Raw genomic sequence first — 47,341 nt, forward strand, 5'->3', positions numbered from 1 at the left:
AATACACCAGTCATTTTGTGTGGTTTTGCCATGTATCCAGCGTGAGCAGCAACGTTACGTGCTTTTTTAATAATTTCCACAATTTTTACGCTTCTAGGACATCTTTCTTGGCAAGTGTAACAGGTAGTACACATCCATAATGCGTCGTCAGTGATTACTTCTTCTTTTAATCCGAGTAAACATTTTCTGACAATTTGTCTTACTTTATAAGGAGTTCTTCTTCCTGAAGGACATCCTCCACCACAGGTACCACATTGGAAACAATGTTTAACAGTTTCAATTCCAGCATCAATAAACTCAGCAGTAAATTCTGGGTCACGATTTGCATCTGTTAATAATTCTTTATCAGTCAATAAAGTCATATTATCTCTCTTTTCATCTTTATTTTGATTTTTTTCTTCGTCATCAGCTTTCTCAGCTGATTCCTCTTCATCATCAGTGTTAACATCTTCCTCATCTGAAGAAGTATTTTCTTCAACATCTAAAGATTCTTCCACAGGAACTTCTTCTTCAATTTCTGAAGTTTCATCGCCATCTTCCTCAGCAGAGTCTTCTACTGATTCAACTTCTTGAACTTCTTCTACTTCAGATTCTTCTTCCTCTTCTTTAGGAATTTCTTCATCATTAGAAGGTTCATCTTCTTCTATTATAGGAAGATCTTCTTCAACACGTTGTTCTTCAATGGAGCTAACATCTTTTTTAAATGTTACTTCACTAGCATCATCATCTTTTTTAAGTACATCAGAAATAGGAACTGATGTTTTAGTTCCAGATACTATAGCATCATCCAAATTGGATAATTTAACTCCTGCATCATCAGATTTTTTATCTGTGATGTTTTTTTCTTCCATATCTTTATCCTCGGAAAACAAGGATTTAAGACGATTTATAATAGACATTGAAAACACACCTCGGATTTTCATTGGAATATCTATCCTCCAATCCTTAATTATAGTTTATCTGAAAATCATATATAAAGCTTACTAAATTTTTGAAAGGTGTAATCAAAAAGGTTACACTAAGTTATTTTTTTAGGGCAACCTAAAATTTTAAAGGTTAATAAATAATAATATACAAAACGAATAACAACAGAAAAAAGGAAGAATCAAATGATTAAAAAATTCGAAATTAAATCCCATGACGGACCCGGAAGAATTGGAAAATGCGATGGTGAAATGACTCCAAAATTATTTTACGAAGGCGATTTGAAAATATGCCCATCAGAAGGGTCTGCCTACAACATAGACAAGGAAATTGCACAGCTCAATGTAAGGGAAACATTAAAAATTGCCGGTGAAAATGTAGATAGCTATGATGCTGCAGTAATCCAGGGATCCAAATACATTGACTTGAGAATCGAATGCATGAAAGAACTTGAAAAAATCGGATACAATGTTTTCATCATAGCCAATGGAGATGAACTTTTAACAAATCCGAGAGAACTGGTGGATATTGTAATCAATCTAAGAAAAAATGCTCATCCATCAAGCATGTTAATCTTTACATTTGCAGAAAGCTCTTTTATGCCAATATTAACATATATGGGGATAGACGGATTTTTAGCTGATGCAAGCAACTACTACAGTCATTTGAATGTTCTGCAAACACCGACCAAAGCCTATGACCTGAATACATATAAAATTTATGAAGACATTACCCAAGAAGAGCTTGAAAAGAAAAATATCGAGTGTCTGGAGTTTGTCATAGCGGAAATACATGCACATATGAAAAACAGTTCATTGAGGAATTTGGTTGAAGAGCGTTCAGGAACCGCTCCCCAAAACATATCCACATTAAAAATATTGGATAAGACATATATGGACTTTATTTTAGAATACAGCCAATTATTTTAATATTAATGATGAAACCATCTCATCATATTCTTTTATGGTTTTTGAGGAATAATCTGCTGTTCTTAACTCAAAAATGTAAATATTGCCATCTTCTATGAATACATAGGTATGAATATCAAAGGTTATTTCAGGAGATTTGATATTGGCATGGAGCCTAATGGCATCCATCAAAGCTATTTGGACAAAATCCGATTCCAGAATCACCCCGCCATCATCACTTATGGTATTTTCCATGAATTCCTTATAACTGTCCAAAGTGGTCGGGGTGGGAAATGCAACAACATTCAAAAGATTATTCTCACCCTTGGATAATGTTGCAATACAGTCAGGATTGTTGAAAGTATCCGCATCCTCAACTGTCCATGTATCCAGATATTCAAAACTCACATTGCCTGATTGAAAAACATTTTTGCTCATTAGTCTTCCTCTTTACTGGATTTTATATCAATTGTTTCAGGAGTTTCCTCCAATGTATCAATATATTTGGAAAATGGTTCCGGAAGCTTAGGCATTACTTCTTTCAATATTTCAGAAGCGTCCAATTCCAGTGCCTGGCCTGAAAGAAGCTGTTCGACGTCAAAGTCAAACTCGAATGGTTTAAGCAGATCATCAGTAGGTACTCTTAAATTGATTTTCTTTTTGTTAAGTATCATTTTAAGAGTGCTTGTGTTTCTGATTTGCTCATTCATGTCAGCAATTGTACTGTTTATCTCATATGCTATAGCCTTGTTCTTCTCATTTACTTCATGTTTTGATTTGGAGATGGATTTTTCCAATCCTTCAATCAAATCGGCATTTCTTTTGTTGATATTTTCACGGGCTTCATCAATGACAACATTGATGGCATTTAAAATAGATTTGTTCAGCTCAACGTTATAAGCAAGAATCATCTTATTTTTATAATCCAATTCCTTGAAAATGGCAACTCTTTCCTCATCAACGCTGACAAGTTTTTTATTCAGTTCATAAATCTCATCTTTTGCTTTAATCAGTTCTTCCTTATCGGACAATTGGTCTTTAAGTGATCCGACATCATCGAAAAATGAACCTTTCAAAGTATCGAGTTGTTCCTGCAATTCCTTAATCTGAGCATCTTTTTGAGCTAAAATATCATCATCATTTTCAGATGAATTATTTTCGATTAATTTTTCATACTCATCTTTTGGAATGACCTTAACCAGGTCATTGTCTTCAAAAGGATCTTCTTTTTTAAGGCTTACCTGTTTCTGTTTGGATTCCTTCTCTACAGAATTACCGTCCTTATCTTTGCTGGTATATTTTTTGGTATATACCCGCACAGTTCTAAATTCCTCATTTTCCATCACTAATCACCTACTTAATTATATCTACATTATTTATAACTTAAATAGTTTATCTAAAATGATTAAAAAAAAGAGCGCACCCGTTGAACTGATAATTTAATTGCTTATGAAATAGCTAAAAAATTAAATATTGAGGAGAATAAATTAATAGCCATTACTTCTCCTCATTTTCAATCCACAATTTCATAGCTTCTTCAATAGCTTTTGAATACCAACCGCTAGTGAACATTAACTTAGAAGAGGCTAATTTACGAAAATATATGTCCAGATCATTATTGACCTTAATTGTTATTCTTCTATTTTTAGTCATGAATAATTATTAGTATACTTCTAGTAAATAAACTATACAGTATTCTATAGGCTTATTTTTACACATTAATTATAATAATTACCTCAAAGAGTAAAATCAGGTAAAATAAAATAGTTAAATATAAGCTTTCTATCCGTTGAAAATTGAAAATAAACAACATACAATTACAAAATTATTTTCTTAAAATCATGTTGTGTTCATAAACACCTACCAAAAATCAATGAGTTAAATAAGCTAACATCAACAGATTTGCAAAAATTTTTCTAAGACAAACATTGAAATTTTAAAATTTTTCCATTTTCCATTCGGCACCGGAATTTACCTCATGAACACAATATGTTAAAATCCCTGCAAAATATCATGAAAATTCTACTGCGACATCCAAAAAAAGAAAAAAGTTTATATATAATAAAAACTAATGTATTAAACGATGTGAAAAAAAATTCATGTATTTCAATGAACATCAGTCAACCATTTTATAATCTCCAAAGTTAGTTCATTGCACTTAAACACGAAGTAGAGATTAAAAATCTACTTCCCCCTCCCCTATTTATTAAATACCACAATTTTCTGATTATTATCTGATTTTAAACGCAATATGAAAAAAAATAATGGAAATATATAAAAAACACCATGAATAAAAATATTTTAAAAAAAAAATTAAAAAAATATATATACTAGGAAAACATATGTATTAAACGATGTGAAGAAAAATTCATATCTACAATGAACATACCTCAATCAGTTATAATCTCCAAAGTTTGTTCATTTCACACAAAACACGAAGTAGATACTAATTCATCTACTTCATCCCCTTGTATTCCAATTAAACATCATCCAAGATACTTGAATCAGCCCCAGCGATTTCTACAAGATATTCTGCTTCTACGATATGTAAATCGGCCGGTATAACGATACAGTGAAGAGGTCCGCCAAAGTCAAAACCGATTAAATCCTCTATTTTTCCTGCTTTAACGATTACATCACTAGATCCGACTCTTGCAATACCCATTGCCAAAGTATCCTCATTAATCAATCCATCATAGTCAATTGAATCCTTAATGTTCATTAAATACTCCAAACCCTGATTTACAGTCATGTACCTGTCATTATGTGCCTGAATGTCAAGTAATACGAGAGTATGCAAGTTTGATTTTAAATTTTCTTCAATGGCTTCATAAGGAGACTTAGGATAAAAATTATAATCCGGAAACGGGATAGTTGTTACCTTACCGAACTTATATCCCTGAAGGCCTGAAATGGCAGGTGCTGAAGACAATATTGATGATCCGTGAATGACTTCATAATCAATGCCTTTTTTAGCGCACTGAACCAGAAAGTCGCTGTGAGTGGTTGCAATCAGAGGATCGCCTCCAGTAATCAATGCAACATCAGAATCCTTGGCCTCATCAATGAACCTGTGCTCCTCTTCAACTTCACCCCTGACCAGAACTTCAATCTCCTTACCTATCAACTCTTCAATCTTTTCAAAGCTTGAACCAAACAATCGTGAAGTGAAAAATTCCGCATAAATCTTATCAACATTCTTTAAACATTCCAAACCTTTTAAGGAAATATCTTTCTCATCAAATAAACCTAATCCTACTAAATAAAACATGTTAATACTATATATTGAATAAAACATAAAAAAGTTATTATGAAATGTGTTAAGGTTCCATTAAAAAAGCTCAATGATGTCAGAAAAGAACTGATGGAAAAGGAATTAATGAGAATGGATTACAGAATCAAAGCCGAAAGTGATTACGGCTACATTCCAATAAAAGAGGATATTGAAGAATATGAAATCGTTGATATTGAATTAGAGCCACTGAATACCCGCCCACATAATTTTGCAGAATTGCTTGAAGGAGAGCTTGACAGTGGAGAAATTGAAGATTTAAGAACATCATTCGATACGATTGGAGATGTAGTCATTTTGGAAATTCCTGACAACCTGGAACCTAAAAAGAATATTATTGGAAAAGCGACCCTTGATTTTACCAAAAGAAAAGCCATTTACATGAAAAAAAGCGCCGTTCACGGAACAACCAGAATCCGTGATCTTGAGCTTATTGCAGGCGAAGACAAACCTGTGACTATCCATAAAGAACATGGCGCCAGACTGAAGCTGAATGTCAAGGAAGTTTACTTTTCACCAAGACTTGCAACCGAAAGAAAACGCGTGAGCGATAGCGTTAATGATGGAGAAAACATTTTGGATATGTTCTGTGGAATCGGACCATTTCCAATAGTCATAGCTAAAAATAATGACGTTAATATCACTGGAGTGGACATTAACGATAATGCCATAAAATATTTCAGGGAAAACATCCGATTGAATAAGGTAAAAAATGTCGAGGCAATTTGCACTGATGCAAGGGAAATATCCAAATCATTTAAAAGTAAATTTGATAGAATAATCATGAACCTTCCAGGTCTTGCCTATGATTTCCTTGATGTTGCAATGCAGTTAATTGAAGATGGTGGTATAATCAATTATTATGAGTTCTCAGATGGGTATGAACATGGGACAAAAAGGTTAATTGATGCAGCTTTGAAAGAGAATAAAAATGTGGAAATTATAAACACGAGAAAAGTCAAGTCCACATCCCCAGGAGAATGGCATGTTGCAATAGATGCGAAAATTACCACCAAATATCAACACTGACAAAAATCCATTTAAATCGGATCAATAATTCCATTTTCAGTTATGATACCCGTAATGAACTCTTTTGGAGTTATATCAAAAGCAGGATTTATCACTTCTGTGCCTTCAGGACATATTCTGGCACCACCATAATATCTGACTTCATCGCCATCCCTTTCCTCAATAACAGTATCGAAAATGGATGCTTCAAAATCAAAAGTGGATAATGGAGCTGCCACATAGAATGGAACATCATGCTGTTTTGCGGCCATTGCAACCATGAATGAACCGATTTTGTTAACTACGCCGCCTTTTGCTATCCTGTCCGCACCGATGACGACCTTATCGATTTTGCCCTGTGACATCAGAAATCCTGAAGCTACATCGGGAATCAGTTTTACAGGAATGTTTTCCTGCTGCATTTCCCAAACGCTCAGGCTGGCTCCCTGACCACGTGGTCTGGTTTCATCACAAATCACATTAATATTTTTACCTGAATCACGAGCCGCTCTAAAAACACCTAGTGCAGTACCATAATCAACACATGCCAGCGCTCCAGCATTACAGTGGGTTAAAACGGTATCTCCATCATCAATGACCTCTGAACCGTACTTTCCAATAGCCATGTTGGTGTCGATATCTTCCTGATACATTATTAAGGCTTCTTGTAAAGGATCATCGCTATTCAATACTCTGTCAACTGCCCAGAAGAGGTTAATGGCTGTTGGTCTTGCGGCCTTGATTTCATCAGCAGCTTTTTCCAAATCATCACCATTCAGATAGGCGAGAGCCATACCAAAGCCTGCGGCTACGCCAATAGCCGGTGCCCCGCGCACAATCATGTCCTTGATTGCTACAATGACTTCTTGGTAATTTTCACAGTAAACGTAAGTTAATTCATCCGGAAGCTTAGTCTGGTCTATTAATTTTAATTTGTTGTCTTCCCATTCAATAGTTCTCATAATTATTAATATTATCCTGAAATGATATAAAAATTTTCATCAGTCCCTTCGAATGACAGCACGTTCTGCTGATTGGCCGAAGAAATGATATCCGGAACCTGCTTCGGAGATTATATCCAGCAGTTCATCTACTTTTGTTACAACTATGCCTCCAGTCATGGTAACGCCATTTTCAAAGAATGCATCCGGAATCATGCTTGCAGTCGGTCCTGTAACAAGTATTTCGGCATCAGGTTTTGCAAGTTCAAGCAAATGGGATAAAGTGCCGTTCAATACAGTAACTCCTGTAATCACAAGCAAATCCGCATCAGGAACATATTTGTGAGCATCTTCGGCAGGTGCGTAGAATGGCATTTCACGTTCCTTTAAAGTTCTTGGATCCTGCTCCAATATTTTAAAATCGCTTCCTGCGGCAATAAGCTTTTTAAGCATTGGAATCAGTGCACCTACGACAACAGTCTTTTCGTATTTTGTCACGTCAATTTCATCAAAGGCATCACGTGGCATTACAGGTTTGTATTCGCAGTCCCCTTTTTCCCAGATAAGATTGCTTAATGCGTTTAAGGCGGCAATTCCCAGCGTTCTTCTAAGTACATTGTCACAGAATATGTCATCAAGATACTGTTTTACCGGAACTCCTGAAAGCTTTCCGGAAAGTGGCATTATGGCCGCTGAGCTTGGACAGCATACCGCTTCAGGCATTTCCTTGACAGGCGTAAAGCATAATCCCCCATGGCCTGTTGAGAGCTTTACACCGGAGAAGAATAATCCAAATACTGCTCGCTCTACTGTAATATCATCAATTTCATCATCCAGTTTTTCCAATACAATTTCTACTGTTTTTTTAAGCAATTCATCCATGTTATCACTATTTAATTGAATCCAATATTGTTGTTACAGGATTGTCTGTGCCTTCAAGGGCAGGTTCGCTTTTAGGTGCGGTCAGAGTAATTATCAAATCAATCTCATCTGACATGCAAACATAGGCATATATCACGATATCATCATATTCATAATTCTGCTGGACCACATCAAAATCCCCATATTTATAGGAATTTGAGCCGGAATAATCATATCCCATATTTGCCAGATTATCCTTTGCATTATCGAGATTTTCAGCATCCCCTAAAATTATGGTTATTGCATGATAATCATCCTTTTCAAGACTGACTGTATCGTCTGAAGAATTATATAGGGAATATCCGTCAGGAATAGTGAATTTATGACCGTCAATTGTTGCATCGCCTGCTGCAACAGCAGAAACAGCACATATTAAAATTATCATGAAAGCTAAAACCACTGATTTACTTTTTCATCCAAACCCCTCATTTATTGTTTTCCTTAATTAATTTTTCCAGTTCATCGAATTTCCTATTGAAATGCCTCATTAAAATAGCAGATGTTAATGTGGCGACACTTACGCCAGATATAACATAGCCTCCCCATACCAGGACAAGGGAATCCAGTTTGCCCAGAATGGAATTTCCTAAAATAGCATATCCGTTACTTGTAAAAGCGTTTGAACTCATAATCAATGCGTCAAAAAGGTCCACATTTTCTGCAAAAGCCGTTATATACATGCTGAAAAATATTATTGCAAACAAAAGTATTACTGCAATTCCCAATCCGTGATATTTAGTGTATTCATTGAATTTAGTGTAATACACCTTAATCATATATAACATCACAATAAGATGAGCAAATTCAAAAAACAGTAAAATAGTGGAGTCAACAAGTAAAAAAGAAACCGTAGCAAATGGTATTAATAGAAATGCCAAAATTTTATTTTTAATTGTGCTTTTATCCAGGTCTATAAAACAGATTAAAGATAAAACAAAATCAAATGTTGCAAGATACCATATATCCACATTAGCAAAAACCAAATCCAGGACAACGTATGTAAAGCACCCTGCCATCATAAATAAGAACACAACTTGTCTAAGAGAATGTATTTCGTCTTCAGGAAAGTATTGCCTTATATCAAAAATTGTTTTATCCCTGATTCTTAAATAGAGCCTATTAATCAGCAGATAAATTAATAAAAAGGCAATCAATATAACAAAAAATCCGACAACTGAGTCGAATAAGAAAGTATTCAAATCCATGGTATTAAGTTTGGTCAAAGAACTATAAATAATTAAAAATATAATTATTATTTATGAGATTATCCAAATCAAAAATCAACACATATCTCAAATGTCCCCGTGAATTCAAATACAGATACATTGATGAGATTGAAATGCCCCCTAATGAGTATATGGCTCTTGGAACTGACGTTCACAAAGTTGCTGAGGACTATGTTGTAAGATATGGCGATAATCCTCAGATGGATATCAGATATTCTCTTGATTTAATAGCTGAAAGCTTAAATCTGGATACTGAAGAGATGGATGTTCACTTGGATAGTCTGGCTTCTTTTTTTAGAAGAGCATTCATTGAAAACGACTATAAGCTTTTCAGCCAGGAAGAGTATCTGACCGATGATACCCACAACATTACAGGAATTACTGATATCGTTTTGGAAAACCCTGAAGGAGATTTGGTAGTAATCGACTATAAGACAGGATCCTCATCCTCATTCAGCAAATGCAGACGCGAGCTTGGATATTACAAGATGCTTGTTGAAAACAATTATGAGGACAGAAATGTGGTGGCTGCAGGAATATTTTTCACCAAAAACAATAAGTTAAGACTGCTTCATTTTGAGGAAAATCCAAATAAACGAAAGTACATGATGCAGGAGGAGCTTGAAGAAGGCCTTGATACATTATATGACGTCAGACAAAAAGTCAATCAGGAAAAATTTCCAAAAAACGAGCAGTACGTATGTAGATTCTGCACTTATGCAGACATCTGCTTTAAAGATTCAGATTAAAACAAAAGAAATGAAAAAAGTGATTATTTTTCAAGAACATAACCACTGTTTTGACCTTTAGTTATAAATATAGGAGCATCTTCTCCTAAAAATTCTCTAGTTGCTTTGAGAACAGATTCCTTATTCCTCTCATCGACAACTGAATATATTGTTGGTCCAAAAGAACTCATTCCAACACCATATGCACCATTATCACGCAAATGCTGCATCAGATTATGCATTCTTTCATCATAAAGTGTCAATTCGGCTTTCTGGAATCCTCTTTTGTGTATCTCATCGATACATTTTCCAAATTCTTCAATATCCTTTTCAAGCATTGCCGGAATCATGTTCATGAATACAATGTGTGAAAGCTGTTCAACTTCTCTTTGCGGGAGCGGACAGAATCTTTGGAACAGATTAACTTCCTCACCATCGTGAATTGAAAGTCCGTATGGCGGAACGGCAACAAGTACATCCCATTCCTGAGGAAACTCATATCTTCCAATGAGCGGTGGCGGACATGCGCTTGATGCTGAGGAAGGTAGAAATGTGGCCTTTTCCTTTAAGCTGTGTCCTCCATCAGCAATGAATCCTCCATCTTCAAAACCATAGGTTCCTATTCCTGAAGTTCCACCTCTTCCGACGATTGATGACAATTCAACAGATGACTTGTCAATGCCCACTGTTTCACAGATTAACTTTGCAGCAGCAAGAGCAATCTGGGTACCTGATCCAAATCCTGAATGTGCTGAAAATGCATTGTGGACCTTAAAATCAAATCCTGAATCTATATCAAAATGATTGCAAATATCTTCATATGCCTGTCTTATTTTTAAATTACATTCTTCAATAGCTTCTTCATCAGTAATACTTTCATCGAATTCCACATTAACTCCGCTTTCAGTCTGAGTACTCTCTAAAATAAACTGAGGGTTTTGTATTGAAAATCCGATTCCTCCATCAATCCTGCCGTATGAACCATTCAAATCCAATAATGTAATATGAATTCTGGCAGGAGTTCTAATTTTCATGTCTAATACACCTTTATTTAATTAATACATTATATGTTATTTAATTTATTATATATAAAGAGTTCATTTTGTGACTAAAATTAATCCAATTATGCAAATGATTATGCCCAAAATTTGCGTTAAGGAGATATTTTCCTTATAGACAACATAACCTACAACAAGCAGTGTGCAGGCAAGACAGATATTAGCCACAACAGAAGCGTTGCTGACATTCCATCCTGCGCGATAAATCAGAATATAACCAGTTTCCAGGCCCACAATAGCTACTCCCAAAACTATTGATGTCCAATTGATTTTTGATAATTCAAACAATGCATTTTCCGGTCTTGCAATTGCAAAAAACAGTATGACTGTAATTATCATTGCAATGAAATAGGTAACAATCAGTGTTGCAAAAGGGTCGACATCACCTGGTGTTGACTTTGCACAGATATTATACATCGTATTGGCCAGAATGACCAATAGCATAGGAAATATTAAAGCTAAAGTACCTGAATCCATTTTGTTATTCCACATCGAAATCAGTAATTTCTCCATTATCCTTGACTATTTTGGCAATTGTATCCTGTGCATCCTTAAGTTTATCGTCACAGGCCTTAACCAAATCCATAGCCTTTTTAAATTCTTCAATTGCATTATCCAACGGAACATCTCCCTTTTCAAGATTTGCAACAATTTCTTCCAATTCCTTCAAGTTATCTTCAAAACTCATATTTTCATCTACCATATTAAATCACCTTTGTATTAACATTACCATCATTAAATTCAATTTCCAGCTCATCACCAGATTTCACATCCTTGGATGATGAAACAACTTTTCCCTCACTTTTTGCTAAAGTATAACCTCTTTTCAATGTATTTAGAGGATTCAAGATTTCCAGTTTTGAAAACTGCAATAAATATTCCTCTTTTTTCTTATTAACAATATTATCAGGATTTCTAAATATTGAAGAATTTTTTACCATATCCAATCTATTCTTATTGGCAGATATTAATCTGTTGGAAGAATAATCCAAACGACCAACAAGACTATCAAAAGTAAGTTTTTGAGAATCAAAAAGTCCTTCAGGATTTCTGAAAATGCTGGAACTCTTAATTAACTCCAATTTATTCCTACTGTCTTTAATCAAAGAATTAGACGAATAATCCAAACGGTTGACAAGACCATCCAAAACAGTATTTTGTGAATCAAACAGTTTTTCAGGGTTTTTAAAAACACTAGAACTCTTAATTAACTCCAATCTATTCCGACTGTCCTTAATCAAAGAATTAGACGAATAATCCAAACGACCAATAAGACCATCCAAAACAACCCTTTGAGAACTAAAAAGCTCATCAGGCTTTTTAAAAACACTAGAACTTTTAACTAAATCCAATCGGGATTTATTTGTCATGATTAATGACTTTGCAGTGAAATCCAAACGGCCGACAAGATTGTCCAACATCATTTCCTTAGGAGCATAAATTTCATAAGGATGGGTAAAGAGTTTCTTGGAAGTAATGTTATTTAATCTAGCCTTGTTTTCATCTAATTTTTTATTTATTGCCAAATTTGCTCGTTTATTGAGTTGAGCCAGACCATTTTTAATTTCTTCATAAGGAGGAACTGCAATCTCAGCAGCCGCAGTTGGTGTGTCAGCTCTTAAATCTGCCACCAAATCAGAAATTGTGTAATCTATTTTATGACCCACTGCACTGATAACAGGAGTTTGACAGTCATAGATAGCTCTTGCAACAATCTCTTCATTGAAAGGCCACAAATCTTCAATGCTACCCCCACCCCTACCTACAATCAAAGTATCTAAATTAAATGAATCTGTTCTTTTAATCTGATAAACAATATTTTCAGCAGCATTTTCACCCTGAACTAAAGAGGGGAATAAAATGACTTCACACAAAGGCCATCTTCTTTTAATCGTTGAAATAATATCTCGAATAGCCGCACCCGTAGGAGCTGTTACAACCCCAATTCTTTTAGGAAAATTAGGGATTTTCTTTTTATGATTATCATCAAACAATCCCTCTTTGTTGAGTTTCTTTTTCAGCTCTTCAAAACGCCTATGCAAAACACCAATTCCGTCCTGAGATATTTTTTCAGCATAAAACTTGTATGTACCATGAGGTTTGTAAACTTCAATTTTGCCCACCATAAGTACTTTCATACCATTTTTAGGACGGAATCTGACTTTATAACGAGCCCCGAACATTATGCATTCAATTTTACTTTCCTCATCCTTTAAAGTAAAATACAAATGTCCTCTCGAACTTATTGTAACATTAGACAGTTCGCCCTTGATACATACATGCCTTAAATTCAAATCACTGCGAAGAAGTTCACCAATATAGTCTGTGACCTTGGAAACAGTAATATATTCCTCATCCATAAAATATCTCCTTATTATTATATTGATAACATGAAGTAAATAACCTTTCGATGAAAATATTTAAATTAGACAAAAATAATCTAATATACAATGGGAAGTAATTAATATGGCAGACAAAGATTTAAAACTTGAAACAAAATGCTATGACGCTAATGAATACGGCTACTTATACGGATTGAACAAGAGAATTCCTGATGAGGAATTTGAAAAAGTAAAGCCATATATGAGAAACTTCAGAAGAAAAGACTTCATGGACGGAATTATCAAGGTTACCGGAAGACCTGAAGGTTACAGATGCCTTGAAAAGGATGTGCCTAAAGTAGAGGAAATCCTGGGCATTGAAAATACTCTTGAAAAAAGGCAGAACAAAATCAGAAAGGCATTTGAAGATCCAATCCAAAAGGTTAACCTTAAGGACAAGGCCTACAACTGGCTGAATACCCTTTTCAGAAAAGGAGGAACATCACCGAAACAGGACTTGAGCCGTTTGGCAATACACTCAACAAAAATCTATGATCCGGATGACAGCTTCAAAAACGGGAATGAACTGGGTGAGGGAACACTGTTCATTTATACTCCTCACGGAATGTGGTACATCATCAATAACTGCGGTGAGTTCAGTGACCGCCGATTAAATAATGTGGAAACAGATAACGGCGGTGCAATAGGCTACAGGTTAATGTATGACGATACTGTCGACACCCTAATAAGAATTTACACTGAGGAAAACGAATACACAGGCGAAAAACTTTACTGAAGGGATTTTATGAAAAAAATAATTATCACCATCATAATTATTCTTATTGCCATTTTCGGAATATATCTGGCATACTTAGGAGATTCATCCGATGATGCTGACAGAGTTACATTAACCGTTTCAGGAAGTCCTCTTGAGCTTTCAAAAGTGATTGAAGAGATAGAAAGCGACCCATATTTTGAAGGATATAACAATGAAACAGTGACATGTATGAAGTCATTGGGTTCTAAATACGTTTTCATGTCCCATAATGAAATCATAATAATGGATTATTCTGATGCTAGCAAATTACGCCTAGAAGATGCTACTGATGTATATATTGAAGACATTTTTTCATGCAGAATTGTTGAAAACCACACATTAGGAACGGACACATATAAAGACGTTTTATATGTCAAAGATGTGGAATTCATAAAAGAAAACATAACCTATTATGAAGTGTAACGATTTGCAGAAATACACAAAAAATTACATTTTTGTATATATTTTATTCAATCCCAGAGCAAAAGTAACATAAATTTTGTAGTTTTTAAAGCCGTTAAGAAAATATTTATATATCCATAGTATCAAAATTATAATTACTAATCAGGAAAATAAAATTATAGTCTAATTAGGAATAAATATTAAAAATAATGTGGAATTGAAAAAAAATTTTGATTGTTATATTATTATTCATCGAAGATTATAAAGTACGATAAAATAATAATAAGACACCATATTCATTCAATATGAATAGAAAATTTATTCGCAAGAATTATTCCTAATGGATTATTGTTTTGATATCTGATAGTGATATTTTCTATAAAGAGGAGGATACTATGAATAAAAAGATATTTGCAGTTGCAATCGTAGCATTAGTTGTGCTCGTTGGTGCAAGTTCCGTAGTTAGTGCTGGTTTATTCGACTTTTTAGGCGGACAGGACTTAAACGGACAAGAAGTAAACTTAGCTGCTGCAGCTAGTTTAAAAAACGTTTATGATGAAAAATTAATTCCAATGTTTGAAGAAAAATACCCTGGTGTAACCGTTACACCTACCTACGCTTCAAGTGGTGACTTACAAACCCAAATTGAAGGGGGATTAGGAGCAGATGTATTCATGTCTGCAGCTAACAAACAAATGAACAAATTAGCAGAAGAAGGTTTAGTCGACAATGATACTAACGTACAATTCTTAGAAAACAAAGTTGTTTTAATCGTACCTGCTGACTCCAATTCCAGCATCTCTTCATTCGAAGACTTAAAAGATGTTAACGGTACTATCGCTATCGGTGATCCGGAATCCGTACCTGCAGGACAATACGCTAAAGAAGCATTGACCAACCTCAATATTTGGGATGCTGTTGAATCCAAATTATCTTTAGGTACTGACGTAACTGCAGTATTAAACCAAGTAGCTCAAGGATCAGCAGATTGCGGTATTGTATACTCAACTGATGCCAAATCCACTGATGACGTAAAAATCGTCTGTGAAGCTCCAGAAGGATCTTTAAACACTTCTGTTATTTACCCAGTAGCAATGCTCAAAGATTCCAAAAACCCTGAAGCTGCACAAGCATTCCTTGACTTCTTACAAACCCAAGAAGCTAAAGATGTATTTGTAGAATACGGATTCAGTATTCATGAATAAGTTTATATTCTATTATTCATGAAAATAATTAATATAATTTAATTTAAGGAGAAAAAAAGACATGATGGATTGGTCCCCTATTTTCATATCAATGAAAACAGCAAGTTTATCAATATTTATAACATTCTTTTTAGGATTGATAGTTGCTTGGGGACTTATCAAACTTAAAAATGATACAATTAAAATAGTGCTTGACGGAATTTTTACACTCCCTCTAGTATTGCCCCCTACTGTTGTGGGGTTCTTTTTATTGTACACTTTTGGTGTTAGAGGGCCAATTGGTCACTTTTTCTTAGAATTTTTTGCAGTAAAAATTGCTTTTTCATGGCCCGCAACTGTTATTGCTGCAGTTGTCATGTCTTTTCCCTTAATGTATCGTTCCGCAAGGGGCGCATACGAACAAGTTGATTCTAACTTATTAGATGCAGGACGTACATTAGGTATGTCCGAATGGAACATTTTTTGGAAAATATTATTTGCAAATGCATTGCCAGGAATTATCAGTGGAGGAATTCTTGCTTTTGCTAGAGGACTAGGTGAATTCGGTGCTACAGCCATGCTTGCAGGTAATATCGCCGGACAGACAAGAACTCTCCCAATGGCAGTTTATTCTGAAGTAGCTGCTGGAAATATGGGAGAAGCTTTTAATTATGTGATAGTAATTGTTATCATATCATTTATAGTTATTTTTATTATGGATTTTGTTTCTATACGTAAGGAAAAACAGTGGAAATAATTTAGTATTTATGATAATAGAAACATAATACTTATTGATTAACTTATTTTTAGGTCACGAGGAAGGAATTATGAGCAATAAATTGTTAAAAGTAAAAATCCAAAAGAAACTTAAGGAATTTGATTTAGATGTTAATTTTGAATTGAAAAAACCGTGCTTAGGTATTCTCGGCCCTTCTGGTTGCGGTAAAAGTATGACCCTCAAATCTATTGCGGGAATTGTAGACCCTGATGAAGGTATTGTGAGCTTAACAACAGATAAAGAAAATACTTATTTCGATTCAGACAATAAAATAAATTTAAAACCTCAAAAAAGAAATGTTGGTTATTTATTTCAGAATTATGCTTTATTCCCCAATATGACAGTTGAAGAAAATGTTGCTATTGGATTGCCTAAAAATCATGACCCCAAAATAGTGAACGATTTGATTAAACGTTTCCATTTGAATGGACTAGAAAAAAGGTACCCCCGACAATTATCCGGTGGACAGCAGCAAAGAGTAGCTTTAGCACGTATATTAGCATACAGTCCTGATGTCATATTGCTGGATGAACCGTTCAGTGCAATGGATACCTATTTGAAAGAGCAGTTACGTATAGAACTTGTTAATATGCTAAAAGATTTTGAAGGATTTTCCATTTTGGTTACTCATGACCGTGATGAAGCATTCCAGTTCTGTGATGAAATCATTATTTTGGATGAAGGAAAAATCATAGCAAAAGGGGATACATATGAAATATTTGAAAATCCTCAAAAAGTTCAGGTTGCCAGACTTACAGGATGTAAAAATATTTCCAAAATAGAAATTGTTGATGATTATCATGTCAAATCATTGGATTGGGGAGTGACATTTGAAGTATCTAAAAAAATCACACCAAATATTACCCATATTGGAATAAGAGCACATGATTTTTCTCCCGCTGAAAAAGATGATGTTAATGTTATGGATACTAATAATGCAACAAAACTGGAAATGCCATTTGAATGGGAAATCACATTAGAAAACGGATTATGGTGGAAACGTGAAAAGCTCATATATGAACACAAATTCGTTATTCCACAATATTTAAAAATAAATCCGGAAAATATAATTTTATTGGAAGAGTAATCTATGTAATTTAACCTTTTTCTTGTAGAATTACAGAAAACAAAAATTATTAAAGAATGACTTAATTAAAAAAATAGTTTTATGATAAAGATGTTAAATCCTTTATGGAAAAATCATTTTAAATAATGAAAAATTAAAAATAAAAAAATGGATTTAGTAATGACTTTGAGGAGTCATTCCTAAATGATGATCTTCGCTTTTCTTACCAGGAATTCCATAAGCATCTGCCCTGCATTGGGTACATGCACGAAATACCGGAATAATCTCTTCTACCTGCTCACGAACACTTTCCATCATTGAACAGTCAGGACGTGAATAATGTTTCATCTTACCTAATGGAATTAACGGCAAAATGTTCATTAATGAAGCTCCACGTTTTTTAACTTCCTTTGCAATTTCAACAATGTGCTCATCATTCAATCCAGGAATCAGTACTGAGTTTACCTTTACAACCATGCCGTTTGCAGCTGCCTTTTCAACACCGTCCAGCTGATTTTTGATGAGTATTTTTACAGCATCATAATCCTTGTAGATTTTTCCTTCATATTTAATGAATGAATAGATATCAACTGCAATATCCGGATCTATTGCATTGATTGTAACTGTAACGGAATTTACTCCAAGCTCTGCAAGCCTGTCAGCATATTTTGGAAGTAAAAGCCCATTAGTACTCATACATTTGATTAAATCAGGATGTTTTTCAGCCATTTTTTCAAAGAACTCAAATGTCTCTTCATTTGCAAGTGAATCACCAGGACCTGCAACTCCGACAACGGAGATTGGACCATCTGCAGTCACTTCATCAATATGAGCAATTGCATCGTCAGGTTTCATTATACAACTAGTTACACCAGGCCTGTCTTCTTCATTATTAATGTCCCTAGTACAGAAATTACAGAATATATTACACTTTGGTGCAACCGGCACATGAGCTCTACCAACTTTATCATGCATTTTTTCATTAAAGCAAGGTTGCGCATCAGTTATATGTGCAAATCTTGAACCTTTATGTTCATTCATAAAAACCACTTCTCTCCAATTTATTTATAGTAATTATATAACAAGGGTTATATATACTTTTCTACATGCCCTTGTTCAATTCGGCTATATATTCATTTGCTTTTTCAATCCAAGCATCCATGATTAGCTCATCAGTAGCTACAACAGCAACAATGTCTTTTGTGGATATATCCTTGATAATTTTAAATCCTTCAGGCAAAATCCTGAAAATTGCATCATAAATTCTTCTTTGAAGATTGGAATGAGGGTCATCAATAACCAAAGTTTCCAGATCCATCTGGTTGCCGTTTAAATCAATATTGTATCTGGTCGGCTGATAGATTTCCTCTCTTGAAAATCTCATCCATAATCTTTTCAAAATATTTGGAAGGTAATTCTCATCTTCAATGAATATATGAGTCACATCATCAGTCTTATCATAAGTGAACTGAGCGATATCCTTGAATTCAATAACTGTAGAAGTCTTTTTCATTTTAATAGCTAATATAAATACAGGATCATCAGGATTGACATAAGCTTTCAAATCATCGACGGCAGCGCCTAAAACCAAATCCTGAAAGATTTGCTTTATGATGATTTCATAAACTTCTGCACCTTTCTCATCATAGCATTCAACTAACATCAAATCAACTCTTCTTATTTATCATCTTGTCTGTGTCCCATTCCGGATACGAGAAGAGCTGCGCCTACAGCACCAATATGTTGGGAATATTCAGGGACAATAACATCAATTCCGCCTAAAGTTTCACTTACAGCCTCAACAAGACCTGAAATCAAACTTGTTCCACCTACCTGAATTAACGGTTCACGAATGTCAATTTCCTGAAGCTGCTGTTCATAAACCTGTTCTGATACAGAGTGACATGCGGCTGCTGCAACATCCGCTTTGGATCCTCCTGCCGCAAGAGTGGTAACAAGGTCCTGAATACCGAATACGATACAGTATGAGTTAAGCATTGCTTTTCTCCAGTCACCCTGAACTGCCAAAGGACCGAGTTCAGTAATGTCAACATCCAATCTGCGTGAAGTCATATCTAAAAATCTTCCGGAAGCACCTGCACAGATACCACCCATGGTGAAGTTGTCAGGAATACCATTATTAACTGTAATAACCTTGTTGTCCATACCACCAATATCCAATACAGTAGCTTCTCCTTTCTGACAATCTGCGAGATATACTGCACCTTTTGCGTTAACTGACAATTCTTCCTGAATGAGTTCAGCACCAAATTCCTGACCCATTGTGAACCTACCATATCCTGTGGTTCCTATTCCGTCCAAATCATCCCAGTCATAATCAGTCTGGCCGAATGCTTCTGCCGCTGCGGTTTTTGCAGATTCAATGATATCTTTGGTTGAAGTCCAACCTGTTCCGATAACCTTATTGTTTTCCATAAGAACAGCTTTTGTAGTGGTTGAACCTGAATCCAAACCGAGGGTGAGGCCTTCCTGTTTTTCACGGGCAAGAATGCTTCTACGGGTTACAGTAGTTGCCAATGCTTCCATACGGATGAACAGTTCATCAGCTTTTGTCCTTTCAGTAAATGAATAGGTAACTACTGGTATACGAGTATTGTTTTGAATGAAACGCCTTACTTCATTTCTAACGAGTGCGGCTTCAGCACATCTGAAACAAGTAGCGATAAATACTGCATCAGGTTTTGATTTGCCTTCAACAATAGCCATGGCTCTTGCAATCATTAATTTTAAACTTGAACTTTGAGCAGAAAAACCAAATTTCTCATAAGCTTCATCAATATAATCCAAATCGATTTCCGGAAGAATAATTTCTGCACCAAATTTATTAGCTGCTTTTTCAATTTCCTTTTGAATTCCACTATATTCAGTTCCGCATGAAACTAAAGCAATTTTTACCATACTTATTCCTCCTGTGATTTTTCTTCAAGTGAATCGATGAAATCATTGATTTCATTTACCATAAGGTAAGTTTCATCCTGATTTGTCGGATAAGTTACTTCCAATACAGGAATATCACGATTTCTAAGTAAGAATATTGATAATTCATTTGTCCTTGCACAGCCTATACAACCGAAACCGAATGGCGCTCCATCAACAATAATGGCCGCTTCAGCATCATCAATTAACGGACCAATGATGGACATTCTACCGCGAACACCGGACGGAACCTCGATAGCTGCATACTTGAGACCTTTGATTGGGTCTTCTTCTGTTATATTCATCGGCGGAGAATCAATCTCCGGATCTTTAATTTTTTGTCTAATTTGTTTTTGAAGAACTAAAGGAGTGTGACCTTTCCTTTCAATTAAATCTGCTAAGATTAATGAATTTGGAGGATAAATAGCTACTTTCACCATATTTTCACCTATTTTTTACTGTTTTCTAAACATTCATTCATAATTTCTTTAAAATCATCAACTTTAACCGGCTTTTTCTCTTCGACAGTTACCTCTTTAGGATTTTCTAAAGCTTCGGCAACATAACCGAGTATTGTATATTCCTTTTCCATTTGATGGAATCCTTCTCTAGGCCCGAATCTATGACCCCTGCATCTTCTAGGGTCACCCGGAGCAAAACCTCTTTCTTTAGTGAATATATGTGCAGGATCAAGTTTTCTGATTTCTTCAATGGCTTTCATGACATCATCCTTTTTACCACTGATCATAGATCCGTAACAAGTATTCTTAATTGTTAAAGGAAGACCTAACATGTGGAATTCTCCCACAATCTGACTTTCACTTACACGAGCTCCCGGTCCGAGAATAATCATACGAGTAATTACTTCTGGATCCCAATCTTCACTACTCATCGTAACTTTAGGACATAGATTCTCTGACATATACTACAACTCCTTCTTTTAAATCTTCTAAACCATCGGTATTTTTAACCATCTTACCAATAATATTTGTTGCATTAAATGATTCCGCAGTTGGACCAAATTCACTGTTAGGCTCAAATCTAACACCAATCAGACCGGCAGTCTTTGCAGCCATATTGGTGATACCTATTTCACATTCGTTTACAATGTCGACAGGGTTATTTTCCGGAACAAGCCCCTTGGCCAATTTCCTATCACCCTCAAAAATAGTGATGTGCATTCCAGGCACCGCAAAGTGAATCTTGATTTTACCAACAGGATTTTCTAAAAGACCAGAAATCAATTTAAAGTATTTTACTGATCTTGGAGCATTATCAACAAATTCAATTTCACACAATTCTTCAGGATTGATTGCTTTTGTTACAACTTTTCCCTCATTGAGTATATCTATTGTATATCTAGGAGATTGCTCAACAATAACTCCCTCATCACCGGTTACGCCTTCACGGATATGCTCAACACCTGCTTCGGCCAGTATTTTAGCGGCATCTCCCTGTGATTTGCCGAGTAAAAGCAGTCTTTGCTGGTCTGATTTGACCGTGATGAAATCATCTTTTTTAGCAATGTCTATGATTTCCATTCCTGCAGTGATTTTACCGACAGTAGTGTGATTTGGTGTTAAAACTCTGTTTTCACGATAAACGTACATTCTACCGACACCATTACCCTCATTTCTAATGGTAATAGTACCTCTAACTCTCTGAGTAGTATTTTCTTTAGGCTTATCGATTCCTTCCAATTCATAAATTCCCACAAAGGAATTTGAGTCGAAATTAACCTTAACTCTATTATCCTTGATTATTGAAAAGAGGTGCTCTACACAGATTGGTGAGCCTTCATCAATTTCAAAATCGATGTAAGTGAATATCTCGTTTCCTTGCTCTAAAACTGTGCTTAAATCGGAAACGGATGCACTGTCTGTAGTCGTGCTTCTTTCAATAATAGGTTCAATGGAAGTTACCACATCATCGTCAGTCAATTCATTTAAAGTCTTTTTACCACCAATGATATGTGCAAAAATACCTTTGTTAAATGGAGGTACGCTGTATACATTAGTAGTGTTCTCTTTAAGAAGAATCAGGTGAGTGGACTCATTACTGAAACTAGACAGGCTTAAAACAACATCCCCATCATAATACTTAAACTCATCATGAGTAGGTTCCAAATCAGTGACGACAGGCCCGATAGCGACTTCAGTTGAAGTGGACCAGCGGATAGACAAATCGGCAAATTCCCCATACTGATTTTTCCACACATCAATGATAGGCTTTGCCTCTTCATCTTCGACTAATTCAATAATAATAGAACCTTTGGTTGTTTTAATCTTATACTTAGTAATATTCTTTTCCAGTTCTTTTTTACCTTTAATTAGACAAATAATACTACCAGGAGTATATGGAGCATTGGTTTCATCAATTACATCCTGAATTGTAGAACCCTCAGCTACATCAATCTCTTTGCCATTAACTTTAATTAACATACAATCTCCCAATAATTGTTTAATATGTTAACTTTATTTTTTAATATTAAAATAGTTACTTATTTGATTTTAAAATTTGTAAAAAATAAGAAAGATTTGCTTTTAAATTTAATAATATATAGATAATTGAAAGATTATTTTAATAATATTCTAAAGAATAAAACATTAATGTCTTGGAGTTATTGCAGTTTTTACTGCAATAAGACATTAATTATACTATTTTTTAAAAATAGAATTAAAAATCCAGTTATAATTTAAAAACAGGATTCTTATTCTGATTGAACACTTCAATTGTCTGGTCTTTATATGTAACATTCAATACTTTTTCAGAAGTTACTTCACCGACAACTTCAGCCTCAATGGAATACTTTGCCAAATATTCCTTGATATATCCACATTTATCCTCAGATGCTGTGAATACAAAGCCTGAACCAGGATATGATTTAAGCCAGTCATTCCAAGGCATCTTCTCATTTTTAGGAATGTCTTCAAGATTGACATCGGCACCTTTTCCAGACGTTTCAAGAAGCATTTCAAGAGTTCCAAGAATTCCAGGATTTGAAATGTCCTTTCCGGATTTTATATAGTCATGCTCTGCAAGGTACTGGACTGCAGTAATCTGATCCTGAACCAGCTTGGCATCCTTGTCATATGTGGTATCCCAGTTAAGGGCAAACATTTCATGTGGCTTGCCGTCCAAATCAATAGCTACGATAACCTTATCGCCCACTTCAGCACCGAAACTTGTGATTATCTTATCCTTCTGTGCAATACCGACGATTGCAACTCCCAATGAGTCGCATTCGGCATCGGGATGCAGGTGTCCTCCAACCATCGGAACACCGAACTTCATACATCCGTCCCTGATTCCACCCAAGAGGTCTTCATAAATCTCATCATTGTTAATGGACATTATGTTGACCATTGCCAAAGGCTTTCCGCCCATAGCGGCAATGTCATTGACATTAACAAGAACTGAACAGTATCCTGCCCAATAGGGGTTGACATTCATAATCTGGCCCCATATTCCGTCAGCGGCTACCAATATCACCTGATTGTTTCCGATATCAATGGCTGATGCGTCATCACCAATGTCAATGATTACATCTCCTGAAACGTTATAAGCATCACTTAAAAGATTGACAACATTATCGATGGAGCTTTTACGTGAAACCCCTTCAAATTCCTGCACTTCCTTTATTAGTTTTTCAAAGTCTAAAATAAACCCCACATCCTTAAATCTTATTAATTGTATATTTAATATTCCTATTATTTATGATTTCGATTATTTTTTCTTCAATCTCATCGATTGAAGTGAAACTCTCAGACATCTTTTCACCATTGAACAATTCCTTTTGAATAACATTTCCTATAATATCATCGTTTCCGCTTTCAACTTCAAAAATGACCGAATTTTTTGATTTAAAACCGTCTTCAACAACCTTATCCAAATCCCCATCAGTAATTCCTATGATTGGAATGTTGAATCTGTATAAAATATCTGATGATATTAATGTCGTGTCGTCCCCTATTGTTATGACCAGTGAAGAATCCCTGAACTGATAGACATCCTCCCCAGCATGGTCAAGAAAAGCGACCCTGAAGTTTTCTGATTTTTTCTTTTCAAGCACTCTTGGAGTTACCTTGGCCTTTCTTAAAAGGCCTGTCTTTACAATGGCCTCATTTAAATTGATTTTTCCCAGTTTTTCAACACCATGAGGCTTTATCTCACCGCCGATGATTTCTGTGATATGATTGTCTTTAGAGACTAATGTTAACTTATCTGATGTGGCCTTGCCGATAACGACACTGTTGACCATTATGTTTTCGCCGGGACTCACTCCATGTATGGTGCGTCTGGTCCGGCTTTTTTCATCATCCTTAATGTGATTTTCATATATTTCCTCAGGTGTTACCAGATTCAAGTTCAGATTGTCTGCAAACTCTTTAGCCAGACTGCTTTTGGCTGACCAGTTGATGACGCTTCCGTCAGCCTCACCGGGACGTTCAATCTGAATTATCGGAATATTATTTTGAGAAATCTTATTTTTATAGTGGCTGTAAACCTTATATCCGAAAACCTGACCTGTAGTGGATGATTTTCCATAATTTAGAAGAAAGATGACATCAACGTTATCATCATGGAATATCTTAAGCGAATCGCTTGGAACCAACTTTTTTGAGATGTCAATGATATTCTCCAGGGATTTGTCGATAACGGCAGTTCTTCCCATTGTTCCGCCAAGCCTTACGGAAACTTCTCCGTATTCCCTGATTAGGTCAATAAGCTTCAGTGCATAGCCTGAATCTATAATGTTCGGGCCGTGAACCACAATTCCAATGTTCATTTCCTCACCCTGATTCTTTTTTTAAATATTTGAGACCCACACACGTCACAGTCATCAAAAGGGTAGGCCTCATCAAATTCCTTTTTGCATCCCTGACAAACTTTTTTCCAGTTGTAGATTTCCTTAATTCCTTCCGTTATGATGCCTGAATATGGAATATCCATTATTTTTAAAGTGTTTTGAATAGTGTAATCATCACTGATGACCTTGACTGATTTTCCTTCATCACTAAGCATTAATGCAAGAGCTATTATCTTTTTATCCGGAAGCGATAGTCTTAGGATATCTCCTGATTTTGAGATGGATTCATCTGTTTTATCCAAATATTCTTTCTCTACATCCTGAACGATTAGAATTCCATCATCCACTGCACTGTCATAGGCAAGGCGTGATTCAAAATCCTTGATTTCAGCAGTGATTTCAGGAACTGTATAATTATTTTTAGATGTCGGTTTAAAGCCGTTAATGAATGCCGATGCATCTAAAATATAGTAAATTTCCATGAGTATAGATATGATTTAGAAATTTATAAACATTTATGCTGACATTAATTATTTTCTAACAATCACAAATACTAAAAATTAACAATTTTTCATTAAAAATAGGCACAAAATTATCACAAAATATTAATAGAATTTTAAGGGAACTTTCAGGGAATATTAAGGGAATCTTCATAGAATTTTCAGGGAATATTAAGGGAATGTTCAGGGAATTTTCATAAATTTATTTAAATCTTGTTTAAAAAAATTAATACCATGAACATATTTCAATAATATGATAAAAATCAATGCTGTGATGAAAATGACAATTAGTGAAAATTATATTGATAAGGACATATTATTTATAGTGCAGTCCGAAATACGCCTGAAAATACTTACGGAACTATGTATAAGGCCACAAACAATAAGGGAAATTGTAGACAAGACCCATATGATATACAGTTCCGTATCAAACAACATGAACAAATTGGAGTACAAAAACCACGTTATTAAGGACAATAGAGTGTATACCATCAATCCCATGACCAAAATCTACTTCAAGCAGCTCATGGAATTTAAGAGAAGTATCGATGTAATCCAAAATTATAATAGCTTGTGGTACAAACATGATATTAACCATATTAATATACAATTGATAGAAGATATAACTAAATTGTATAAGTCCAAATTAATAGAAACTAACCCAATTGACATATATAAAACCCACAATAACATCAAAAAGCAATTGAGATCATCAAACGATGTTAAAGGAATACTTCCATACATTCATCCGGAATATCCGAGATTAATTGAAAATGTTTTAAAAAGGAACGGCAAAGTTGAATTGATTATGGAAAAAAACATCTACAAAGCATTCGTATCAAAGATAAATGATAAATTAAGAAGAAAAAGCATGAAAAATGGAATGTTTAAGATTCATGTCATGAAGGAAAATTTACAGCTTTATCTATTGATTTGCGACGATACAATGAATTTGGGATTATTCAGAAATGACGGCAGCTATGATCAGAACAGAATATTGAATTCAAGTACGCAAGACTCCATGGATTGGGCAAACTGCCTGTTCAATACCATTAAAGAAAAAGTGATTTAAATGAGCGTCAAAATAAAAAACAATACAGAAACAGAGGAATTTCACAATGTCAAATTTCTGCTGACCTCATCCATGCGCACATTAATTCTTGTAGTGCTTTACAATGACAGCAAAAATCTGAATGAAATTAGAGATGAACTGCAAAAGCCCTCTGCAACAATATTGCATGGTTTAAAAGAATTGGAAGCTGCCAACCTACTTAAAAAAGATAAAAAAAATTACTCATTAACATCAAACGGGTATTTGCTTGCAACAAACATTATCAAATTAATCAACAATTGGTATTCGCTTGAAAGGCACAAAACCTTCTGGAACAATCATGACATAAGCGGCATTCCAGAACAGTATATGAATAAGTTATATCTCCTGAAAGATGCCCAATTAATTTCATCAACCACCAGTGACTTATCTAACGCATTCAATACATATATGCAATTGCTGGAAAATTCTAGAGACATTAAGATGATTTTGCCAATATATTCAGAAAATCATTTTAAATATCTCATCAAACTCTTAAAAGAGGAACATTTAAAACATATGACCATTCTGATCAGTTCAAGAATACACAAAAAAATGCGTAGAAGTAGATATTTAAAAAAAACGCTACTGAAAAATAAGAAAGTAACAATAATTGAAATGGAAAAGAATCCGAAAGTATTTTTAACTTTTTCTGAGGATTTTATGACCTTGACGTTATTTTTTAAAGATAAGCACTATGATGATTCACAAATGATTATAGAAAAAAGTGAAAACGGCCTTAGATGGGCCGACGGATTATTCAAATACTACGAAGGAGAGTGATAACATAACTGATAGTAACTCTAGAAACAAGCGCTACCTAGAAATTATTTTATTACAAAGAAAAGGTGGTAAAAATTCAGCAAGGATAATAGATAAACTATTGGAAAGGCCTTATAATGCTAATCAAATAGCAGAAGAATTGATGATAAGTTACAATACGGCCTATTACCACATGCAAATCATGAAAAAATTTAACCTGATTGAAAAAAAAAGTAAAAATTATGGATCCGTTTATTATCCAACCGAAAATTTGTTGAATTCAAGAGAGTTATTTTATAAACTTAAAGAGTTAATATAACTATAGATAATAATGGATTTGAATTGGTGATTTAATGGAAAGTATAACAACAAAAGAACATCAAAATGCATCTTCAAAAGATATAATTTGTGGAATCATCACGTTAAGTGACAGCAGAAGTAAAAAGGAAGATTTATCTGGAGATTATCTTGAAAGTGAAATCAATAAAAGATACACATTGAAATCAAGACTCATAATCAAGGATGAAAAGGAACCTTTGCTTGATGCTATCGAGAAAATGGTTGATGAAAATATCGATGTTATCCTGACAAACGGAGGTACTGGCCTTAGCATTAGGGACATTACCGTTGAGACTGTCGAAAGTTTATTTGATAAAAAAATCGATGGTTTTGGTGAAATATTCAGACACGAATCCTATCTGGAAATCGGATCTGGTGCTTTACTTTCACGTGCAACAGCAGGAGTTTATAAGAATTGTTGTATATTTTCCATGCCCGGATCACCAAACGCCGTTAAAACAGCGACAAAAATAATAATCGATGAACTGCCACACATCGTCCATCACGCACAAAAATAGTAAAATTAAGATGGATTTAACATCCACCCTATTCTTTTTTTTGAATTTAAAATTCATCTACCCTAATTAAAGGTTCTAAAATAATACCTTCCTGTTCAAATGCTTCAATAGCTCCTTCCTGCCTGTCAACGACAACAAAAGCTCTTGTCACATTACCGCCATTATCCTGAATGGCTTTAATTGCCTTAAGAAGAGACCCTCCGGTTGTTGTAACATCTTCAACGACGATTACATTATCGCCATCGTTTAATTCGCCCTCAATTAATTTTGAAGTACCGTAGCCTTTTTTCTCTTTACGAATCATTAACAGTGGAGTTTTGCTTTCAAGAGAAACGGCTGTGGCAATAGGAACCGCACCTAAAGCAGGACCCGCAACCTTATCAATTCCATCATCGGCAATTAGCTCTGTGATTAACTTTGCAATCGTGGATAAGATTTCAGGATCGGTGATTGCCTTTTTCATATTAATGTAATAGTCGCTTTTCTTGCCTGAAGATAAAGTGAAATCCCCTTTAAGGAAAACCTCATTTTCTTTTAACAATTCAATCAAATAATCTTTGGACGGCATTATATATCATCATCACTTTTAAGCAGTACTTTATCTCCAATAGCTCTAACAAGCTCTACCGGAATAACATTTTCACTGTCACGGATTTGTTCTGAAATTCCTGATTTTTTTATTACCAAATCTGTGATTTCAAAAGTATCCTCATCAAAAATCAATTCGGAAACTTTCCCGATGATTTTTGCATCTGCATCAATGATTTCTTTGTTGAATAATTCTTTTGTTCTCATAAAAATTCACCTTTTTATATAATTATTAGAATTTTTAATTTAAAAAAGTTTATTATTTTTAAAAATCATGCTAAAAACTTTTCAATCCAGTACATCAATAATCTGTCAACAGTATTACCGACTGAATTTTCCAAAAGATTGACAGATATGTCACGGGCAGTCTCCTTTTCAACAATTCCCCTCCCAACATCATCGAAGAGGTTCAGAACTGATGATGTTATGGAAATGTTTTGCTGAATTTTTGAATCAAATTTCAGCTGAGAAATGAAGCTATGTTTATCTTGATTTAAGCTATCATAAAATTCATTGATATCTAATTTGTATCTGTTTAATAATACCAAAACATTAGATTGTGAACGTGGTGTAATCCAAACCTGTTTTTTGATTGCTACATGTATAGACTCAATGATACTTTTAGCAATTAGTTCACCCAACTTTGAATGTTTGCCCGCATTCGTTATTAAATTATCCGAATCCAAATTGGATGAGATTATTAAGCCATCGGTCCCTGTGCCCGTGGCAAATGAATTGGAAAACTGTGAAGGAATCTTCAATTTATTTAATGCTACCGTTTTAGCTTCACATGCAGCCATAAAAGCTTCCACGAGTGTGGAATCATCAAGCTTTGAATTTATCAGCAATATTGAATTAATGGTTCCCGGATGATAAGCACCATTTTCCTCATAATAGGATGCCCTGTCTCCAGCACAGACCGCATTAACGCGAACACCGGCCGTTGTTATTGCAGTCACTTCAAGTTTCCTGTATTTTTTTGTAATAATGGATACATTTCTCATTCTAGCTAAGGTAACAAGACCGCTTGAGGTTTCGGGATTGAAATTATGACTTTTACAATGTTCAATCAGATATTCTTTCAAGTCATGGCTTTCCAGATAATTGATATCCTCCTGAGACAGATGATGGTTGAAAACTGAATTCAGCTTATTCTTTATTCCTCCATTGAGGACAGAATTGGAAATGACATTACGATTATTATGAAACTTGATAAAAATAGAGTCTTTCAAATAAAGAACTTCATCAGAAGTGGAAGTCTTAAAAATTAGTCTGTCGTTATACATAAAAAAAGAAAATAAAAAGATGTAAATTAGATTTACATCATTGGAGGCATACCGCCCATACCAGGATCCATAGGCATGTCGTCTGCTCCACCAGTGGATGCGATTACATCATCAATTCTTAAAATCATTTCAGCTGCTTCGGATGCAGATTGGATAGCTTGTTTTTTGACACGTTTTGGTTCAATTACACCAGCTTCTTTCATATCTGCTACTTCACCGGAGAATACATCTAATCCCATGTAGAAACTGTCTTCTTGAGCAGCTCTTAAATCTACTAATGAGACAATGCTGTCTAAACCTGCGTTTTCAGCTAAGGTTTTAGGTACGATTTCTAATGCTTCTGCAAATGCGTTTACAGCTAATTGTTCTCTACCAGAAATAGATTCTGCGTAATCTTTGAGTTTTTTAGCCATAGCGATTTCAGGAGCACCTCCGCCAGCTACAACTTGGTCATCTTCTACGGTAGCTGCTACAACACCGATTGCATCTTCAATAGCTCTTACGATTTCATCAACGATGTGTTTGGTACTTCCTCTTACGAATAAGGTTACTGCTTTAGCTGAGTCACATTCTTCGACGAAAATCATGTCTTCACCGGAGATTTTTCTTTCTTCAACAATACCAGCATGACCTAAATCATCAGCGGATAAATCATCTAAGTTGGTTACTACAGTAGCACCGGTAGCTCTGGATAATTTTTCAATGTCTGATTTTTTAACTCTTCTTACAGCTAAAATATCTGATTTAGCTAAGTAGTGTTGTGCTAAGTCATCAATACCTTTTTGTGCGAATAATACGTTAGCTCCGGAATCAGCAACTTTTTGAACCATTTCTTTAATCATGTTTTCTTCACGTTCAATGAAAGCTTGCATTTGAGCAGGGTCGGTAATTCTGATTTCAGCATCAGTTTCAGTTTCTTTAACTTCTAAAGGAGAGTTAACGAGAGCGATTTTTGCATCTTTGATTTCTGATGGCATACCAGGATGTACTTTTTCTTTGTCAATGATTACTCCTTCAACTAAGCTGGATTCTTCGACAACAGCACCGTCTTTTTTCTCGATTTTGATGTTATCAATGTCAACAACTTTATCATCAGCAACTTTTTGTACAGCTTCCACGATTAATTTTGCTAATGGTTCACGTGCTGCTTCGGTTCCTTTACCAGTCATAGCAGTCATAGCTACTTTAGTTAAAGTTTCAGTGTCAATATCCTCGATTGCAATTTCATCTAAGATTTCTTGAGCTTTTTCAGCTGCTTTTCTGTATCCCATTGCAATGATAGTTGGGTGAATGTCTGAGTCTAATAAACTTTCAGATTTTTTCAATAATTCACCTGCAATGATTACTGCAGTAGTAGTTCCGTCTCCAACTTCGTCTTCTTGGGTTTTTGCTACTTCTACGAGCATTTTTGCTGCAGGATGTTCAATATCCATTTCTTTTAAGATAGTTACTCCATCGTTGGTTACAACAATGTCTCCGAGACCGTCTACTAACATTTTGTCCATTCCTTTTGGACCTAAAGTAGTTCTTACAGTTTCAGCCAATACTTTACCGGCTAAAATGTTATTTCTTTGTGCGTCTCTACCGATGGATCTGTTAGTTCCTTCAGGTAAAATAAAAATTGGTTGTCCACCTTGTGCCATTTAATCACCTTTTATTAATTTTTATAAATAATTAGATCAGTTTAATAATCAACGAAAAAATAAGTTATATTGTTGAATAAACCTTTCTACATATAAAATGAGTTTAAGGTTATATAAATACTTTACTATTTAGTGAACTTTTGTAAGAAAAAGATTTGAGCGGGAAAGAATGGATACTTCAGAATGGAAAAATAAGAAATTAAAAAAGGAAAGAAATGAATAGATAAAATTATCTATGTTCTTTTTTCTCAAATCTGAAAGGAGGAGTCCTTTCAATAGTTTCAAAGGATTCTTGTTCCTCTTGGAGCTCATTAAAGAATGCATTAATTTCTTCAAGTCTTTTGATTTTATCATTTTTACGGATTAATTCATTTTGAAGATTAATGTATTCTTCACGGGAAACTGTCTGATCCCTCAAATATTTAAGTTCATTGTCCTTTGCAATGATTTCATTTTGAAGCTGATTCTGTAAATCCACATATTCCGTTTTTGGAACGCTTTGTTCCTTGAGATATTTCAGTTCACTGTCACGAACGGAAATTTCACTTTCAAGATAGTTCTGCAGACTTACATATTCCTCACGAGGAATTGAATTTTCTTTCAATGCATTGATTTCCTTATCCATTGCAGCAACTTCATTTTCAAGCAATTCCTTAAGATTCAAATAATCCTGTCTAGGAATGCTTTGCTCTTTCAATAGAGTAATCTGCTCATCCATAGCCGCAATTTCATTTTCAAATTGAGCCTGTAAATTCTCATAGTCCTGTTTCGGGATAGATTGCTGTTTTAACAAGACCATTTCATTATCAATAGCGGTGATTTCGTTATCTTTTTGCTGGAGTTCCCTGTTTTTGAACTCAATTTGCTTTTCGAGTTCCATAATCTCCTGCTGAGCGCCAGCATCATTTTCTAGTTTGATAACTTGAATTTTATACTCGTCAATAGTTCTTGAAAGGCTGTTTATTTGAGCATCTTTTTCTGCTATGCTCCTGTAAGATTCGTTTAACCTTTCATTTACTTCGGACAACTCATTTTTCTTATAATCTCTTAACTGTTCTGCAAAATAAGTCTTAATTTCATCCAAAGAATTGTTAACATAATCCAGCTCGTAAATCCTGTCTTCCTGATTTTTAATTAACAAATCTTTTTCATCAAGCTGTCCTCGAAGCTGATTTAACTCTTCTTCAGCTTTAAATTTAATAACTGAAACTTCTTTTTCTTTGTCAATAATGTCTTGTTCAAGTTCTCGTATCCGTGAAGCAGAGTTATCATTGGCTTTTTCTACTTCAAGCTGTGTTAAATCGAATTTAAGTTTATTGAGCTCTAATAAACAAGATCTGACTAAAGACTGTAAAGCATCTTTTTCAGCATCTATTCCATTTTCCATTTCTATCCCTTAACTTAAAATTTATCTCAATATTGAAATTTGCATATGATTAATTTTTAAATTTAAAAATTATGTTATACCATACACTATAATTATCTAATATTAAATATTGTTGTCATACTATTTAAATTAAACCCTTAAATTAATCAAAAATTGAAACTAAAAAGATATAGAAACCAGTAGAAAAATATAGAAAAAAATAGAAAAAATAAAAAAAATAAATGAGTTAAATTAGAGTATTTTATCATTAATTAACTCTGCATTTAATACTGATGCTCCAGCAGCACCACGAATAGTATTATGTCCAACAAGAACATATTTAAAACTATTATCGAAAGCTTGGTCTTTTCTTAACCTGCCAACACTAACAGACATACCATTACCGGCATTTCTGTCCATTCTTGGCTGAGGTCTGTCCATTTCCTCTTTGATAATGACAGGATTTTCAGGTGCTGAGAATAAATTTAATTCTTGAGGCAATGCTTTGAAATTTGCCATTTTATCTTTCACATCCTCAATGTCAAAGTCATCATCTAGTTCAATAAATACTGCCTCAGTATGACCATCAATAACAGGAACCCTATGACATGAAGCACTTAATTTGAAATTTGCATCGGTGACTTTTTCGCCGTCAAAAGAGCCCAATAAGTGTAAAGTTTCAGATTCCATCTTTTCCTCTTCACTGCCAATGTATGGAACAAGATTATCAACAATGGCCATTGACGGAACACCATTATAACCTGCACCGGATACAGCCTGCATGGTTGAAACTCTAATAGCGTTAACATTAAAATTATCAACAATAGGTTTTAATGTTAAAGTTAAAGCGATAGTGGAACAATTAGGATTGGTTACGATGAATCCGTCCCAGTTATTTTCTTTCTGTTGAGCATCAATCATGTCTAAGTACTGCGGATTGACTTCAGGGATTACTAAAGGAATATTCTTTTTCATCCTGTGAGCACTAGCATTACTTGCAACAACATAATCTTTTGCGAAATCCTTTTCAACTTTTGCGGCAAATTCTGTCGGAAGAGAGGAAAATACAATATCTACGTCATTATCCATATCTTCAGGATTTGTTTCACACACAACAATATCCCTTACTTCCTCAGGCATTTCATCCGCAAGATACCAGGTAGTTGCATCCTCATATCTTTTGCCTGCAGAACGGCTTGAAGCCGCAAGAGCTGTAATTTCAAAATCCGGATGATTAGCCAATAACTGGATGAATCTTTGACCAACCATACCTGTTGCACCGAGTACACCAACATTTACCATAAAAAACACCTATTCTAAACCTAAAACATCATTCATACTGCTAACAATACCTTTTTCAGCATCAGGAGCATATCTGATAGCTCTGATTACTCCTGCAATGAAAACTTCTCTGGTATGTGCCTGGTGTTTAACTTCCAATCTTTCACCGTCACCAACAAACATCACAGTATGATCACCCACAATATCTCCACCACGTATTGCATGAACACCAATCTCTTCCGGAGTTCTTTTTCCTACAAGACCTTTTCTTCCGAATACCCCTACCTCTTCAGGGTCACGGTTTAAAGATTCTGCAATCACTTCGAATGCAGTCATTGCAGTTCCGGACGGAGCGTGCTTTTTCTGATTGTGATGAGCTTCGATAATTTCAATATCAAAATCATATAATAAAGGAGCTAATTTTTTTAGTGTATTGAAAAATACGTTCACTCCAATCGCCATGTTTGATGAAATGACTGCACCAACATTGTTATCCTTAACGTTTTGAATATTTGATGCCATCTGTTCATCTGTAAAACCTGTAGTACCGACAACAATATTTACTCCGCATGCTGTTGCTGTTTTAATTGTCTCGACTGCGGCAGGAGCAATAGTAAAATCCACCAAAACATCAGGTTTTGCTGACTTTAAGGTTTCCTCCAATTTTTCAGAGCCTACGATTTCAACGCCCAGCTCATCAATGCCTGCCTGAATTCCAGCGTCTTTTCCTGCCAATGGAGTGTTTGGCATTTCAATAGCTGCAACTACTTCCATATCATCTTGTTCGGTAACTTTTTTAATAATACCGGAGCCCATTCTTCCAGCAGCCCCAGTTACTGCTACTTTAATCATCTAAACACCTTAAATTAAATTTGAATCTTTTAAAGCTTTTTTAAGAATTTCCACATTTTCCTCTTTCATTGGAGCTAACGGATCTCTGAGCGGACCAGAAGGAAGACCCATAATATTCATTGCAGTTTTAACAGGAACAGGATTGCTTTCAATGAATAATGCTCTGATTAATTCCAACATTTCATAGTGGAGCTCTAAAGCACGGCCATAATCATCATTCAAGATACTGTCAACCATCAGAACCATTCTTTTTGCATCAACGTTAGCTGAAGCACTGATTACACCGGTTCCCCCGACAGCCATGATAGGCAAAGTCAGTGAATCTTCACCGGACAATATATTGAAATCGTCTTCAAGACCTTCATGTGTGAGAGCCCTGTAAATATCTGAGACTTTGTCTACGCTTCCGCTTGCTTCTTTAACAGCATCAATATTGTCTATTTTTGCAAGTTCAACAATAGTTTCAACGTCCATATTTATTCCGGTACGGGAAGGTACATTATAAGCGATAATCGGAATGTCTGCACTTTCAGCCAAAATTCTATAATGGTTAATCATACCATGCTGCTGCGGTTTATTATAATATGGAGTGATAACCAATGCGGCATCACAGTTGACATCAGCAGCATATTTGGTTAAATCCAAAGCTTCGGATGTAGCGTTACTACCGGTACCTGCGATAGTTTCAACCCTGCCGTCAACTTCATCAACCAGAATATCGATTATTCTTCTGTGGTCTTCATGAGAGACTGTTGCTGATTCACCAGTAGTTCCGGCACCAACCAAACCTGTTACGCCCTGATCAATCAAATAATTGATATTTGATCTAAAACCTTCTTCATCAATTTCCCTATTTTTATCAAAAGGAGTTACCATTGCAACGTAAGTTCCTTCAAAATTCATTCTAAAACCTCATTAAGTAATTCATAAGCTTTTTGAGCATCTTTTACATCAACATAAATAACAATAGCCGTTTGAGAGGAAGCTATTTCTATAATATTAATATTATTTATCCTTAACGGTTCGGTAATAGCTGAGATAATTCCCGGAGTTTCATCAGTGAAATCAGGGCTGACGATAGTAATCATTGATGCATCTGAACCTAAGGACAATGAACTGAAGACTTCATCCTCAACCACTAAAGTATGCAATATAGGATATGCTTTTTCAGAATCTTCCTTTTCGACAAATACTGTCATTGAGTTCTGTCCGGCTAAAATACCCAATATATTAATATTATTCTCTGCGAGACATGAAGTTACTTTAGCTAAAAGACCTGCTTTTTTAAGCATACCGTCTCCAACTATAGCTATGATAGAAATAGGATTCTTATGTAAAGATATGTGTTTTGTCATGTCTCCTTCAAAAGGACCTGTGATACGGGTTCCTTTCGCATTCAAATCGCCGTGGGCAAAATTAATGATCTTTGCACTTATTAATGGATCTTTATATTTCAATGCATGAGGATGCAAGACTTGTGCACCATGCGTAGCCAAATCCCTCATTTCCTCAACAGTGATTTCATCCAATAATTCCGCACTTTCTATTTTATTAGGATCCGTTGACATTACACCATCCACATCAGTGACAATAATTACATCACTGGCATCCAGACAATGTCCGATTAAAAATGCTGATATGTCACTTCCACCACGTCCGAGAGTAGTTATTTCACCGCTAGGTCCTTTTCCTAAAAATCCGCAAACAACAGGAATGATTCCCTGATTTAAAAGATTTTGTATTCCGCTGAACTTCTCGTTTGTAGTGGCGAAGTCTATTTTAGCTTCTAAAGAATTGGAATCTGTCATGATTGGCCATATCGGATTATATGGATCTATAAATTCTGATTTGACACCTAAAGATTCAACAGTTGCTGAGAATAATCTTGCACTAGTTAATTCACCCATGGCCATTATTTCTGCCTTCTGCTTGTCAGTTAAAGTTTCGCCAATAGCTGCATTGGATAAATCAATTAATTCGTCGGTAGTCTTGTTTACTGCAGAAACTACAACTACTACCTGTTTGCCTTTCATATACTCATTTACTACGGACTGCGCCGCTTTTTTAATTCTGGCTCCATCTCCAACCGATGTTCCGCCAAATTTTGCTACTATTAAATCCATTAATATTCACACCTATTTCTAAAGAATATTTTTATTAAATTTTTGATTATTCAAAAATACGATATATATCTTTATTAAAAGATATTAATAAACTTTTAAAAAGAATTACGAAAAAAATTATTGAAATTATAAAAAAAATAGTTAAAAAAAGAATAAGGATTTGTTAATCTTATTCTTGAGTTTGTTCTAATCTGACAAGTCTGGTAACGTAACCAGCAATTTTATTTCTTAAATGTTTAGTACTTACAGTAGAGTATTCGGATACTAATTTTTTGTTTTCTTCAAAATCAGTAGTGAAAACACCTTTGTGAGTATCGATAAGTTCTCTTGCTAAACGTTTAACAAATGAAGTTCTAATATTACCCATCAACATTCCTCCTCAATATTTCATTTTGCTCATTTTTACTTAATATAGTTAGCATATTAACGATTTGATCAATTATATCTGCATCAATATCGTTTTCTTCAGACAACTTCTCGATTTTTGCATATATTGCATCTTCCCTTTTTTTATCATAAATTGGCATGCCCAAATAATCCTTTGCGAGTGCAATATCCTTTGCAAGTGAAGTTCTCTGGCAAATTAAATTAAATATTTCATTATCAATCTCATCAATGCGATTTCTAGATTCTGATAAAAGATTTTCAGCATCTTCCTTATTATTAAAAGATTTAATCTCATTTTCTTTATTCAAAAAATCACCGAAATTTGATAATAATGATAATAATATAATTTATAATAATCATAGTATATAAACTATGGCATAAAATCATGAATTAATGAAATTTTTAATCCATTATAAAAATAAACATCCATCATTATCAACATTGGTCTCAATGACATTTCCTTTAAGACCTGACCATGCATCCTTAATGTCATCACATGATGATTCATCACATATCGCCACAAATGATGAACCTGTTCCCGAAAGGCCTGATGCAATAGCTCCGGCCTGGATGGCATCAATTGCAATTGCTGAGTCAAATCCTAAAGCGGAAGCATAAATCAAACCGTTTAAATTAAGAGCCTTGAAATAATCCCTGTTTTTGGCAAAATCAAATGCAGTTTCGACAAGAGGTGCCATTACACGCATACGGTTTACGTCACTGTCTCCGGATTTTGAATGGAAATTGGGCATGTAAACCAATATCTTATGGTCATCCATCTTTTCTTTAATGATGAATTCTCTGTTTTTATTGTCTGTTACAACAACACCACCAAAGTAAGATGCCGTTGCATCATCAAAAGATCCGGTTATGGTGACTCCAGCCTCAATGGAAGCGTCAATTGCCAGATTAATGATTTCCATATCATTCAATGGTTCTAAATCAAACTCTTCACTGATTATATTTGATGTGATTGCAACAATCGCATTGGAAGAAGCGCTGCTGCTTGAAAGGCCTGATGCCATGGGCAAAGTGGATTTGGTATTGATTTCGAGACCGAAATCGCTTTTATCAATAGCATATCTTTCAAAAACATTATTTACACATAAATCCATTAAATCCGTACTTGCACCGACATCATTAGAACACTTTATACCTTCATTTATTGTTTTAGCTTCACATATAATATCAAGACCTATTCCGAATGCAGACCCAAAGCCCGTTGCTATGGCATTGATTATTGTAGCGGAACCAGGACATCTAATTTTTTTAATCATTATTTTACCTCATCATAAGGAATTTCAACTTCACTAAACTCAGCAGCTCTTTTTCTTGCATTTGAAGATAATTTCTGTCTAAATTCATCCTCTCCAATGACCTTATCAATAGCTTGAGCTAAACTGGAAGCATCATTCGGGTCAATCAGCAAACCAACATCATCAGTAATTATTTCAGTTATTCCACCCACATTACTTCCAATGACTGCCTTTTCACATGCCAATGCCTCAATCAGCACCAATCCGAAACTTTCAGAAAATGAAGGCAATACCAGCACGTCACATCCAGGAATGATGTTTTCCACATCACTTCTGGCGCCTAAAAATCGGACATCCAGAATGTTTTCCTTTTCAACTTTGTTTTCCAAATCATTTTTAAGCGGACCGTCACCCACAATAACTACTTCATAATCAGTTACGGATAATTTTTTAGCTTCTAAAATTAAATTAACGTTTTTACGTTTAATAATATTACCAACAAACAGAACAATCGGTTTTCCATTGCTTTCAAGCAGATTTTTATTTTCGCCTGAAAACTTATTGATGTCAACTGAATTCCAGCATAATCTTGTTTTGGATTCGATTCCGGTAACACCTGTAGCCAGTATTTCTTCTTTTAAAGCATTGCTTACGGCAAAGACAACATCAGCTTTTTTCAGTACTTTTTTAATGATAGGCCTCATGAATGACTGTTTTTTATACATTTCAAACATGTCAGAACCGTGTGCGGTAACGTATGTTTTTATATTATGCTTATTGCCCACATCACATGCTGAGGCACCTGCAGGAAAGAGATAATGACCGTGGATAATGTCAATGTCAACCTCATTTACCAGTTTTTCCAAAGCTTTCCTTGCATTTCTTTTAAACATCAGCCCTCTGATTCCAGGAATATTGAGGCCTGTCGTACCTATGACATGAATTCCGTCAATATCCTTTAAATCTGAATGGGGATAAGTAATCACATAAACTTCATGACCCTGTTTGACAAGCTCTTTAGATAATGTATGAATATGAACACCAACACCTCCAACATGGGGTGGAAATTGACCGACCATAGCTATTTTCATATAAATCCTTCCATATTGTCATTCAAATAGTTTCCTTCCATATCAACCAGAATAACATCCAGTTTCAGTTCAAAACGTTGCTGGCAGCGCTGCTTTATTGCTAGGGCGATGCTGTTTGCAACATCCTTTTGAAGATTGATTTCACTTAATATATCAAGCATGTCATCTGTTGTAGCCGAATCATATAATTTAAGCAAAATTTCAGTATCTGCCCCACAAATGGCGGCATGAGTAATCATTATTTCACGTCTTCCATCAGCTACAGCATGTTTTGTATTGAATATTCCTCCGGCAATCTTAATTAACTTCCCGATATGGCCAAAGAAAGTGAACTTATCGATTCCACGTTTTTTGGCTTCTTCAAACATGAACCCCACATAGTTACCTGTCTGAATAACCTGCTGCTTGGAGATATGCAGTCTCTTTAAAGCCAATTTTTCACCAATATTTCCTGGAACGAAAACCAGATCATCCAGGTCTAATGCAATGGCAACATCAATTTGGGTTACAATGGAATTCTTATACGCTTCGCTGGACATTGATCTTGCAATTCCAGTGGTTCCCAATACAGAAATTCCGTCAACAATTCCCAATTTCGGATTCATTGTTTTTTTGGCAATTTCACGACCTTCAGGAATAGAGATGGTGACCTTTGCGGATTTGCCTTCAGGAACCTTATCCTCCAGGTTCTTTTTAATCATCTTTCGGGGAACCGGATTGATTGCATAATCTCCCACAGGTATCTGAAGACCAGGTTTTGTAATTATTCCGACACCCTCACCACCGGTAATTAGTACTTTTTCAGATTCAAAATCAATTAATTCAACATGAGCTACAATAGACAGATTCACTGTAACGTCCGGATCATGGTAAGGATTTTTATGTGCAACAGCACAAGCAGAATTAGAAGATAACTTGCGACACTCATCAATTATAATGTCCAATGTTTTTTTAGGAGTTTCAACCTTAACACAAGCAATATCTGGCGAATCTAAAATGGCATCAATCGCAGCAAGAGAACAGGCCGTGGCCACAGTACCCGTTGTAACGCCAGTGTAATTATCATCAGTCATTTTTACAAAAATAAAAAAAGAGAGAATCTATAATAAAGATTCTAATTTTTCGATTAATTCACTGTCACTAGGTGCACCAATAAATTCTACATTTCCGTCAATGACAACTGTTGGTACTGCCATAATCTGGTATTGTCTGGCCCTATCAATGTTATCAGGATCGTTTGCATTAACAATTTCAACATCGATTTGATCACCCAATTTGGCTTTAGCACTTTCTGCAGCAGCAACTGCAGCAGGACAATGTGGACATGAATCTGTTTTGAAAACTTCTATTTTAATTGCCATATTATCAAACACCTAAAATTATATTTTTGTAACTATTTTATATATTCATACTATTTAATTGTTAAGGTTAGTGGTCAAATGCTCTCTCATAATATATTAATATATAAAAGAACAATATTTAATTGATTAAAATGGAAAATTTACCAGAAGATATTAAAAAAATAATTAACAGTGCTTACCCATACATCAAAGAGTTCAACCCGGCACAGAAAGCAGTCATTGAATCAGGATATCTTGATGACAAATCAAATTATATAATTTGCATTCCAACAGCAAGCGGAAAAACAGTTTTAGGAGTATTGCCTGCACTAAAAACCATTTTAAATAATGGAAAAGCAGTTTATGCCGCACCATTATTATCAATTCAGAATGAAAAGGTACAGGAATTCAAAGCCTTTGAAGAACATGGAATAAGCGTTGGAAAACATCCGTCAAGTTCAGATTTGTCAGTGATGGTTTTTGAGTCATTTGATGCCCTAACACGTTTTTCATGGGATACTCTTCGTGACGTGGATACATTAATTATTGATGAATTCCACATGATAGGTGAGTACAGCAGAGGACCGACACTTGAAGCGGCAATTACCAGAGCTAAAATTATCAATCCGTCAATGAGAATAATAGCCCTGTCTGCCACACTTCGAAATATTGAGGAAATTGAAGGATGGCTGGAAGGAAAATGTGTGGAGCATGACTACAGGCCAGTGCCATTAAACAAAGAGGTTCTGGACGGTGAAATGTTCAATACAAAAAATAAAAATGACATTATCGTGAAAATCGTTGAAAGGGCGATGCAGGATAACTCACAGGCATTATCCTTTGTATCAACAAGGCGATTTACCGAGAGTTTGGCTACTTATGTTGCTAAAAAAATCAATAAAAAGCTATCAAAAGAACAGAAAAAGAAATTCAAGGAAGTTGCCAGCAAACTGCTTGAAGTCCCTAAAAAGAAAGGATCACTTCCAACCACAACCTGCGTGAAATTGGCTGAAGCTGCAGAAAAAGGTGTTGCATTCCACCATGCAGGTCTTTTCAATGAACAGAAAGAAATTATTGAAGACGAATTCAGGAAAGGAAACATATTAATGATCAGCGCAACTCCAAGTCTGATGTATGGAGTTAACTTACCTTCAAAATCTGTTGCCATTAGGGACACAACGCGCTGGACAAGCAATGGCCCGCAGCCAATCCCTGTTTTTGACTATGAACAGATGTCCGGTCGTGCCGGAAGGCCACAGTATGATGATGTAGGATATTCCTATCTTGTTGCCAAGACATCTGACGAAGCAATGAATCTGGAAGATTATTATATCCATGGGGAGATAGAGCTGACCAATTCCAAACTGATTGACAATAAGGATGCTATCTTAAAGCAGATTATAGCTCAAATCGCATCAACATTATCCAAAAATCTGGATGAACTGGTGGATTTCTTTGGAAAAACATTGTATGGTTATCAAATGAACAACAATCCATCAATGTCATTATTTGCAGCAGACAGCCTGAAATGGGAAATTGAACAGGACCTGCAGTTCCTAATCCAAAATGGAATAATCAGGGCAACTCCAGAAGGACTTAAAACAACAGAGTTTGGAAATCTGATAGCCAAATCAAATTATGCTGTTGAAACTGCAGTTAAGATTAAAGAATACATTTCAACATCAGATTCATTCAATATCCCCGAATTCATCTATGCGCTGGCTGAAACACCCGATTTGCCTTTAATTTCATTTAAAGGCAGGAAAAGCAAAGATCCAGTTCGTGACAAAATGTCTGAAGTAGGCCTCTTTGCAGTGGATATTGGAAATCCCGAAGCTACAGCCGTTTCACTGATTGAATGGATTGATGAGAGAAACGAATTTGAAATTGAAAACAAATATAGTGTTTATTCAGCATCAACCAGAAGATCCGCTTATGAAGCTTCAAGACTTATACGCTTCGCCAAAAACACGTCAGAAATATTGGGAAATTACTCTAACCTGAAAGATTATGATTACCTATCAGCAAGGCTTTACTATGGTGTTAAAGAAGATATCATCCCACTTGTCGTTGGAGTAAAACGTCTCGGAAGAAAACGTGCAAGAAACATTGTGGATATCTTTGGCCATGATTTAAAGCATGTGAGCGAAAAAGAGCTTCAAAAAATTGATGGTATCGGTGAAACACTGTCTAAAAAAATAAGGGAATTTGCAGAGAATTATTGAAGAGGAGGATTATCCTCCACCTTCTGCAACATTGGAATCCATTTGCATGTTTTCCATATTTGCTGCTTTTTCTTTTAAATCCTCGATATCAAGTTCACGACCAGTTGGAGTGAATTTGACTTTAATATCTTTTTCATCTAAAACTTCAACTAATTTGGATTTGTACCATAAATCAGTCTTGTCAATTAAAACCCAACCGATTTCATCTTCAGTTTTGATATCAAGAACCTGTCCTATGGTTCCGGTATCAACGTAGCGAACATAATCATCGATTGAGATTTCCTTATCACGAGCATCAAATGCCATGATATAACCTCTAAATTTATTCTTCTTCTACTTCAATAGTGACTTGTTCAGCTTCTTCCTCTTCTTCTACTTCTTCTTCAATTTCAGTGTTTAAAAGAATGTAGTCACCAATAGTTTCAATGCTGTCAAAGTCAACTTCGATTGAATCATTGGATAAAATACCTTTCTGTAATGAGATAACGAGAGTGGTAACTTTACCTGTTTCAACATCGATATCTACATCATCAACTTTACCTACAGCTTTTACTTTTTTATCTAATACGGTAATACCGAATAATTGTTTTGCACGCATTTTATCGCCTCAAAAAATTTAATTATAATAAATATTAATAACATCACGCATATATAAAATTAACTATTATATATTATATAGGTGAAAAACGATGAAAGATGCATGTCGAATTATTATCAATGATATTATTGAAGGTAGAATATCCACTCGACGTGATTTAGAAGTGAAAAAAAGGCAACTCTGCAGGGAAATGAAATTATCAAGATTCATGAGCAATGCAGACATTCTTGAATATGCAACAGAAGATGAAAAAGAGCTTGTTTCAGATACTTTAAAGAAGAAACCGACAAGAACAAAATCCGGTGTTGCAATAGTTGCCGTAATGTGCCATCCCCACAAATGCCCACACGGAAGATGCATGTATTGTCCTGAAAGCGATATTGCTCCGCCAAGCTATACCGGTGAAGAGCCTGCAGCATTAAGAGGCAGAATGTTTGAATATCATCCTTATGTCCAATGTTTCAATCGCCTGTCACAGCTTAAAAAGATAGGCCATCCGGTTGATAAAGTTGAACTGATAATTATGGGAGGAACTTTCCCTTCAAGAGATCTATGTTATCAGGAATGGTTTGTATCACAATGCCTTAAGGCAATGACCGATTTCGGATTAATACTTGAAAATAATGCCGAATTTGAAATAAATAAACCTCTGATTAGAGACCTTGAAAAAGGAATTCTCAAAACATATCCTCCAACTGACTATGTATTAATTGATGATGCCCAAATAGCCAATGAAAATTCCAAAGTCAGATGTGTTGGAATGACCTTTGAGACACGTCCTGACTACTGTAAAAAGGAACATATCAACAGAATGCTTGATTTTGGTGTTACAAGAGTCGAATTAGGTGTTCAGACATTATCAGATGAATTATACACTAAAGTCAAAAGAGGCCACACAATAGCTGATGTCATTGAAGCCAATCAGCTTTTAAGAGATTCCGCAATCAAAGTAGCAATGCATATGATGCCGGGATTATTCGTTCGCCAGAAAGAAGATCTGAAAATGTTCAAGCAGCTTTTCAGCGATGAAAACTTCAAGCCCGACATGCTTAAGATTTATCCCTGTCTGGTAACGAAAGGCAGTGAATTGTATGATATGTGGAAAGAAGGCATTTACAGTCCATATACCGATGAGGAAGCGGTTGAACTGATTGTTGAGATTAAAAAAATACTTCCGAAATGGGTCAGGACAATGCGCATTCAAAGAGATATTCCGTCCACATTAATTGAGGCCGGCGTTCAAAAATCCAACCTCGGCGAACTCGTATACAACAAACTGGAAGAGCATGACATTAACTGCCAATGCATACGCTGCCGTGAAATCGGACATAAAAAAACCCGTCAGAATTATATTTTGGACGATTTTAAACTATTTAAAGAATCATACGCTGCATGCGGCGGTGAAGAAACATTCATTTCAATCGAAGATGTTAATGAGGAAAGCATTGCCGGATTTTTAAGATTCAGACTCCCTTCCGAAAATACATACAGGCCGGAAATTACTGATAAAACCGCCCTTATCCGTGAGCTTCACGTTTACGGAAATATGATTCAGATTGGAGATAAGAATCCGTCAATAGGACAGCACACAGGCTTTGGTGAGAAATTATTAAAAGAAGCAGAAAATCTGGCTATTGACAATGATAAAGATGAAATTGCCATCATTAGTGGTATCGGTTCAAGAAATTACTATCGCAAATTCGGATATGAAAGGAAAGGACCATATATGGCAAAAAAATTAAATTAAAAAAACAAGACAAAAGTTATATATAGTTTCATTCGTATATTAACTAACAAAAATAATAAATAGAGTGGTAATATGTACAGAGTAAAAAATTCAAAACACCTTGCAAGTGTTATTAATTACACAAATTTAAATAACATGATTAGTGAAGCTGAAATGAAGGAATTTCTGATGCAGGCTCATGAAATGAACTTCAATGCAGTAACCATTAATCCCACATACGTTCCATTAGCCAGCGAAATATTGGCTGATTGCGATACAAAAGTAGGCAGTGTTGTTGGATTTCCATTAGGATGTGAAAATACAGAATCGAAAATTGCTGAAGCTGCTTCACTGATTGAAAATGGGGCAGATGAAATCAATGCTGTAATAAACTTAAATCATGTTGCAAGTGAAAAATATGATTTGATAGAAGAGGAAGCCAAATCATTGAAAGAGGCAATTGGAGATAAGACATTAAAAATGATTATCGAAAGCAAAGTCCTTCAAGACGAACAGAAAGCAAATATTGTCATAAGACTTGAAAATGCGGGCGTTGACTATATCAAAACATCAACAGGATTCATTACTCCAAATCATATCTATGAAATTGTCAATGACATCAATATTTTCCTGAAATATGCTCCAAAAACAAAAATAGAAGTCTATGACGGTATTGACATTTGGAAATTAACACACCAGGTATTGACTGCAGGCGCAGACATTGTGGCATCAAATAACGGTTATGAGATCGTTTCCAAATACAAGGAATTAAGGGAAAACACACAAATCAAACCAAAACCAATAACCTTAGGCAGATAAATTGAAAAAAACCGTCACCATTAATTATTTTAAAAGAAACTAATTTTAAAAAGAGTTTAAGATATCTGTAAAAAAAATAGAAAATTAGTAATGCCATGGGCCGGACTTGAACCAGCGACATCTAGATCTTCAGTCTAGCGTTCTCCCATCTGAACTACCATGGCATATGGACCGAACGAGATTCGAACTCGTGATCTCCTCCACGTCAAAGAGGAATCATACCCCTAGAC

General features: G+C 35.1%; 54 protein-coding genes and 1 tRNA gene. 15 read left to right on the top strand and 40 right to left on the bottom strand.

Features of this window, described 5'->3' with window-relative positions:
• Positions 1–899, bottom strand: an 899-nt coding sequence (locus ACKI2W_RS01475; RefSeq protein ID WP_407378766.1) for a 4Fe-4S dicluster domain-containing protein, incomplete at its 3' end; no start/stop codon positions are given.
• A 210-nt stretch (positions 900–1,109) separates the two neighbouring features.
• On the opposite strand from ACKI2W_RS01475, the gene ACKI2W_RS01480 reads away from it, so the two are divergent.
• Positions 1,110–1,853, top strand: a complete 744-nt coding sequence (locus ACKI2W_RS01480; protein ID WP_407378767.1) for an archaeosine tRNA-ribosyltransferase — start codon at positions 1,110–1,112, stop codon at positions 1,851–1,853.
• On the opposite strand, the gene ACKI2W_RS01485 is transcribed toward ACKI2W_RS01480, so the two are convergent.
• The 4 genes from ACKI2W_RS01485 to dph5 all read right to left on the bottom strand — a co-directional run bounded on the left by ACKI2W_RS01485 (position 1,845) and on the right by dph5 (position 5,103).
• Entirely contained in the window at positions 1,845–2,270 is a 426-nt protein-coding gene (locus tag ACKI2W_RS01485) for a hypothetical protein (protein ID WP_407378768.1), read from the bottom strand. The two genes, ACKI2W_RS01480 and ACKI2W_RS01485, sit on opposite strands and share 9 nt — an antisense overlap.
• Complete coding sequence (locus tag ACKI2W_RS01490; protein ID WP_407378769.1) at positions 2,270–3,175, bottom strand: hypothetical protein; 906 nt, start codon at positions 3,173–3,175, stop codon at positions 2,270–2,272. The genes ACKI2W_RS01485 and ACKI2W_RS01490 overlap by 1 nt, the downstream gene beginning before the upstream one ends.
• A gap of 154 nt (positions 3,176–3,329) precedes the next feature.
• Positions 3,330–3,485 carry a hypothetical protein gene (locus ACKI2W_RS01495; RefSeq protein ID WP_407378770.1) on the bottom strand — a complete coding sequence of 52 codons (156 nt, stop codon included), beginning with the start codon at positions 3,483–3,485 and terminating at the stop codon, positions 3,330–3,332.
• Positions 3,486–4,311: 826 nt separating this feature from the next.
• Positions 4,312–5,103 (bottom strand): diphthine synthase, encoded by a 792-nt coding sequence (gene dph5 / locus ACKI2W_RS01500; protein WP_407378771.1) that lies wholly within the window; start codon positions 5,101–5,103, stop codon positions 4,312–4,314.
• Positions 5,104–5,142: 39 nt separating this feature from the next.
• Between dph5 and ACKI2W_RS01505 the strand changes: the two genes are divergently transcribed.
• Complete coding sequence (locus ACKI2W_RS01505) at positions 5,143–6,153, top strand: class I SAM-dependent methyltransferase (protein WP_407378772.1); 1,011 nt, start codon at positions 5,143–5,145, stop codon at positions 6,151–6,153.
• Positions 6,154–6,164: 11 nt separating this feature from the next.
• Here ACKI2W_RS01505 and mtnA read toward each other — a convergent pair whose 3' ends face one another.
• The 4 genes from mtnA to ACKI2W_RS01525 are packed head-to-tail and all read right to left on the bottom strand — an operon-like array spanning position 6,165 to position 9,199.
• Entirely contained in the window at positions 6,165–7,094 is a 930-nt protein-coding gene (gene mtnA, locus ACKI2W_RS01510; RefSeq protein WP_407378773.1) for an S-methyl-5-thioribose-1-phosphate isomerase, read from the bottom strand.
• A gap of 39 nt (positions 7,095–7,133) precedes the next feature.
• Positions 7,134–7,955, bottom strand: coding sequence for a Rossmann-like domain-containing protein (locus ACKI2W_RS01515; protein ID WP_407378774.1), 822 nt, complete (start codon positions 7,953–7,955; stop codon positions 7,134–7,136).
• Positions 7,956–7,962: 7 nt separating this feature from the next.
• Entirely contained in the window at positions 7,963–8,379 is a 417-nt protein-coding gene (locus ACKI2W_RS01520) for a hypothetical protein (RefSeq protein WP_407378775.1), read from the bottom strand.
• A 40-nt stretch (positions 8,380–8,419) separates the two neighbouring features.
• Positions 8,420–9,199 (bottom strand): hypothetical protein, encoded by a 780-nt coding sequence (locus ACKI2W_RS01525; protein ID WP_407378776.1) that lies wholly within the window; start codon positions 9,197–9,199, stop codon positions 8,420–8,422.
• Between the two features lie 53 nt (positions 9,200–9,252).
• Here ACKI2W_RS01525 and ACKI2W_RS01530 point away from each other — a divergent pair, with 53 nt between their 5' ends.
• Positions 9,253–9,969 carry a RecB family exonuclease gene (locus ACKI2W_RS01530; protein WP_407378777.1) on the top strand — a complete coding sequence of 239 codons (717 nt, stop codon included), beginning with the start codon at positions 9,253–9,255 and terminating at the stop codon, positions 9,967–9,969.
• A 23-nt stretch (positions 9,970–9,992) separates the two neighbouring features.
• On the opposite strand, the gene ACKI2W_RS01535 is transcribed toward ACKI2W_RS01530, so the two are convergent.
• The 4 genes from ACKI2W_RS01535 to xseA all read right to left on the bottom strand — a co-directional run bounded on the left by ACKI2W_RS01535 (position 9,993) and on the right by xseA (position 13,366).
• Positions 9,993–10,982 (bottom strand): beta-ribofuranosylaminobenzene 5'-phosphate synthase, encoded by a 990-nt coding sequence (locus tag ACKI2W_RS01535; protein WP_407378778.1) that lies wholly within the window; start codon positions 10,980–10,982, stop codon positions 9,993–9,995.
• A gap of 63 nt (positions 10,983–11,045) precedes the next feature.
• Positions 11,046–11,483 carry an EamA family transporter gene (locus ACKI2W_RS01540; RefSeq protein WP_407378779.1) on the bottom strand — a complete coding sequence of 146 codons (438 nt, stop codon included), beginning with the start codon at positions 11,481–11,483 and terminating at the stop codon, positions 11,046–11,048.
• A 4-nt stretch (positions 11,484–11,487) separates the two neighbouring features.
• Entirely contained in the window at positions 11,488–11,709 is a 222-nt protein-coding gene (locus tag ACKI2W_RS01545) for an exodeoxyribonuclease VII small subunit (protein ID WP_407378780.1), read from the bottom strand.
• Position 11,710: 1 nt separating this feature from the next.
• Positions 11,711–13,366: an exodeoxyribonuclease VII large subunit gene (gene xseA, locus ACKI2W_RS01550; protein WP_407378781.1), complete on the bottom strand. Its 1,656-nt coding sequence runs from the start codon at positions 13,364–13,366 to the stop codon at positions 11,711–11,713.
• A 106-nt stretch (positions 13,367–13,472) separates the two neighbouring features.
• Between xseA and ACKI2W_RS01555 the strand changes: the two genes are divergently transcribed.
• The 5 genes from ACKI2W_RS01555 (at position 13,473) to ACKI2W_RS01575 (ending at position 17,595) form a co-directional block, all read left to right on the top strand.
• The gene (locus ACKI2W_RS01555) at positions 13,473–14,123 is read left to right on the top strand and encodes a hypothetical protein (protein ID WP_407378782.1); all 651 of its coding nucleotides are present in this window, start codon (positions 13,473–13,475) and stop codon (positions 14,121–14,123) included.
• Between the two features lie 9 nt (positions 14,124–14,132).
• Positions 14,133–14,567: a hypothetical protein gene (locus ACKI2W_RS01560; protein ID WP_407378783.1), complete on the top strand. Its 435-nt coding sequence runs from the start codon at positions 14,133–14,135 to the stop codon at positions 14,565–14,567.
• Positions 14,568–14,941: 374 nt separating this feature from the next.
• Entirely contained in the window at positions 14,942–15,751 is an 810-nt protein-coding gene (gene modA / locus ACKI2W_RS01565) for a molybdate ABC transporter substrate-binding protein (RefSeq protein WP_407378784.1), read from the top strand.
• Between the two features lie 61 nt (positions 15,752–15,812).
• Positions 15,813–16,487: a molybdate ABC transporter permease subunit gene (gene modB, locus ACKI2W_RS01570; RefSeq protein WP_407378785.1), complete on the top strand. Its 675-nt coding sequence runs from the start codon at positions 15,813–15,815 to the stop codon at positions 16,485–16,487.
• A 70-nt stretch (positions 16,488–16,557) separates the two neighbouring features.
• The gene (locus ACKI2W_RS01575; RefSeq protein ID WP_407378786.1) at positions 16,558–17,595 is read left to right on the top strand and encodes a sulfate/molybdate ABC transporter ATP-binding protein; all 1,038 of its coding nucleotides are present in this window, start codon (positions 16,558–16,560) and stop codon (positions 17,593–17,595) included.
• A 153-nt stretch (positions 17,596–17,748) separates the two neighbouring features.
• On the opposite strand, the gene ACKI2W_RS01580 is transcribed toward ACKI2W_RS01575, so the two are convergent.
• The 9 genes from ACKI2W_RS01580 to ACKI2W_RS01620 form a co-directional block, all read right to left on the bottom strand.
• Complete coding sequence (locus tag ACKI2W_RS01580) at positions 17,749–18,615, bottom strand: radical SAM protein (protein WP_407378787.1); 867 nt, start codon at positions 18,613–18,615, stop codon at positions 17,749–17,751.
• A gap of 61 nt (positions 18,616–18,676) precedes the next feature.
• Complete coding sequence (locus ACKI2W_RS01585) at positions 18,677–19,237, bottom strand: methanogenesis marker 17 protein (protein WP_407378788.1); 561 nt, start codon at positions 19,235–19,237, stop codon at positions 18,677–18,679.
• A 14-nt stretch (positions 19,238–19,251) separates the two neighbouring features.
• Positions 19,252–20,493 (bottom strand): methanogenesis marker 15 protein, encoded by a 1,242-nt coding sequence (locus ACKI2W_RS01590; protein WP_407378789.1) that lies wholly within the window; start codon positions 20,491–20,493, stop codon positions 19,252–19,254.
• Between the two features lie 2 nt (positions 20,494–20,495).
• A complete protein-coding gene (locus tag ACKI2W_RS01595) occupies positions 20,496–20,951 on the bottom strand; it encodes a methanogenesis marker 5 protein (RefSeq protein ID WP_407378790.1) in 456 nt (151 codons plus the stop codon).
• An 8-nt stretch (positions 20,952–20,959) separates the two neighbouring features.
• Positions 20,960–21,433 carry a methanogenesis marker 6 protein gene (locus ACKI2W_RS01600; RefSeq protein WP_407378791.1) on the bottom strand — a complete coding sequence of 158 codons (474 nt, stop codon included), beginning with the start codon at positions 21,431–21,433 and terminating at the stop codon, positions 20,960–20,962.
• Positions 21,411–22,952, bottom strand: a complete 1,542-nt coding sequence (locus ACKI2W_RS01605) for a methanogenesis marker 3 protein (protein WP_407378792.1) — start codon at positions 22,950–22,952, stop codon at positions 21,411–21,413. Before ACKI2W_RS01605 ends, ACKI2W_RS01600 begins: the two co-directional genes overlap by 23 nt.
• A 247-nt stretch (positions 22,953–23,199) precedes the next feature.
• On the bottom strand, positions 23,200–24,183 hold the full coding sequence (locus ACKI2W_RS01610) for a methanogenesis marker 2 protein (RefSeq protein ID WP_407378793.1): 984 nt from the start codon (positions 24,181–24,183) through the stop codon (positions 23,200–23,202).
• A gap of 4 nt (positions 24,184–24,187) precedes the next feature.
• Entirely contained in the window at positions 24,188–25,300 is a 1,113-nt protein-coding gene (locus ACKI2W_RS01615) for a DUF2117 domain-containing protein (protein WP_407378794.1), read from the bottom strand.
• The gene (locus ACKI2W_RS01620; RefSeq protein ID WP_407378795.1) at positions 25,297–25,803 is read right to left on the bottom strand and encodes a ribonuclease VapC; all 507 of its coding nucleotides are present in this window, start codon (positions 25,801–25,803) and stop codon (positions 25,297–25,299) included. Before ACKI2W_RS01620 ends, ACKI2W_RS01615 begins: the two co-directional genes overlap by 4 nt.
• Positions 25,804–26,101: 298 nt before the next feature.
• On the opposite strand from ACKI2W_RS01620, the gene ACKI2W_RS01625 reads away from it, so the two are divergent.
• The 4 genes from ACKI2W_RS01625 to ACKI2W_RS01640 are packed head-to-tail and all read left to right on the top strand — an operon-like array spanning position 26,102 to position 28,530.
• Entirely contained in the window at positions 26,102–26,893 is a 792-nt protein-coding gene (locus ACKI2W_RS01625; protein WP_407378796.1) for a helix-turn-helix transcriptional regulator, read from the top strand.
• Positions 26,894–27,694, top strand: a complete 801-nt coding sequence (locus tag ACKI2W_RS01630; RefSeq protein ID WP_407378797.1) for a helix-turn-helix transcriptional regulator — start codon at positions 26,894–26,896, stop codon at positions 27,692–27,694.
• The gene (locus ACKI2W_RS01635) at positions 27,639–27,992 is read left to right on the top strand and encodes an ArsR/SmtB family transcription factor (protein WP_407378798.1); all 354 of its coding nucleotides are present in this window, start codon (positions 27,639–27,641) and stop codon (positions 27,990–27,992) included. Before ACKI2W_RS01630 ends, ACKI2W_RS01635 begins: the two co-directional genes overlap by 56 nt.
• Before the next feature lie 34 nt (positions 27,993–28,026).
• On the top strand, positions 28,027–28,530 hold the full coding sequence (locus tag ACKI2W_RS01640; protein WP_407378799.1) for a molybdenum cofactor biosynthesis protein B: 504 nt from the start codon (positions 28,027–28,029) through the stop codon (positions 28,528–28,530).
• Positions 28,531–28,576: 46 nt separating this feature from the next.
• Here ACKI2W_RS01640 and pyrE read toward each other — a convergent pair whose 3' ends face one another.
• The 15 genes from pyrE to ACKI2W_RS01715 all read right to left on the bottom strand — a co-directional run bounded on the left by pyrE (position 28,577) and on the right by ACKI2W_RS01715 (position 41,764).
• A complete protein-coding gene (gene pyrE, locus ACKI2W_RS01645; RefSeq protein WP_407378800.1) occupies positions 28,577–29,098 on the bottom strand; it encodes an orotate phosphoribosyltransferase in 522 nt (173 codons plus the stop codon).
• The gene (locus tag ACKI2W_RS01650; protein ID WP_407378801.1) at positions 29,098–29,325 is read right to left on the bottom strand and encodes a PRC-barrel domain-containing protein; all 228 of its coding nucleotides are present in this window, start codon (positions 29,323–29,325) and stop codon (positions 29,098–29,100) included. Before ACKI2W_RS01650 ends, pyrE begins: the two co-directional genes overlap by 1 nt.
• Before the next feature lie 65 nt (positions 29,326–29,390).
• Complete coding sequence (locus ACKI2W_RS01655) at positions 29,391–30,404, bottom strand: adenosylcobinamide amidohydrolase (RefSeq protein ID WP_407378802.1); 1,014 nt, start codon at positions 30,402–30,404, stop codon at positions 29,391–29,393.
• A gap of 32 nt (positions 30,405–30,436) precedes the next feature.
• Positions 30,437–32,047: a thermosome subunit alpha gene (gene thsA, locus ACKI2W_RS01660; protein ID WP_407378803.1), complete on the bottom strand. Its 1,611-nt coding sequence runs from the start codon at positions 32,045–32,047 to the stop codon at positions 30,437–30,439.
• 229 nt (positions 32,048–32,276) lie between these two features.
• Positions 32,277–33,434 carry a glycosyl transferase gene (locus ACKI2W_RS01665; protein WP_407378804.1) on the bottom strand — a complete coding sequence of 386 codons (1,158 nt, stop codon included), beginning with the start codon at positions 33,432–33,434 and terminating at the stop codon, positions 32,277–32,279.
• Positions 33,435–33,665: 231 nt separating this feature from the next.
• The gene (asd, locus tag ACKI2W_RS01670) at positions 33,666–34,715 is read right to left on the bottom strand and encodes an aspartate-semialdehyde dehydrogenase (RefSeq protein WP_407378805.1); all 1,050 of its coding nucleotides are present in this window, start codon (positions 34,713–34,715) and stop codon (positions 33,666–33,668) included.
• A 9-nt stretch (positions 34,716–34,724) separates the two neighbouring features.
• Positions 34,725–35,546, bottom strand: coding sequence for a 4-hydroxy-tetrahydrodipicolinate reductase (gene dapB / locus ACKI2W_RS01675; RefSeq protein WP_407378806.1), 822 nt, complete (start codon positions 35,544–35,546; stop codon positions 34,725–34,727).
• A 9-nt stretch (positions 35,547–35,555) separates the two neighbouring features.
• A complete protein-coding gene (gene dapA / locus ACKI2W_RS01680; RefSeq protein ID WP_407378807.1) occupies positions 35,556–36,449 on the bottom strand; it encodes a 4-hydroxy-tetrahydrodipicolinate synthase in 894 nt (297 codons plus the stop codon).
• On the bottom strand, positions 36,446–37,669 hold the full coding sequence (locus ACKI2W_RS01685) for an aspartate kinase (RefSeq protein WP_407378808.1): 1,224 nt from the start codon (positions 37,667–37,669) through the stop codon (positions 36,446–36,448). Before ACKI2W_RS01685 ends, dapA begins: the two co-directional genes overlap by 4 nt.
• A gap of 169 nt (positions 37,670–37,838) precedes the next feature.
• Entirely contained in the window at positions 37,839–38,036 is a 198-nt protein-coding gene (locus tag ACKI2W_RS01690) for a 30S ribosomal protein S17e (protein WP_407378809.1), read from the bottom strand.
• A complete protein-coding gene (locus tag ACKI2W_RS01695) occupies positions 38,029–38,364 on the bottom strand; it encodes a chorismate mutase (protein ID WP_407378810.1) in 336 nt (111 codons plus the stop codon). Before ACKI2W_RS01695 ends, ACKI2W_RS01690 begins: the two co-directional genes overlap by 8 nt.
• A 102-nt stretch (positions 38,365–38,466) precedes the next feature.
• Positions 38,467–39,333, bottom strand: coding sequence for a shikimate kinase (locus tag ACKI2W_RS01700; RefSeq protein ID WP_407378811.1), 867 nt, complete (start codon positions 39,331–39,333; stop codon positions 38,467–38,469).
• Positions 39,333–40,403, bottom strand: a complete 1,071-nt coding sequence (locus ACKI2W_RS01705; protein ID WP_407378812.1) for a glycosyltransferase family 4 protein — start codon at positions 40,401–40,403, stop codon at positions 39,333–39,335. Before ACKI2W_RS01705 ends, ACKI2W_RS01700 begins: the two co-directional genes overlap by 1 nt.
• Complete coding sequence (gene cbiD, locus ACKI2W_RS01710) at positions 40,400–41,476, bottom strand: cobalt-precorrin-5B (C(1))-methyltransferase CbiD (protein ID WP_407378813.1); 1,077 nt, start codon at positions 41,474–41,476, stop codon at positions 40,400–40,402. Before cbiD ends, ACKI2W_RS01705 begins: the two co-directional genes overlap by 4 nt.
• A 27-nt stretch (positions 41,477–41,503) precedes the next feature.
• A complete protein-coding gene (locus tag ACKI2W_RS01715) occupies positions 41,504–41,764 on the bottom strand; it encodes a thioredoxin family protein (protein WP_292797467.1) in 261 nt (86 codons plus the stop codon).
• A 122-nt stretch (positions 41,765–41,886) separates the two neighbouring features.
• On the opposite strand from ACKI2W_RS01715, the gene ACKI2W_RS01720 reads away from it, so the two are divergent.
• The gene (locus ACKI2W_RS01720) at positions 41,887–43,968 is read left to right on the top strand and encodes a DEAD/DEAH box helicase (protein WP_407378814.1); all 2,082 of its coding nucleotides are present in this window, start codon (positions 41,887–41,889) and stop codon (positions 43,966–43,968) included.
• A gap of 9 nt (positions 43,969–43,977) precedes the next feature.
• Here the strand turns inward: ACKI2W_RS01720 and ACKI2W_RS01725 are convergent, their stop codons facing one another.
• A complete protein-coding gene (locus ACKI2W_RS01725; protein WP_407378815.1) occupies positions 43,978–44,274 on the bottom strand; it encodes a DUF2098 domain-containing protein in 297 nt (98 codons plus the stop codon).
• A 16-nt stretch (positions 44,275–44,290) separates the two neighbouring features.
• Complete coding sequence (locus ACKI2W_RS01730) at positions 44,291–44,566, bottom strand: PRC-barrel domain-containing protein (protein ID WP_407378816.1); 276 nt, start codon at positions 44,564–44,566, stop codon at positions 44,291–44,293.
• Between the two features lie 91 nt (positions 44,567–44,657).
• Between ACKI2W_RS01730 and ACKI2W_RS01735 the strand changes: the two genes are divergently transcribed.
• Both ACKI2W_RS01735 and deoC read left to right on the top strand, forming a co-directional pair.
• On the top strand, positions 44,658–46,313 hold the full coding sequence (locus ACKI2W_RS01735) for a tRNA uridine(34) 5-carboxymethylaminomethyl modification radical SAM/GNAT enzyme Elp3 (RefSeq protein WP_407378817.1): 1,656 nt from the start codon (positions 44,658–44,660) through the stop codon (positions 46,311–46,313).
• Between the two features lie 72 nt (positions 46,314–46,385).
• Positions 46,386–47,111 carry a deoxyribose-phosphate aldolase gene (deoC, locus tag ACKI2W_RS01740; protein ID WP_407378818.1) on the top strand — a complete coding sequence of 242 codons (726 nt, stop codon included), beginning with the start codon at positions 46,386–46,388 and terminating at the stop codon, positions 47,109–47,111.
• 91 nt (positions 47,112–47,202) lie between these two features.
• Here the strand turns inward: deoC and ACKI2W_RS01745 are convergent.
• Positions 47,203–47,275, bottom strand: a tRNA-Phe gene (locus tag ACKI2W_RS01745).
• Positions 47,276–47,341 lie beyond the last annotated feature (66 nt).

This window comes from Methanobrevibacter sp., assembly GCF_045603845.1.
Classification (GTDB): Archaea; Methanobacteriota; Methanobacteria; order Methanobacteriales; family Methanobacteriaceae; genus Methanocatella.

Coding starts and splice junctions, on each gene's coding strand:
- modA (WP_407378784.1), top strand. CDS start 14,942: ATGAATAAAAAGATATTTGCAGTTGCAATCGTAGCATTAGTTGTGCTC.
- ACKI2W_RS01515 (WP_407378774.1), bottom strand. CDS start 7,955: ATGGATGAATTGCTTAAAAAAACAGTAGAAATTGTATTGGAAAAACTG.
- ACKI2W_RS01665 (WP_407378804.1), bottom strand. CDS start 33,434: ATGGAAAATGGAATAGATGCTGAAAAAGATGCTTTACAGTCTTTAGTC.
- ACKI2W_RS01605 (WP_407378792.1), bottom strand. CDS start 22,952: ATGTTAATTAAAGTTAATGGCAAAGAGATTGATGTAGCTGAGGGTTCT.
- ACKI2W_RS01485 (WP_407378768.1), bottom strand. CDS start 2,270: ATGAGCAAAAATGTTTTTCAATCAGGCAATGTGAGTTTTGAATATCTG.
- ACKI2W_RS01560 (WP_407378783.1), top strand. CDS start 14,133: ATGAAAAAAATAATTATCACCATCATAATTATTCTTATTGCCATTTTC.
- ACKI2W_RS01705 (WP_407378812.1), bottom strand. CDS start 40,403: ATGAAAATAGCTATGGTCGGTCAATTTCCACCCCATGTTGGAGGTGTT.
- thsA (WP_407378803.1), bottom strand. CDS start 32,047: ATGGCACAAGGTGGACAACCAATTTTTATTTTACCTGAAGGAACTAAC.
- dph5 (WP_407378771.1), bottom strand. CDS start 5,103: ATGTTTTATTTAGTAGGATTAGGTTTATTTGATGAGAAAGATATTTCC.
- ACKI2W_RS01555 (WP_407378782.1), top strand. CDS start 13,473: ATGGCAGACAAAGATTTAAAACTTGAAACAAAATGCTATGACGCTAAT.
- ACKI2W_RS01480 (WP_407378767.1), top strand. CDS start 1,110: ATGATTAAAAAATTCGAAATTAAATCCCATGACGGACCCGGAAGAATT.
- xseA (WP_407378781.1), bottom strand. CDS start 13,366: ATGGATGAGGAATATATTACTGTTTCCAAGGTCACAGACTATATTGGT.
- ACKI2W_RS01725 (WP_407378815.1), bottom strand. CDS start 44,274: ATGGCATTTGATGCTCGTGATAAGGAAATCTCAATCGATGATTATGTT.
- dapB (WP_407378806.1), bottom strand. CDS start 35,546: ATGATTAAAGTAGCAGTAACTGGGGCTGCTGGAAGAATGGGCTCCGGT.
- ACKI2W_RS01730 (WP_407378816.1), bottom strand. CDS start 44,566: ATGCGTGCAAAACAATTATTCGGTATTACCGTATTAGATAAAAAAGTA.
- ACKI2W_RS01620 (WP_407378795.1), bottom strand. CDS start 25,803: ATGGAAATTTACTATATTTTAGATGCATCGGCATTCATTAACGGCTTT.
- ACKI2W_RS01520 (WP_407378775.1), bottom strand. CDS start 8,379: ATGATAATTTTAATATGTGCTGTTTCTGCTGTTGCAGCAGGCGATGCA.
- ACKI2W_RS01580 (WP_407378787.1), bottom strand. CDS start 18,615: ATGAATGAACATAAAGGTTCAAGATTTGCACATATAACTGATGCGCAA.
- ACKI2W_RS01735 (WP_407378817.1), top strand. CDS start 44,658: ATGAAAGATGCATGTCGAATTATTATCAATGATATTATTGAAGGTAGA.
- ACKI2W_RS01655 (WP_407378802.1), bottom strand. CDS start 30,404: ATGTATAACGACAGACTAATTTTTAAGACTTCCACTTCTGATGAAGTT.
- ACKI2W_RS01575 (WP_407378786.1), top strand. CDS start 16,558: ATGAGCAATAAATTGTTAAAAGTAAAAATCCAAAAGAAACTTAAGGAA.
- ACKI2W_RS01630 (WP_407378797.1), top strand. CDS start 26,894: ATGAGCGTCAAAATAAAAAACAATACAGAAACAGAGGAATTTCACAAT.
- ACKI2W_RS01595 (WP_407378790.1), bottom strand. CDS start 20,951: ATGGTGAAAGTAGCTATTTATCCTCCAAATTCATTAATCTTAGCAGAT.
- ACKI2W_RS01650 (WP_407378801.1), bottom strand. CDS start 29,325: ATGAGAACAAAAGAATTATTCAACAAAGAAATCATTGATGCAGATGCA.
- ACKI2W_RS01590 (WP_407378789.1), bottom strand. CDS start 20,493: ATGGTAAAAATTGCTTTAGTTTCATGCGGAACTGAATATAGTGGAATT.
- ACKI2W_RS01715 (WP_292797467.1), bottom strand. CDS start 41,764: ATGGCAATTAAAATAGAAGTTTTCAAAACAGATTCATGTCCACATTGT.
- dapA (WP_407378807.1), bottom strand. CDS start 36,449: ATGAATTTTGAAGGAACTTACGTTGCAATGGTAACTCCTTTTGATAAA.
- ACKI2W_RS01640 (WP_407378799.1), top strand. CDS start 28,027: ATGGAAAGTATAACAACAAAAGAACATCAAAATGCATCTTCAAAAGAT.
- cbiD (WP_407378813.1), bottom strand. CDS start 41,476: ATGACTGATGATAATTACACTGGCGTTACAACGGGTACTGTGGCCACG.
- ACKI2W_RS01585 (WP_407378788.1), bottom strand. CDS start 19,237: ATGTTAGTTGAATGCTATGATGAGAAAGGTGCAGAAGTTTATGAAATC.
- ACKI2W_RS01690 (WP_407378809.1), bottom strand. CDS start 38,036: ATGGGTAATATTAGAACTTCATTTGTTAAACGTTTAGCAAGAGAACTT.
- ACKI2W_RS01535 (WP_407378778.1), bottom strand. CDS start 10,982: ATGAAAATTAGAACTCCTGCCAGAATTCATATTACATTATTGGATTTG.
- ACKI2W_RS01700 (WP_407378811.1), bottom strand. CDS start 39,333: ATGATTAAAAAAATTAGATGTCCTGGTTCCGCTACAATAATCAATGCC.
- ACKI2W_RS01615 (WP_407378794.1), bottom strand. CDS start 25,300: ATGAACATTGGAATTGTGGTTCACGGCCCGAACATTATAGATTCAGGC.
- ACKI2W_RS01600 (WP_407378791.1), bottom strand. CDS start 21,433: ATGTCAGAGAATCTATGTCCTAAAGTTACGATGAGTAGTGAAGATTGG.
- ACKI2W_RS01625 (WP_407378796.1), top strand. CDS start 26,102: ATGACAATTAGTGAAAATTATATTGATAAGGACATATTATTTATAGTG.
- ACKI2W_RS01530 (WP_407378777.1), top strand. CDS start 9,253: ATGAGATTATCCAAATCAAAAATCAACACATATCTCAAATGTCCCCGT.
- asd (WP_407378805.1), bottom strand. CDS start 34,715: ATGGTAAATGTTGGTGTACTCGGTGCAACAGGTATGGTTGGTCAAAGA.
- modB (WP_407378785.1), top strand. CDS start 15,813: ATGATGGATTGGTCCCCTATTTTCATATCAATGAAAACAGCAAGTTTA.
- ACKI2W_RS01525 (WP_407378776.1), bottom strand. CDS start 9,199: ATGGATTTGAATACTTTCTTATTCGACTCAGTTGTCGGATTTTTTGTT.
- ACKI2W_RS01545 (WP_407378780.1), bottom strand. CDS start 11,709: ATGGTAGATGAAAATATGAGTTTTGAAGATAACTTGAAGGAATTGGAA.
- ACKI2W_RS01495 (WP_407378770.1), bottom strand. CDS start 3,485: ATGACTAAAAATAGAAGAATAACAATTAAGGTCAATAATGATCTGGAC.
- deoC (WP_407378818.1), top strand. CDS start 46,386: ATGTACAGAGTAAAAAATTCAAAACACCTTGCAAGTGTTATTAATTAC.
- mtnA (WP_407378773.1), bottom strand. CDS start 7,094: ATGAGAACTATTGAATGGGAAGACAACAAATTAAAATTAATAGACCAG.
- ACKI2W_RS01540 (WP_407378779.1), bottom strand. CDS start 11,483: ATGGATTCAGGTACTTTAGCTTTAATATTTCCTATGCTATTGGTCATT.
- pyrE (WP_407378800.1), bottom strand. CDS start 29,098: ATGCCGTCCAAAGATTATTTGATTGAATTGTTAAAAGAAAATGAGGTT.
- ACKI2W_RS01685 (WP_407378808.1), bottom strand. CDS start 37,669: ATGGATTTAATAGTAGCAAAATTTGGCGGAACATCGGTTGGAGATGGA.
- ACKI2W_RS01490 (WP_407378769.1), bottom strand. CDS start 3,175: ATGGAAAATGAGGAATTTAGAACTGTGCGGGTATATACCAAAAAATAT.
- ACKI2W_RS01505 (WP_407378772.1), top strand. CDS start 5,143: ATGAAATGTGTTAAGGTTCCATTAAAAAAGCTCAATGATGTCAGAAAA.